This is a genomic window from Zeimonas sediminis (assembly GCF_023721795.1).
GTDB classification, from domain to species: Bacteria; Pseudomonadota; Gammaproteobacteria; order Burkholderiales; family Burkholderiaceae_E; genus Zeimonas; species Zeimonas sediminis.
Genome location: NZ_JAMQYE010000002.1, coordinates 444,946 through 501,911, shown reverse-complemented (window position 1 = coordinate 501,911; position 56,966 = coordinate 444,946). Strand labels below are relative to the sequence as shown.

The following is a 56,966-nucleotide window of genomic DNA, read 5'->3' as shown; positions in this document are numbered from 1 at the left end:
CGGCGGATCGGGTGCGCGCGGCGCAGGCGGCCGGGGCGCAGCGTGGCTGATCCCTCGCGCGAGCGCATCCACGAGCGCCTCGCCCGCGGCCTCTACTCGCTCGCCTGGTGGCTGGCCGCGCCGCTCGCGCTCGGTTACCTGTTCTGGCGAGCGCGCCGCCAGCCCGACTACCGGCGTCGCATCGGCGAGCGCTTCGGCGGGCATGCGCGCCGCGCCGACGATGCGCCGCTGATCTGGGTGCACGCGGTGTCCGTCGGCGAGACGCGGGCCGCGCAGCCGCTGGTGCGCGCGCTGCTCGAGCGCTATCCGGGCCACCGCCTGCTGCTCACGCACATGACGCCGACCGGCGTCGACACCGGCCGGGAACTCTTCGGCGCGCTGATGCAGGGCGACGCCGGCGCGCCGCCGCGAATCGAGCAGGTGCTGCTGCCCTACGACATCCCGTTCGCGATCCGGCGGTTCCTTCGCGCCTGGCGGCCTCGCGCCGGCATCGTGATGGAGACCGAGCTCTGGCCGAACCTGGTCGCGGTGTCGCGCGCAGAGGGCATTCCGCTGGCGCTGGTCAACGCCCGCTTGTCGGAGCGCTCGTTGCGCAAGGGCCGCCGCACGCGCTGGCTGATGCGCCCGGCGCTGGCCGGCCTGGCGCGCGTGCTGGCGCAGACCGAGGCCGACGCCGCGCGGATCCGCGCGCTCGGCCGGAGCGAGGTCGCCGTCCTGGGCAACGTGAAGTTCGACGTCGCGCCCCCGCCGAAGCTGGAGGTGCTCGGTCACGTGTGGCGACTGGGCCTGCTGCGCGCCGGCCACGGCGGCGCGCACCGGCCGTCGGTGCTGGCCGCGAGCACGCGCGACGGCGAGGAGGCGCTGATCCTCGATGCGTGGTGCGCGTGGCGCGAGCGCGAAGCCGAGGCGGAGGCCGAGGCCGGCGTCGGGGCCGAGCCGTCCGAGGCCGAGGCGGCGGCGGAGCCGCGGATCGCCCGGCCGGCCGACATGCGCTGGCCGCCGCTGCTGGTCATCGTTCCCCGCCATCCGCAGCGCTTCGACGAGGTGGCCAGCGAGATCGAGCGCAGGGGCCTGCGGATGGTCCGTCGCAGCGCGTGGGGGCCGTCCGCGCCGCCGCAGGCCGATTGCGAAGCGGACGTGGTGCTCGGCGATTCGATGGGCGAGATGTTCGCCTACTACGCGCTGGCCGACGTGGCGATCGTGGGCGGGTCGCTGCTGCCCTTCGGCGGCCAGAACCTGATCGAGGCATGCGCGGTGGGCGTGCCGGTGGTGGTGGGGCCGCACACGTTCAACTTCGAGCAGGCGGCCGACCAGGCGATCGCCGAGAACGCCGCCTTGCGCGCGCCCGATGCCGAGGCGGCGTTGCGCGAGGCGCTGGCGATCGCCGCGGACCCGGTGCGCCGGCAGTCGCTCGGCGAGCACGCGCTCGCCTTCGCGGCGCGCCACCGCGGCGCGACGGCGCGAACGCTCGAGGCGCTGGCGCCGCTGCTCCGATGACGGCTCAGCGGCGCGCGGGTGGCGCGCCGGCGGGCGCGGCAGGCTTCATCGGCGCGCCGGCAGGCGCCGCGACCGGGCTGCTGGTCACCGGCGGCGGCAGCGTCGACGGATCGACCAGTAGCGCGTTGACCTCGCGCAGGTCGTCCTCGGACAGCGCGCCGGCCGCGGCCTTCAGCCGCAGGCCGTTGACCAGCACGTCGTAGCGCGCCCGGGCCAGGTCGCGCTGGGTGGTGAACAGCTGCTGCTGCGCGTTCAGCACGTCGATGTTGATCCGCACGCCGACCTGGTAGCCGAGCAGGTTCGATTCGAGCGCCAGCCGGCTCGACCGCTCGGCGGCCTCGAGCGCGCGCACCTGGCCCAGTCCGCTATTCAGGCCCAGGAAGAACTGCCGCGCGCCCTGTTCGACGCTGCGCCGCGCGGTGTCGAGGTCGGCGAGCGCCCTCTCGTGGTTCGCGGCGGCCTCGCGCACCCGGGCGTCGATCGCGCCGCCGGTGTAGAGGGGGATCGCGAGCTGCACGCCGACCGACGCGTTGTTCGAGTTGATGCCGACGAAGTTGGCCGAAGAGTTCCGCACGTGCGAAACCGAGCCGACCAGGTCCACGGTCGGGCTCTTCGCGTAGCGCTGGCGATCGATCTCGCGCCGCGCGATCTCGCTGCCGATCTGCGCCTGCTGCACCTGCCATGCCTCGCGGCGGGCGCTCTCGACCCAGTCGCTCTCGCGGGCCGGTTGAGGTCCCTTCAGGTCGACGCCGGGCCGCAGCACGTCGAGCTCGCCGACCGGCTTGCCGACGAGCTGGATCAGCGCGGCCCGGCGGACCTCGAGCTCGTTCTGCGCGGCGAGCTCCTGGGCCACCGCCAGATCGAAGCGCGCCTGCGCCTCCTGCTGGTCGGTGATCGTGGCGGTGCCGACCTCGAAGTTGCGCTTCGCGGCGGCCAGCTGCTCGGAGATCGCCCGCTTCTGGGCCTGGATCGTGGTGACGTTGTCCTGCGCCGCCAGCACGTCGAAGTAGGCCTGCGCCACCCGCACGATCAGGTCCTGCCGGACCAGCGCGAACTGGGCCTCGCCGAGCGTCGCCTGCAGCTTGCTCTGCTCGAGCGCCTCGACGTTCTGGAGGCGGTACAGCGGATAGCTGAGCTGGATGCCGTAGTTCTGCCCGGTGAAGTCGCGGGACGGGGCGACGTTGGTGTTCGAGTAGCTGCGGTTGACCGCGGCGCTGGCGCCGACTTGCGGCAGCAGGCCTGCCTGGGCCTGCGGCACGCGTTCGCGGATCGCGGCCAGCTGCGCGCGGGCGCTGGCGACCTGCGAGTCGCTGGCCAGCGCGTCGCGCCAGGCCTGCAGCAGGTCGAGGGCGAAGGCCGGCGCCGACAAGGCGATGCCGATCGCGGCGGCGCAGGTCCTGACGAGAAACGGCTGGATCATCGGTAGGCTCCGGAACGGCTCGGTCGGGACGGGGCTCCCCGGGGGATCGGGCGCTCAGTAGCGGGGGCAGGACGGGTCGACGAGCCGCGCCCACGCGTCTATGCCGCCGACCAGGTTGTACACGTCGCGGGCTCCCCGGTGCTCCAGGAACATCGCGACCTGCATGCTTCGCATGCCATGGTGACAGTAGCAGACGATCGGCCGGCCGGCGTCGACCAGCTCGTGCAGGCGTGCCGGGATCTGGTTCATCGGGATGTGCAGGCTGCCCGGGATGCGGGCGGTCTGCACCTCCCACTCCTCGCGCACGTCGAGGACCAGCGGCTGCTCGATCGGCCGGTGGTGCTCGCCGACCGGCGCGTGCTCGTGCGCCTCGGGCGAGTGGAAGCCGGCGTCGGGCGCCGCGGCGGTGGCCGCGTCCGCTTGGGCGGCCTCGAGCCAGTTGGCGAGTTGTGCGGGCTGTATCTGGTGCATCGTCGGCGGTGTCCTGTCGCGTTGCGGCGTCTTTCCGAGGGCGCGAGAGGCCCGGTCAGAAGCGGAACTTTTCCTTCTGCGGGAAGCCGACCAGCGGCGTTGCGACCGTGTCGAACAGGTTCTCGGCTGCGTACTCGCGCTCGCCGACCCGGGTGACGACCTGCGCGACCATCATCGGCAGCTCGCCGACGATCGCGACGAGCCGACCGCCGCCCGGGTTCAGCTGCTGCAGAATCGAGTCGGGCACGAAGGGCACCGAGCCCGACAGCACGATCAGGTCCCAGAGGGTCTCGGCCGCGGCCTCGAGGCCGTTTCGAGCCTCGACCGTGACGTTGGCCACGCCGGCGCGCGCGAGGTTGTCGGCGGCGAAGCGGGCGAGCTCGGGGCGGATCTCGCAGGAAACGACGCGCCGTGCCCGGTGCGCGAGCAGGGCTGCCATGTGGCCCGAGCCCGTGCCGATCTCGAGCACGGTCTCGTGGCGGCGCACGGCGGCCGACTGAAGCAGCCGCGCCTCGACCTTGGGCGCCAGCATCACCTCGCCGGTCGCCTGGCCGTCCACGGTGAGCGGGATCTGCATGTCGGTGAAGGCCAGCTGCCGGTAGGCGGCGGGAACGTACTCCTCGCGCCGGACCACGAACAGCAGGTCGAGCACATCCTGGTCGAGCACCTCCCAGGGGCGGATCTGCTGCTCGACCATGTTGAAGCGGGCGCGTTCGATGTCCATCGTGAGGTTCCGGAGGGTCTGCAAACAGCGAATTTTAGCCAACGGGCCGCGCCGCGCGGTCGTGTGGTGCCAGGGTGGCCAGCACCGAGCGCAGATGCGCGTCAAGGAAACGTTCGATCGGCACCTCGAAGCCGGGCGGGCAGCAGGGCTGGATCGAGCGCTCCCAGATCGCCTTCATGACCAGCGGCGACATCCACAGGTGCACTGCCGCCTCGACGTCGACTTCGGCGAACTCCCCGCGGCCCATGCCACGTTCGATGATCGTGCGCAGCAGCTTCGCGTTCGGCAACACCACTTCCTGCTGGAAGAACAGGGCCAGCTCGGGGAAATTGCCGGCCTCGCCGACCACCAGCTTGGCGATGCCGGCCAGCTTGGTCGCGCCGAAACGGGTCCACCAGCCCTCGAAGAAGGCCTGGAGCAGCTCGGCGCTGCCCGCTTCCCAGGCGGCGACGTCGCGTTCGAAGGCCTCGATCAGCGGCACGATGTTCTGCCGGACCACCGCCTTGAACAGGTCTTCCTTGCTGGCGTAGTACAGGTACAGCGTGCCCTTGCTGACGCCCGCGCGCGCCGCGACCTCGTCGAGGCGGGTGGCCGCGAATCCGCGTTCGACGAACAGGTCGAGCGCCGCGTCCAGCAGTTCGCCGGGGCGCGCCTGCTTGCGGCGCTCCCAGCGCGGGGAACGGGAGGGAAGGGCGGACATCGGGCGTCGTCGGGCCGATTAATGACTATTGGGTCATCAAATCTTAACACCGCTGGTCGCCCGGCAGCCTGCCCGAAACCCGGGCGCCCGATCAGTCGTCGAGCCGGATCTCCGGGCAATAGTGCAAGGGCTCGCCGCCGTCTATCCGGCCGAATCGGTGGGTCTCGCGGTTCCACACCAGGATCTCGGAGGAGCCGATGTGATAGACCCAGCCGTGCAGTCGCAGCTTGCCCCTGGCGAGCCGCGCCGCCACCGGCGGCAGCGTGCGCAGGTTCGCCATCTGCGTCAGCACGTGGACCTGCGTCATCGCCTCGGTGCGCTCCCGTTCGGGAAGGTCGGCGAAGTTCGCCGCGACGATCGCCCGGGTCGGCTCGGCGAGCGCCAGCCACTGCCGGACCGCGGGCATCTCGCCGAGCGCCTCGGGGTGCATCAGGCCGCGGATCGCCCCGCAGTGCGAGTGCCCGCAGACGATGATGTCCTCGACGCCGAGCGCCACGACCGCGAACTCGACCGTGGCCTCGGCGCCGCCCTTGGCCGCGCCGAAGGGCGGCACGATGTGCCCGGCGTTGCGCATGATGAACAGGTCGCCCGGGTTCGTGTCGGTGATCAGGAAGGGGTTGATCCGCGAGTCCGAGCAGGTCACGAACAGCGCCTTCGGCGCCTGGCCGGCGGCCAGGTTGCCGAAGAACTCGCGCGCCTCGGGCGCGATCGCCTGCTGGAAGTGGCGCGCGCCCTCGACGATGTCGCGCAGCGGATTGATGCCCTCGCAGACCGGGCGGATTCTCATTCCCATCGGCTGGGTGCCTCGGGTGCGTTCACGATGAACTCGAGTCGGCGCGGGGCGCTCTCACTGCACGAGCGGCGCCGGCGCTTCGTCCGAAAGTCGCTGCAGGTACTGCCTGCAGGCGGTCAGCCACGCGTCGGTCGCCAGGTCGCGCTCGACCGCCTCGCGGCACGCGTCGAACGATGGCGCCTGGCCTTCGTCGATCGCTTCGACCCGCACGATGTGGAAGCCGTAGCGAGTGGCCACCAGCAGCGGCAGAACACCCGGCGCCCGCGCCTCGAACACCGCCTGCTCGAACTCGGGCACGGTCTCGCCGCGCTCGATGCCGCCCAGGGCGCCCCCCTCGGCGCCGCTGGGGCAGTTCGATTCCTCGCGGGCCAGCGCCTCGAAGCGGGCCGGGTCGGCCAGCACTTCCTTCAGCCTGCGCTCGGCGTGCTCGCGCAGCGCGCCCACCGGCACCCGGGGCGTGACGCCATACAGCACGTGGGCAACCGATCGCCGCGCGCCGGTCCGGTACTTCTCGGCGTGGGCGTCGAACCAGCGTCGCGCCTCGTCGGCGCCCGGGCTCTTCCAGGGCACCTCGTGCTCGAGCACGCGCAGCAGAAGCGCCTGCTCCTCGTCGGGCGAGGCGAACACCAGCGTGTCGGGATCGGCGCCTTCCTCGAGCCAGCCGAGCTCGGCCGCCCGGCGCAGCAGCCCGGCGCGGCTCGCGGCGAAGCCGGCGGTCGAATCGATCGATGACATCGCGGGCCTCCTCAGCGAGCGGTGCCGCGACGGCGCACCAGCTGGTAGGGCCGGATCACGTAGGCAACCGACGCGAAGCCGCTCCAGACGTGCACGAGCCGCGAGAACGGGAACAGCACGAACAGCGTCATGCCGAAGAACAGGTGGATCTTGTAGATCAGCGGCACGTCGACGATGAAGCCGGCAGCGTCGCCGCGGAAGGTCACGATGTGCTGCGCCCAGTGCGACAGCGCCACCATCACGCTGCCGTCGAGGTGCGCGAGCGACGCGACGATGCTGACCAGGCCCAGCAGCAGCGTGACCAGGATCCAGTACAGGATCACGAAGTCCATCGTGCGCGAGTTGGCGCGCACCCGCGGCTCGGTGTGCCGGCGGTGCAGCAGCAGCGCGATGCCGATCAGGCACAGGGTGCCGGCGAAGCCGCCGGCGGCCATCGCGATGATCTGCTTGCCCTGCGTGCTCAGGCCGACCGCGTGGTAGAGCTCCTTGGGCGTCAGCAGGCCGACGAAGTGTCCGCCGAACAGCATCAGGATGCCGAGGTGGAACAGGTTGCTGCCCCACCTGAGCTGTCCGCGGCGAAGCAGCTCCGAGGAGTCGCTCTTCCAGGTGTACTGCTCGCGGTCGAAGCGGATCAGGCTGCCGAGCAGGAAGATCGCCAGCGCGATGTACGGGTAGATGCCGAAGAGGAACTGGTTGGTGCCGCTCATGACTGCACTCCGTGCGAAACCGGCGCCTTGCCGGCGCCCTTGCGGTGGATCGTGATCGGGGAGACCTGGCCGCCCTGCGAGGCCGCGCCGCAGCCGCCTTCGCCGCCGAACATCACCGGCTCGTCCGCCCACTCGCGGTCGAGCGCCTCGGTGTCGATCGGCGCGAGTTTCTCGGCGGCGGGCAGCGGCTCGTCGAGGCCGGGCGCCCCGGCCAGCTCGAGCAGCGCGGCCGGCAGCAGCGCGTAGCGGCTGCCGATCCGCGCCAGGACGTTGCCGAGCTTGCGCAGCACGTCGGCCGTGTCGCGCAGGTCGGCCAGCGCCGCCTTCGGCTCCTGGGTCGACAGGTACTCGAGGAAGGCGGGCAGGTAGTCGGGCAGCTCGTCGGCCGAAAGCAGCAGGCCGGCCTTCTCGTAGAGCATCTTCAGGTCGACCATCGCCTGGCCACGGTCGCGGGACTCGCCGTGCACGTGCTCGAACAGGTGCAGCGAGGTCATCCGGCCGCGGTCGAAGGTGGCGACCCAGGTCTCGGCCAGGTCGAAGGCGTCGCCGCGCTCGAGGCCGTCCGCGAACCCGGCCAGCTGCTCGCGCATGGCCGGCGACAGCGCGCGCTCGCCGTCGAGCGCGTCGCGCACCGCGGCGGCCAGGCCCTGGCGCTCGGCCTGCGGGTAGTCGATCAGCGCGCCGATCGCGCGCAGCGTGTATCGGATCGGTTTCATGTCAGAGGGTCTCCTTGATCGCGATGACCCGCTTGCCCTTGCTGGAGAACAGGCTGCCGGCGGAACTGCCGTCGGAGCACCCGTTGCCGAAGGAGAAGCCGCAGCCGCCACGCATGTCGAACGCGTCTTCCGCGTACTCGCGGTGCGTGGTCGGGATCACGAAGCGGTCCTCGTAGTTGGCGATCGCGAGGATCCGGTACATGTCGTCGATCTGGGTGGCGCTCATGCCGACCTTGTCGAGCAGCTCGCCGGCGTGCCGCTTCTCCACGTTGCGCGCCCGCATGAACGCGCGCATCGCGAGCATCCGCTCCAGCGCGACGCGGATCGGCTCCTCGTCGCCGGCGGTCAGCATGTTGGCCAGGTAGCGCAGCGGGATCCGCAGGCTGGCGACGTCGGGAATGCCTCCCTTCTCGGAGATCTGGCCGCTGGACGCGCGCGCCGAGATCGGCGACAGCGGCGGCACGTACCAGACCATCGGCAGCGTCCGGTATTCCGGATGCAGCGGGAAGGCGATCTTCCAGTCCATCGCCATCTTCCAGACCGGCGACACCTTCGCGGCCTGCAGCCAGGCCTCGGGGATCCCGTCGGCCCGCGCCTGCGCGATCACCGCCGGGTCGTTCGGGTCGAGGAAGACGTCGAGCTGCGCCTGGTACAGGTCGCGCGGATCGGCCACCGACGCGGCCTCCTGGATCTTGTCCGCGTCGTACAGCAGCACGCCGAGGTAGCGGATCCGGCCCACGCAGGTCTCGGAGCACACGGTCGGCTGGCCGACCTCGATCCGCGGGTAGCAGAAGATGCACTTCTCGGCCTTGCCGCTGGACCAGTTGTAGTAGATCTTCTTGTACGGGCAGCCCGACACGCACATGCGCCAGCCGCGGCACTTGTCCTGGTCGATCAGCACGATCCCGTCTTCCTCGCGCTTGTAGATCGAACCGGAGGGGCACGAGGCCACGCAGGCCGGGTTCAGGCAGTGCTCGCACAGCCTGGGCAGGTACATCATGAAGGTGTTCTCGAACTCGCCGTAGATGTCCTTCTGGATGCCCTCGAAGTTGTAGTCGGCCGATCGCTTGGAGAACTCCCCGCCGAGGATCTCCTCCCAGTTCGGGCCCCACTCGATCTTCTCCATCCGCTTGCCGCTCACCAGGCTGCGCGGCCGCGCGACCGGCGCGTGCTTCATGTCCGGCGCGTTGTGCAGGTGCTCGTAGTCGAAGGTGAAGGGCTCGTAGTAGTCGTCGATCTCGGGCAGGTTCGGGTTCGAGAAGATCTTCATCAGCAGCGACCACTTGCCGCCCTGCATCGGCTCGATGGCGCCGTTGGCCTTGCGGGTCCAGCCGCCCTTCCAGCGCTGCTGGTTCTCCCAGTCCTTCGGATACCCGATGCCGGGCTTGGTCTCCACGTTGTTGAACCACGCGTACTCCATGCCTTCGCGGGTGGTCCAGACGTTCTTGCAGGTGACCGAGCAGGTGTGGCAGCCGATGCACTTGTCCAGGTTAAGGACCATGCCGATCTGTGCGCGTACTTTCATCTCATTTGCTCCATGCGTTCCGTTCGCGCCGGCGCTCAGGCCGCGTCGTCCATCCAGTCGACCCGGTCCATCCTGCGCAGGATGATGAATTCGTCGCGGTTGGACCCCACGGTGCCGTAGTAGTTGAAGCCGTACGAAAGCTGCGCATAGCCGCCGATCATGTGCGTGGGCTTGAGCACCGCGCGCGTGACCGAGTTGTGGATGCCGCCGCGCGTGCCGGTGATCTCCGACCCCGGGGTGTTCACGATCTTTTCCTGCGCGTGGTACATCATGATCATCCCCTCGGGCACCCGCTGGCTGACCACCGCGCGGGCGATCAGCGCGCCGTTCACGTTGAACACCTCGACCCAGTCGTTGTCGACCACGCCGGCCTTCTTCGCGTCGATCTCGGAGATCCACACGATCGGGCCGCCGCGCGACAGCGTCAGCATCAGCAGGTTGTCGGTGTAGGTGGAGTGGATGCCCCACTTCTGGTGCGGCGTGATGAAGTTCAGCAGGATCTCGGGGTTGCCGTTGCCGCGCTGGCCCAGCATCGGCTCCACGGTGCGCGTGTTCACCGGCGGCCGGTAGCTGACCAGCGCCTCGCCGAACGCGCGCATCCACGGATGGTCCTGGTAGAGCTGCTGGCGCCCGGACAGCGTGCGCCATGGGATCAGCTCGTGCACGTTGGTGTAGCCGGCGTTGTACGACACGTGCTCGGACTCCAGCCCCGACCAGGTCGGGCTCGAGATGATCTTGCGAGGCTGGGCCTGGATGTCGCGGAAGCGGATCTTCTCGTCCTCGCGCGGGATCGCCAGGTGCGTGTGGTCGCGGCCGGTGAACTTCGACAGCGCCTCCCAGGCCTTGACCGCCACTTCACCGTTGGTCTCGGGCGCCAGCGACAGCACCACCTCGGTGGCGTCGATGTCGCTCTCGATCCGGGGCAGGCCCTCGGACACGCCCGGCTCGGCGACCTTGCCGTTGAGCTTGCCCAGCAGATCGACCTCGTGCTCGGTGTTCCAGCCGATGCCCTTGCCGCCGTTGCCGACCTTGGCCATCAGTGGGCCCAGCGAGGTGAACTTGCGGTAGGTGGCCGGGTAGTCGCGCTCGACCACGGTGATCGTGGGCATCGTCTTGCCGGGCACCGGTTCGCACTCGCCGCGGAACCAGGCCTTGGGCTCGAAGGGCTGCGACAGCTCGCCCGGCGAGTCGTGCATCAGCGGCGTGAGCACGACGTCCTGCTCGACGCCGAGGTGGCCATTGGTCAGTTCGGAGAAGCGCTTCGCGAAGCCCTTGAAGATCTCCCAGTCGCTGCGCGCCTGCCAGGCCGGGTCCACCGCGGTCGACAGCGGGTGGATGAACGGGTGCATGTCCGAGGTGTTCAGGTCGTTCTTCTCGTACCAGGTGGCGGTCGGAAGCACGATGTCGGAGTACAGGCAGGTGGTCGACATCCGGAAGTCGAGCGTGACCAGCAGGTCCAGCTTGCCCTCGGGCGCCTCGTCGTGCCAGGCCACGTCCTCGGGCTTGGCCTCGCCCATCTGGCCGAGGTCCTTGCCCTGCACGCCGTGCTTGGTGCCCAGCAGGTGCTTCAGGAAGTACTCGTGTCCCTTGCCCGAGGAGCCGAGCAGGTTGGAGCGCCACACGAACAGGTTGCGCGGGAAGTTGTCCGGATGGTCCGGGTCCACGCAGGAGAAGTTCAGCCTGCCGCCCTTGAGCTCGTCGAGCACGTACTCCTTCGGGTCGAGGCCGCGGCGCTTCGCCTCGCGCGAAAGCTCGAGCGGATTGCGCTGCAGCTGCGGGGCGGAGGGCAGCCAGCCCATGCGCTCGGCGCGGGTGTTGAAGTCGATCAGGCTGCCCGAGTATTTCTTCGGGTCGGCCAGTGGCGACAGGATCTCGCTGGTGGCCAGCCGCTCGTAGCGCCACTGGTCGGTGTGCGCGTAGAAGAACGAGGTCGAGTTCTGCTGGCGGGGCGGGCGGTGCCAGTCGAGCGCGAAGGCCAGCGCGGTCCAGCCGGTCTGCGGACGGAGCTTTTCCTGGCCCACGTAGTGCGCCCAGCCGCCGCCGGACTGGCCGATGCAGCCGCAGAACACCAGCAGGTTGATGATCCCCCGGTAGTTCATGTCCATGTGGAACCAGTGGTTCATCGCGGCGCCGATGATCACCATCGACTTGCCCTGCGTCTTGTCGGCGTTGTCGGCGAACTCGCGCGCCACCGTGATCACGTCCTCCGGCGACACGCCGGTGATCGCCTGCTGCCACTTCGGCGTGTAGGGCAGGTTGTCGTCGTAGGACTTCGGCATGAAGTCGCCGCCCAGCCCGCGGTCCACGCCGTAGTGGGCGAGGGTCAGGTCGTGCACGGTGACCACCAGCTTCTCGCCGTCCTTCGTCTTCACGCGGCGGGCCGGCACCCGCTGGGTGATCACGTCGGCCACCGGGTTGGCGTTGAACTGCGGGTGCGCCACGCCGCCGAAGTAGGGGAAAGAGACCTCGACGACCTCGTCGTGCGAGCCGAGCAGCGTCATCTGCGGCACGATCTCGCGGCCGTCGGAGGCCTCGGACTGCAGGTTCCACTTGCCGGCGTCGCCGCCTTCCTTCTGGCCCCAGCGGAAGCCGATCGAGCCCTTGGGCACGACCATCTCGCCGCTCTTCTCATCGTAGGCGACGGTCTTCCACTCGGGGTTGTTGTCCTGGCCGAGGTTGCCGTCGAAATCGGAGGCGCGCGCCATCCGGCCGGTGACCACCCGGTCGCCCTGCTGCTCGAGCAGCACCAGGTTGGGCATATCGCTGTAGCGGCGCAGGTAGTCGGCGAAGTAGGCCGATTTCCCGTTCGCGACGAACTCCTTCAGGATCACGTGGCCCATCGCCATCGCGAGCGCGGCGTCGGTGCCCTGCTTGGGCTTGAGCCACAGGTCGCCGAACTTCGCGCCCTCGGCGTAGTCCGGGAAGATCGACACGACCTTGGTGCCCTTGTAGCGGGCCTCGACCATGAAGTGCGCGTCGGGCGTGCGGGTCTGCGGCACGTTCGAGCCCCACATCAGGATGTAGCTCGAGTTGTACCAGTCGGCCGACTCGGGCACGTCGGTCTGCTCGCCCCAGGTCATCGGCGAGGCCGGCGGCAGGTCGCAGTACCAGTCGTAGAAGCTCATGCACACGCCGCCGATCAGCGACAGGTACCGGCTGCCCGCGGCGTAGGAGATCATCGACATCGCCGGGATCGGCGAGAAGCCGATGATCCGGTCGGGGCCGTACTTCTTCGCGGTGTACACGTTGGCCGCCGCGACGATCTCGTTGGCCTCTTCCCAGGTCACGCGCACGAAGCCGCCCAGCCCGCGCCGCGAGCGGTACGACTTCGCCTTCTCGGGCGACTCCACGATCGAGGTCCAGGCCTCGACCGGGCTCATCTCGGCGCGCGCCGCGCGCCACAGGCGCAGCAGCTGGCTGCGCACCATCGGGTGCTTGAGCCGGTTGGCCGAGTACAGGTACCAGGAATAGGACGCGCCGCGCGAGCAGCCGCGCGGCTCGTGGTTGGGCATGTCGGGCCGGGTGCGCGGGTAGTCGGTCTGCTGGGTCTCCCAGGTGACGATGCCGCCCTTCACGTAGATCTTCCACGAGCAGGACCCGGTGCAGTTCACGCCGTGCGTGGACCGGACGATCTTGTCGTGCTGCCAGCGCTGGCGGTAGGCCTCCTCCCAGGTGCGGTCCTCATGGGTGGTGGCGCCGTGGCCGCCGGAAAAGCTCTCGCGCTTCTCGCCGAAGTACTTCAGCCGGTCGAGGAAATGACTCATTGCTTGCTCCTTTTCTGTTCCGTTCCTTGCCTGCCTGGACGCTCGGCGCTCAGCAAGGCATCTCCGCGTTCTTGCGCGAGTAGAACCACCAGGTGACCACGATGCAGGTGATGTAGAAACCGACGAAGCCCCACAGCGCGAGCTCGGGCCCGCCGGTCATGCTGATCGAGGTGCCGTAGCTCTTCGGGATGAAGAAGGCGCCGTAGGCGGCGACCGCCGACGAGAAGCCGATCACCGCGGCCGACTCCTTGCCGGCATTGCGCATCGCGACCGCCTTCGTGGCCTCGTCCTTGCCGGCGCTCGTCCGCTCGTGCAGGGTGCGGAAGATCACCGGAATCATCCGGAAGGTCGAGCCGTTGCCCACGCCGGTGGTCAGGAACAGCAGCATGAACATCGAGAAGAAGCCGACGAAGCTGCCGCCCTGGCCGTCCTTCGGCAGGAAGGCCAGCACGCCGACCACCGCGAGCGCCATCACGATGAAGTTCCAGAAGGTCACGCGTGCGCCGCCGAGCTTGTCCGAAACCCAGCCGCCGACCGGGCGGACCAGCGCGCCGACCAGCGGACCCAGGAACGCGTACTTGGTCGGGTCGATCGCCGGGAACTGCATCTTGATCAGCAGCGGGAAGCCCGCCGAGTAGCCGATGAACGAGCCGAAGGTGCCGATGTAGAGCCAGCACATCAGCCAGTTGTGCTTGCGGCCGAAGATCACCGCCTGCTCGGCAAAGGAGGCCCGGGCGCTGGCGATGTCGTTCATGCCGAACCAGGCGGCCAGCGACGAGGCGAGGATGAAGGGCACCCAGAAGAAGCCGGCGTTCTGCAGCCACATCTGCTTGGTGACCTCGCCCTTGACCCAGGCCTGCGGGTCGCCGGCGATGCCGCCGAAGATGCCCATCGTGATCACGATCGGCACCACGAACTGCACCACCGAGACGCCGAGGTTGCCGAGGCCGGCGTTCAGGCCCAGCGCCGTGCCCTGCTGCGCCTTCGGGAAGAAGAAGCTGATGTTCGACATCGACGAGGCGAAGTTGCCGCCGCCGAAGCCGCACAGCAGCGCGATGACCAGGAAGGTCAGGTAGGGGGTGTTCGGGTCCTGGACCGCGAAGCCCATCCAGGTCGCCGGGATCGCCAGCGACGCGGTGGAGATCGTGGTCCAGAGCCGGCCGCCGAAGATCGGCACCATGAACGAGTAGAAGATCCGCAGCGTGGCGCCCGACAGGCCGGGCAGGGCGGTCAGCCAGAACAGCTGGTTGGTGTCGAACTTGAAGCCGATGTTCGGCAGGTTGACGACCACCACGCTCCACACCATCCAGACCGCGAAGGCCAGCAGCAGTGCGGGGATCGAGATCCAGAGGTTGCGGCTCGCGACGCTCTTGCCGTCGCGCTCCCAGAAGGCGGCGTCCTCGGGACGCCAGTCGGTCAGTACGTGAGAAGCCATTTCTCTCTCTCCGGGTGCTGCGGGGCGCCTCAGGCGGCGGCGCGCTCGGTGGTGCCGCCGATCACGTCGGTGCGGCGGACTTCGGTCCAGTACATCCAGATCAGCGACACCCAGACCACGCCGTACATCAGCATGAAGGCCGAGGACCGGATGCCGGTGAGGTCGAGCAGCGCGCCGAACATGATCGGCAGGATGAATCCGCCCAGGCCGCCGGCCAGTCCGACGATTCCGGACACCGCGCCGATGTTGGTCGGGTACTCGTCCGAGATGTACTTGAAGACGGACGCCTTGCCGAAGGCCCAGGCCACGCCGACCACGAACATCAGCGCGGTGAACACCCACACGTTCAGGCCGATGTGGAAGGTCTTCGGGCCGTCGACCGTCTGGATCGTGAAGTCGGTCTGCGGGTAGGAGAGCAGGAACAGGCAGATCCAGCTGACCCACATGACCCACCAGGTGACCTTGTGCGCGCCGTGCTTGTCCGACAGCCAGCCGCCGATCGCGCGCAGCACGCCGCCGGGCAGCGAGAAGCAGGCCGCCAGCAGCGCGGCGATGCGGATGTCGAGGCCGAACTCGTTGACGTAGTACTGGACCATCCACAGCGACAGCGCCACGTAGCCGCCGAACACGATCGAGTAGTACTGGCAGTACTTGAGCACCCGCGGGTCCTTCAGCATCGCCATCTGCTCGCGGAAGGTCGTGCCGCCCTTCACCAGGTGGGCCGGGTCGCTGGCCGAGAACATCCAGAAGACCACCACGGTGATCGCCAGCGCGATCGCGTAGACCTGCGGAACGATCGTCCAGCCGAAGGCCACCAGCAGGGCCGGGGCGACGAACTTGTTGACCGCCGCGCCCGAGTTGCCTGCGCCGAAGACGCCCATCGCGAAACCCTGGCGATGCTTCGGGAACCAGCGCGCCACGTACGGCGTGCCGACCGAGAACGAGCCACCGGCGATGCCGACGAACAGCCCCAGCACAAGGAAGTGCCAGTACTCGGTCGCGTAGGAGATCAGCCAGATCGGAATCACGCAGGCGGCCATCAGCAGCGCGAACACGATCCGGCCGCCGTAGCGATCGGTCCAGATGCCCAGCGGTACCCGGACCAGCGCGCCGGTCAGCACCGGCGTGGCGGTCAGCAGGCCGAACTCGGTGGCGTTGAGCCCGAGCTCCTTCTTGATCGGCACGCCGATCACCGCGAACATCATCCAGACGGCGAAGCAGACGGTGAATGCGAGGGTGCTCGAGGCGAGCACCGGGATCGCGCCCTTGGGCAGCGGCTTGGCCGCTGCGGGTCCGGCAGTCGGGGCCGGGCCGGTTTTCGATGTGGCCATTTCAGGTTTTCCTGGCTTTGAGCTGTCGTGATCGCTGTTGCGTCGACAAACGCGAGGAGACCCGATCCGGGCCGATGGACACCCCCAGTCGGATCAAGGTTTTCGAGGGGCGCTCAGGTGCGGCAATGGCCTCGTCTACCCCCAAATGGGTAGCCTCCTGCCTCGGTCGAGGCCTGGAAATTCCGAGTTCTTTCAGTCACTTCCGGCTTGGGCTCGCGCGCAGCCAGGCCGGCTTCGCGCGGCCCGGGGTTCTTTCGGGGTACCCCCGGTCGGGCGACGGAATCGCGTTGCGTTCGCACGGCGGGCGCGATCGCGGCAAGGCCGTGGCCGCGGCCGAGCGGCGAGGCTGTGGGGCTTGATCCGGGGCATGCGGACGATCGCCGGCATCGGCGAGAATTCGCGGATGCGGATCATGGCCAACCTGCGCTCCCTGCTCGAGCAGTCGCTGCTGTTGCGGCTGGGCATGCTGCTCGGCGCGATCGCGACGCTCGCGGTGTTCGTGATCGGCGCGGCCACCGTCTACCTGGACAGCGTCGCCGGTCGCAGCGGCGCGATAGACCTGTCGGGCTCGCTGCGGATGCTGACCTACCGGATGGCGCTGGCGGTCGACGACGCGACGCCCGAGGGCCGCGGGCGCTACCGCCAGGCGGTCGGCGACCTCGAGCGCCGCCTCGCCGACCCCGCCCTGCGTTCGGCGCTGCAGAGCGATTCCAGCCGCGAGCTGCACGCGCGCCTCGTGGCGCGCTGGCGCGATGTCCTCGGCCCGGCCAGCGATCGCCAGCGGACCGCCGTCGATCACGGCCTGGCGGCGGGTCACGATGCTGCCTATCTCATCCAGGTCGACGAATTCGTCGGGCTGGCGGACCGCCTGACCGCCGAACTGGGCGCGAACCTCGAGCAGCGCCTGGCGAACCTCAGGCTGATCCAGGGCCTGGCGCTGTTCATGGTCTTCGCGCTGGTGCTGGCCACGATGTACCTGATCCACACGCAGGCGCTGATCCCCATCCTCGACCTGGTCGAGGCGTCGCGCGCGTTGAAGGCGCGGCGGCTGGACACCCGCGTGTCGCACGACGGGCCCGACGAAATGGGGCAGCTCGGCCAGGCCTTCAACGCGATGGCCGAGGAGTTGCAGGCCGGCTACGCGCTGCTCGAGCAGAGGGTGAACGATAAGACCGCGGACCTTGCGCGCAGCCACCGGCAACTCGAGGTGCTCTACTCGGTCACCCGCACGCTGACCGAGAGCAAGCCGACCCAGGGGGCGCTCGGCGAGGTGCTCGAGACGCTCTGCGCGGCGCTGGGCGCCTGCTGCGCGCAACTGCGGGCCGCGGATCCCGGGCGCGATGCGCAGTTCGTGGTGGCGACCGTCGACCGGGGCGGCTGCGAGGTCCTGCTCGCCGGGCTCGCCGAGGGGCCGGGTTCGGGCGCCCCGGATGCCGGCACGCCGGATCGAGGCATCGAGGTGGTCGGCACGCAACTGGGGACGATCGTGCGCGCGCCGCTGCGCGAGGGCGGGGAGGCGCTCGGCGCCCTCGCGCTCGCGCTGTCGCCGGCCCGCCCGCTCGAGGCCTGGGAGCGTTCGCTGCTCGAGTCGGTGGCCAGGCACCTCGGGGCGGCGCTGGCCAATGCCCGGCGCGCGCGCGACGAGCAGCTGCTCGGCCTGTTCGAGGAGCGCGCGGTGATCGCCCGGGAGCTGCACGACTCGCTCGCGCAGAGCCTGTCCTTCCTGAAGATCCAGGTGTCCAGGATCTCGGCCGAGCTTCGCGCCGGCAGGGACCCGTCGCAGATCGTCGGCGAGCTTCGGGTCGGCCTGAACAGCGCATACCGGCAGCTGCGCGAGCTCCTGAGCACCTTCCGCCTGAGCCTGGGCGACGGCGGCTTCGCGGCCGCCCTCGAAGCGACGATCCGCGAGTTCTCGGAGCGCGGCGAGCTGGCGATCGACCTGTCGAATTCGCTGCCCGACACGGCCCTGTCGGCGGCCGAACAGATCCACGTGCTGCAGATCGTGCGCGAGTCGCTCGCCAATGCCCTGCACCATGCGCGCGCCGCCACCGTGCTCGTCAGGCTGGCGATGGATCCCGAGCGCAACGTGCAGGTGAGCATCGAGGACGACGGCGTCGGCATCCCGATCGAGCGGGGCGAGGACGTCCGCCGTCATCACGGGCTCACGATCATGCGCGATCGGGCGCGCACGCTTGGCGGCACCATCGCATTCGGCCCGGGAGCCCGCGGCGGCACGCGCGTCGAGCTCCGCTTCCGGGCCGCGACGCCGTTCGCGCCGGCCTGATCCCCCGCCGCCCTCGAAACCCGAAGCCAGCAGACATGCCGAACCTCCCAGGATCCCCGGCGGCGAGCGCCCGCCACACCGTCGTCATCGTCGACGACCACCCGCTGTTTCGCCGCGGCCTTGCGCAGCTGCTCGCGATGGAGCCCGCGCTCCAGGTCGTGGCCGAGGCGGAGTCCGGCGAGGGCCTGGCCGAGCTGTGCCGCCGCCACGAGCCGGACCTGGTCCTGCTCGACCTGAACATGAGGGGCGTGGGCGGCATCGAGGCGCTTCGCGCGCTGAAGGACTCGGGCTGCGAGGCGCGCGTCGTGATCCTGACCGTGTCCGACCGCAGCGAGGACCTGGTCACAGCGATCCGCGCGGGCGCCGACGGCTACCTGCTCAAGGACATGGAGCCCGAGGATCTGCTCGACCGGATCCGCGAGGTGCTCGAGGGCCGGGTCAGCGTCGCCCCGGCGCTGGCCGGCTCGCTGGCGGTGGCGCTGCGCGGCGAGGCGGTCGAGGCCGAGCGGGTGAAGACGCCGCTCACCAATCGCGAGCAGGCGATCCTGCGCTGCCTGTCGGCGGGCATGTCGAACAAGCTGATCGCCCGCGAGCTCGGCATCGCCGAAGGGACCGTGAAGGTCCACGTGAAGAGCCTGTTGAAAAAACTGGGCTTCCGCTCGCGCCTGGAAGCGGCGGTCTGGGCGGTCGAGCGGAGCTGACCCTCTCCGAAGCGGGGCCGTCCGCTCCCGGTGTCCCGGGGCTTCGCACCGCGTGGAATCGCCGACGCGGTCCAGGGGAATTTCGCGGAGATTTGCGCCCGGCGCACGCCTGGGCTACCTTTCGCGCTCAGCTAGGGGTCCTGGTCCGCGTTGCGAAGGGCGCGCGCGGAGCCGGGTGAGAGAGTCCCTCCGAACCTGATGCGGGTAATTCCGCCGAAGGGAAGCGAGCATGAACGCCAATCCGAAGTTCCTGGCCGCCACCGCTGCGGTCGACGACGCGGCCGTCCGGCCGCTGCCGAATTCCACCAAGGTCTACGTCGCCGGGTCCCGGCCCGACATCCGCGTGCCGATGCGCGAGATCGCGCAGGCCGACACGCCGGCCTTCGGCGGCGGCGAGCCCGAGCGCAATCCGCCGGTGTGGGTCTACGACACCAGCGGTCCGTACACCGACCCGGCCGCGAAGATCGACATCCGCAAGGGGCTCGCGCCGCTGCGCGCGGCCTGGATCACCGAGCGCGGCGACACCGAGCTGCTCGATGCGCCGAGCTCCGGCTACGGCCGAGAGCGGCTGGCCGACCCGACGCTGGCCGAGCTTCGCTTCGAGCTGTCGCGCAGGCCGCGCCGCGCCAATGCCGGCGCCAACGTCACCCAGATGCACTACGCGCGCCGCGGCATCGTCACGCCCGAGATGGAATTCGTGGCGATCCGCGAGAACCTGCGCAGGCGGGAGTACGTCGAGGCGCTGCGCGCCAGCGGCCCGACCGGCGAGCGGATGGTCGAGCTGCTCGCTCGCCAGCACCCGGGGGAGTCCTTCGGCGCGAGCATCCCCGCCGAGATCACGCCCGAGTTCGTGCGCAGCGAGGTCGCGCGCGGTCGCGCGATCATCCCGGCCAATGTCAACCACCCGGAGAGCGAGCCGATGATCATCGGCCGCAACTTCCTGGTGAAGGTCAACGCGAACATCGGCAACTCGGCCGTCAGCTCGTCGATCGGCGAGGAGGTCGAGAAGATGACCTGGGCGATCCGCTGGGGCGGCGACACGGTGATGGACCTGTCCACCGGCCGGCACATTCACGAGACGCGCGAGTGGATCGTGCGCAACTCGCCGGTGCCGATCGGCACGGTGCCGATCTACCAGGCGCTGGAGAAGGTCGACGGGAAGGCCGAGGAGCTGACCTGGGAGATCTTCCGCGACACGCTGATCGAGCAGGCCGAGCAGGGCGTCGACTACTTCACGATCCACGCCGGCGTCCGGCTGCCCTTCGTGCCGATGACCGCGAAGCGGATGACCGGCATCGTGTCGCGGGGCGGCTCGATCATGGCCAAGTGGTGCCTCGCGCACCATCGCGAGAGCTTCCTGTACGAGCGCTTCGAGGAGATCTGCGAGATCATGAAGGCCTACGACGTGAGCTTCTCGCTCGGCGACGGCCTTCGCCCCGGCTCGATCTTCGACGCCAACGACGAGGCCCAGCTCGCCGAGCTGCGCACGCTGGGCGAGCTCACCCAAGTCGCCTGGAAGCACGACGTGCAGGTCATGATCGAGGGCCCCGGCCACGTGCCGATGCAGCTGATCAAGGAGAACATGGACCTGCAGCTGCGCGACTGCCACGAGGCGCCGTTCTACACGCTGGGGCCGCTGACCACCGACATCGCGCCGGGCTACGACCACATCACCAGCGCGATCGGCGCCGCGCAGATCGGCTGGTACGGCACCGCGATGCTGTGCTACGTGACGCCGAAGGAACACCTCGGGCTGCCGAACAAGAAGGACGTCAAGGACGGCATCGTCGCGTACAAGATCGCCGCGCATGCGGCCGACCTGGCGAAAGGGCATCCGGGCGCGCAGATCCGCGACAACGCGCTGTCGAAGGCGCGCTTCGAGTTCCGCTGGGCCGACCAGTTCAACCTGGGGCTGGACCCGGACACCGCGAAGGACTTCCACGACGAGACCCTGCCCAAGGAGTCGATGAAGACCGCGCACTTCTGCTCGATGTGCGGCCCGCACTTCTGCTCGATGAAGATCACGCAGGATGTGCGCGACTACGCCGAGAAGCAGGGCGTCTCCGCGCAGCAGGCCCTGGAGAAGGGCATGCAGGAGAAGGCGGTCGAGTTCGTGAGGAAGGGCGCCGAGATCTACCAGCGCTCGTAAGGGCCCGGCCCCGGGCGGCCCCGCACTGCGTGCGCTGGGCCCGCCGGCGCAGGCTGCCGCCGCCCGCAAGGGGCGGCGCGGCCCGCGTCAGCCCTCGTAGCGCGACAGCGCCAGCGTGCAGTTGGTGCCGCCGAAGCCGAAGCTGTTCGACAGCATGGTCTGGTGCTCGACGCCGTCGACGCGCTGGCGCGCGACCGGGATCTCGCCCACGCCCGGATCCAGCGTCTCGATGTTGATGCTCGGCGCCACGAAGCCGTGCTTCATCATCAGCAGGCAGTAGATCGCTTCCTGCACGCCGGTCGCGCCCAGCGAGTGGCCGGTCATCGACTTGGTGGACGAGATCCACGGCAGCTCGGCGTCGGGCTTGCCGAAGGCGCGGCGGATCGCGTCGAGCTCGGTGATGTCGCCCACCGGCGTGCTGGTGCCGTGGCTGTTGATGTAGGTGACCTTCGAGGGCACGGTCTTCAGCGCGTTGCGCATGCAGCGCTCGGCACCCTCGCCGCTCGGCGCGACCATGTCCTCGCCGTCCGAGGTGGCCCCGTAGCCGGTGACCTCGGCGTAGATCTTCGCGCCGCGCGACTTCGCGTGCTCGAGCTCTTCCAGCACCACCACGCCGCCGCCGCCGGCGATCACGAAGCCGTCGCGGTTCGCGTCGTAGGCGCGCGCCGCCGCCTGCGGCCGGTCGTTGTATTTCGAGGACATCGCGCCCATCGCGTCGAAGAGCACCGACAGCGTCCAGTCGAGCTCCTCGCCGCCGCCCGCGAACACGATGTCCTGCTTGCCCCACTGGATCAGCTCGGTGGCGTTGCCGATGCAGTGCGCCGAGGTGGCGCAGGCCGAGGAGATCGTGTAGTTGACCCCCTTGATCCGGAAGTTGGTCGCCGCGGTGGCCGAGGTGGTCGACGACATGCAGCGCGGCACCATGTAGGGGCCGACACGCCGCGGGCCCTTCTCGCGGGCGATCGCGGCAGCCTCGACCTGGTTGCGGGTGGAAGGCCCGCCGGAGCCGACGATGATGCCGGTGCGCTCGTTGACGACGTCGGATTCCTGCAGGCCCGCGTCGGCGATCGCCTGTTCCATCGACAGGTGCAGGTAGGCCGCGCCGTCGCCCATGAAGCGGCGCAGCTTGCGGTCGATCGCGGCGTCCAGGTCGATGTCGGGGCGCCCCGCCACCTGGCTGCGGAAGCCGAGCTCCGCGTACTCGGGCATGGCCACGATGCCGGAGCGGCCCTCGCGCAGCGAGGCCAGGACTTCGTCCTGGTTCAGGCCGATGCAGGAAACGATTCCGATGCCGGTGACGACCACGCGGCGAGTCTTGAACGATTCGGTCATGGGGCTGGCCTCGCGGCTTTCCAGGGAGCGAACTCGGCGTCCTTGCGGGCGGTCACATCGCCCGCGGATTCTCGAACAGCCCGACCCGCAGGTCGGTCGCTTCGTAGATGACCCTGCCGTCGACCCTCATTTCGCCGTCGGCCACGCCGAGCACCAGCTTGCGGCTGATCACCCGCTTGATGTCGATACGGTACTCGACAAGCTTCGATTCGGGCAGCACCTGGCCGGTGAACTTCAGCTGGGCGAGGCCCAGCGCGCGGCCCGAGCCCGGGGCGCCGGTCCAGCCCAGGTAGAAGCCGAGCATCTGCCACAGCGAATCCAGGCCCAGGCAGCCGGGCATCACCGGGTCTTCCTCGAAGTGGCAGCCGAAGAACCAGAGATCGGGCCTTACGTCGAGCTCGGCCTTGACGAAGCCCTTGTCGAAGGCGCCGCCGGTGGCGGAGATCTCGGTGATCCGGTCGAACATCAGCATCGGCGGCAGCGGCAGCCGGGCATTGCCGGGGCCGAACAGCTTGCCGTGGCCGCAGTCGATCAGCTCGTCATACGCATAGCTCGACTTCGGGGTGAAGGCTGCCGGGCGGGCGGCCGGGTCTGCAGTCATCGTGGAAACCTTGTCGCGGACGGTGTCATCGTCGCAATGATACGGAAAGATCGGCGCGGTCAGCGTCGCAACAGGTCCTTCAGTTGACGCAACGGGTCTTTCGGCGCCTCCGGCGAGGCGGGCTGGGCCGGCTGCAGGCCGAGGCGCTCCTCCAGTTTCTCGGTGAGGCGGCGCTCGACTTCCTTGCGGGCCACGCCTGCGGCGAGGTCCCTGACCTCGACACGGTAGCGCAGGTCGTCGAAGCGTCCCGACAGCCGGATCGGCACCGGCACGCCCTGCAGCCGCTGGAAGACGTCGCGGCGCGCGGCGGCGTCGCCTGCGCCGGCGCCCGGGCTGCCGGTCATCGTGGCGCGGACCAGCCAATCCAGCGTCCGGGCGGGGAGGTCGACCCGGCCCTCTCCGCTCGCCCGCAGCCAGTCGGCCTGCAGGTCGAGGTCGCTGCTGGTCGCGACGCCGCCCGCGATCCGGAAACTGGCCGTCAGCGACTGGAAGGGCGTGCGATCGCCGGCCCGGGTCGGGCCCTCGACCGGGAGCCGCCCCTCGAGCGCCGCCCGGACCTGTCCCATCAGGCGGTCCAGGTCGACGCCCTTGACGGCACCGTCGCGCAGCGCGAACGAGGCGGTGCCGCCGAGATCGCGCAGGGCCGAGTCGGCATCGAAGCCGCGGGTCGCGAGGTCGAAGCGCAGGTCACCGCGGCCTTCCAGGGCGTCGCGCCCGCTGGCCTCGCGGACCAGCGAGCCGGCGTCGACCCCGGCCAGGGAGCCGGCGAGCCGGTGCCCGGCGGCTGCCATCGCGACGCGCGCCTGCAGCGCGCCTCCGTTCAGCTTGCCGGTCAGCGACTCGACCGCGATCCGCCCGGCGCCGGTGGCGGCGCTTCCCGCCAGTTCCGAAATCGTCAGGCCGGAAACGCGCAGCTGCCCGACCTTCAACTTGCCGCGCGTCTCGACGTCGGCGATCGCCGGCATCGCCGGCTCGGCGGCCGGCCGGCCGGCGGGCGGCGGCGCGGGGCGCCCGCCCGCAGCGCCGGCGGCGCCCGCGCCACGGTCCGGACCGGCGGCCGGCGCCGGCTTCGCGGGGGGCGGGGCGCTGCGCTCGATCGCCGCGAACCGCTCGCTCAGGCGATCGAGGTCGACTTCGCCCGCGGTCAGCTCCCACCGGGCCGACAGCGGGGCGAAGCGGTCCAGGCGGGCCGAGATCGCGACCGTTCCGTCGTCGAGCGTTCCCTTCAGTTCGAGCTCGGCGGATTCGGGCGCAAGCGAGGCCCGGCCGCTGCCCGCCAGGGCGAGCTTCGGTCCGTCCGGCGCGGAGGCCTCGATCGTCAGGCGTTCGGCGACGGCGCTGCGGTCGTTCAGGTCGAGCCTCGCCTGTCCGCCGATGATCGCTCTGACCCTGGCGAGCCCGGCGACGGCGCCTTCCAGCCCGGCCTTCAGGCCGTCTAGCGCCACGCGGCCGGCGGCCAGCTCGGCCAGGTAGCCCGACTCGATCGCCAGTGCCAGGTCGGCGCCGCTGGCCGCGGAGCGCAGCCGGCCGTCGAGTTCGAGCTGCCCCGGTTCGCGGTCGGCGACCGGCCCCGCTCGCAGTTCGGCGGCCTCGAGGCGCCAGCCCTGCGCGGGCTGGGCGGCGTCGAGCGCGACGCTCAGGCCCCTCAGCGCGATGGCCTCGATCTGCAGCCGGCCCGACAGCAGCGGGCGAATCGGGATTGCCAGCGTGCCGCCCTCGATCCGGGCCGATTCGCCGCGCCCGTCCTGGCCCGACAGGGCCGCCGGCCCGGTCGACAAGCCGATGCGCGGCCACAGCGACAGGGCGAGGTCGCCCTCGAGCGACAGCGTGCGGCCGGTGTGCGCGCGGACCAGCTCGGCGAGCTGCGGCTTGTAGCGGTTCGCGTCGAAGGTCGCGACGAAGATCGCCAGCGCCAGCAAGGCGATGCCGATCGTGGCGGCGGCGGCGATGGCGAGGGTCCTGGCTCGCATCTTGCGGGGTCCCCGAGGTCTCGGCTCTGTCGGAAGCCCGAGCCTAACCCGGTTGCCGAGCGCGCGCACCGCCGGCCGTCGCGCCGCGGTCGGCGGATTACATCCTGTTACCGCTGTTGCAGGCTTCGGTCTGTTCGGGCGCGGGCGCCGCAGATAGGCTTCGAATCGTCTGAACGGCAGAAGAATGCCAAGAGGAGTCAGAGATGAACCGAATCCGAAAGATCATTGCCGCAGCGGTCCTGACCGGAGGCACGGCGATCGCGGGTGCCGCCCACGCGTCCGACGCGGTGCTCGGCGCGGTGGTGGGCGGCGGTGCCGGTGCGCTGATCGGGCAATCGCTTGGCGGGCGAGACGGCGCGATCATCGGCGGCGCGATCGGGGCGGCGGCGGGCGCGTCGGCGGTCCGCGGGTCGCATCGTCACTACCACGGCGGCGTCTACGCGGCGCCGGCGCCGGTGTACCACCTGCCGCCCCCGCCGCCGGTCTACTACGCACCGCCGGTGGTCTATCGTCCGGCCCCCGTCTATCATGTGGCGCCTCCGGTGATCTACCGCCCCGCGCCGGTGTACGTCGAATACGGCGACGGGCGTGGCCACTGGAAGCACGGCCATCGTCGCGGCCACTGGAAGGAAGGCCGCGGCAACTGGAAGCACGACCGGGGCTATCGCCACTGAACACTGCGCGGCGCGCGCGAGGCGGGCCCGCAGGAAGGGTCCGCCGTCCTTGAATCCCGATCACGACAGCCTCGACCTCGGAGCCCTGCCCTGGGGCGGCGACCCCGCCGCCTGCATCGTCGGGCTCGCGGCGCGCATCGGCCGGCGATTCCGGCGCGAGGCGCCGGGTGCCGCTCTTGCGGATTCCCGGATCGACGACGCGATCGCCGATTCGCGGCACGTCGTCCTGCTGCTCTTCGACGGGCTGGGCGATCGGCAGGTCCGGACACTGATTCCGGGCGGAGCGATCGCGGATTGCCGCGGAGGCGCGTTGCGATCGGTCTTTCCCTCGAGCACCGCGCCGGCGATCACCTCCTTCGCCACGGCGACGTTTCCGGCGGCTCACGCCAATCCCGGCTGGCTCTGCTGGAACGACGCGCAGCGCGCCGTGGTGCGCACGCTGCCGATGGACCTGCGAGGCGCCCCGGACCAGCCGGTGGCCCCGGAGACGATCTGGGACTGGCGCTCGGCGAGCCTCGATTTCGGGCTGCCCGTCGTGTCGATCCAGCCGGACTTCATCGCCGACTCGGCCTTCTCGCGCCACGCCTGGGCCGGGGCGCGGCGCGTCGGCTACCGAACCGCCGACGAGCTGGTCGCCGCGGTCGAGCAGGCCGTTCGCGGGCATCCGGATGGCGGCTTCGTGTGGGCCTACCTTCCGCAGTTCGATTCGGTGAGCCACGAACGCGGCTGGCAGAGCGAGCCGGCGGCCGACGTCGCCCGCCGCTTCGACCTTCTCTTCGAGCGCCTCGCCGGGCGTCTTCGCGACACCGGCGCGCTGCTGCTGGCCACCGCCGACCACGGCTTCGTCGACGTGCCGGCCTCGCAGCAGCTGCGGCTCGACGACTTCCCGGAGCTCGCGGCGCTGCTCGAGCGCCCGCTGACCGGCGAGCCTCGGGTGGTCTACTGCAAGGCCAGGGCGGGCCATGAGGAGGCATTCGAGGAGGCCGCGCGCGCGACGCTCGGCTTCGCCTTCCACGTGCTGCCCAGCCCGGCGCTGGTCGATGCCGGCTGGTTCGGGCCGGGACCCGCCTCGCACCGGCTTGCCGGGCGGATCGGCAGCCACACGCTCGTCGGTCGAGACCGCTATACGCTGGTCGACCGTGTTCCCGGCGAGCCCGAGCCGGCCTTCGTCGGCATGCACGGCGGCATCCATCCGGACGAGCTCGCGGTGCCGCTGGCCGCGGTCAGGCGGGGGGCGCCGCCTTGAGCGCCGCCGGTTGCCGTCCCGGTTGCGGCGCCTGCTGCATCGCGCCGTCGATCACCGGCCCGATCCCGGGCATGCCGAACGGCAAGCCGGCCGGCGTGCGCTGCGTGCAGCTGACCGACGACCAGCGTTGCGCGATCTTCGGCATGCCGGAACGCCCCGCCTGCTGCGCCGGACTGGCGCCTTCGGCCGAGATGTGCGGTGACTCGCGCGAGCACGCGCTCGCCTGGCTGGCCCGGCTCGAGGCCGAGACCGCGCCCTGAGCGCGGCCCCGGCGAGGCTGGCGGGGAGATCGCAGATCTGCCCGCCGCGCGTCCGGCCTTCGCCGCCGACCGTTCAGTGCGCCATCAGCACCGGCACCGGCGTCGTTCGCAGCATCGTGCGCGTGGCGCCGCCGAGCACCAGTTCGCGCAGCCGCGCGTGGCCGTAGCAGCCCATGACGATCATGTCGGCGTCGTGGTCCGAAGCCTGGTTCAGCAGCACGTCGCCCACCGCGACGCCGGACGAGCCGACGTGCGCGACCTCGACGTCGATGCCGTGACGCGCCAGATACAGCGCCAGGTCGGCGCCCGGCATCTGGCCGTGTCCGTTGGCCGACGGCTTCGCGTCGACCGAGACCACCCTGACGCTGTCGGCCCGTTCGAGCATCGGCATCGCGTCGGCCACCGCGCGGGCGGCCTCGCGGCTGGCGTCCCAGGCGACGAGGATCCGGCGCCCGACCTGCTGCAGCAGCCCGATGTACGGAACGAGCAGCACCGGCCGGCCGCAGGACAGGATCAGGTCCTCGACGATCGAGGCAGATTCCCGCGTGCCGGGCGCGTTCGGATCGGCCTGGCCGACGACAATCAGGTCGGCGTAGCGGCCGTGCAGGCCGAGTTGCTCGCGGGGGTCGCCCTCGGCCCTGCGGGTTTCGTGCCGGGTGAGGCCGGCCTTTGCGGCCGCGGCCTCGAAGCTCTCGAGCGCGGCCTTCGCGCGGGCGTCGTCCTCGGCCTTCTGGCGCGCGAGGATCTCGGTCCGCATCCCGGCCTCGGGCAGCCACTGCTGGTAGAGCCGCGGCGGCGCGTAGAGCGCGGTCAGGTGGGCGTCGTGCGCGGTCGCGAGCTGGATCGCCGCATCGGTGCGGCGGCCGGCGTCGGCGGCATCGTCGAGGTGGAGCAGGATGGTCCGGTAGGTCACGCAGCGTCTCCGAAGGTTGTCGTTCATGGGGCGAGCACGACACCCGCCTGCCGCATCGCGTCGAGCGCGGCGGCCAGCGAGCCGTCGAGGTCGATAGCGCGGCAGGCGTCGAGCAGCACCACCGCTTCGAAACCGAGCCGGCGCGCGTCCAGCGCCGAGTATTGGACGCAGTAGTCGGTCGCGAGACCGCAGAGGAACACGCGGCTCACGCCCATCTCGCGCAGCGCGCCCCCCAGGCCGGTGGGCGTGCGCCGGTCGTTCTCGAAGAAGGTCGAGTATGAATCGATCGCGGGTCGGGCGCCCTTGCGAACGATCAAGGATGCGCGTCGCGTGTCGAGCTCGGCGTGGAACGCCGCGCCCGGCGAGCCCTGCACGCAGTGGTCGGGCCACAGGGTCTGCTCGCCGTAGGGCATCGCGACGGTCTCGAACGGGCGATGGCCGGGGTGCGCGCTGGCGAAGGACCGGTGGTCCGGCGGATGCCAGTCCTGCGTGAGCACCACGTGGGCGAAACGCGCCATCAGCGCGTTGGCCGGCGCGACCACCTCGTCGCCGCCGGCGACGGCGAGCGCACCGCCCGGGCAGAAATCGTTCTGCACATCCACGACCAGCAGCGCGTCTGCGACCGGGTCGATGTCGGGAATCCGCTGGATCATGGGGGCGCGTCCGGGGTTCTCGCGAGAGGTTAACATCGGCCCTTCGCCTTCCGCTATCGCCGAAACCGTGTCCGACTCCATCGACTCGCCCCTTGACCTGAAGGGGCTCGCGCCGCCCCCCAACGCCCTGACGGTGGCCGGCATCGATCCGTCAGGGGGCGCCGGCATCTACGCCGACCTGAAGGCCTTCTCGGCGCTCGGCGCCTACGGCACCGGCGTCGTCGCCGCGCTCACCGCGCAGAACACGCAGGGGGTGACCGGCGTGCACGGCGTGCCCCCCGACTTCGTGCGCCTGCAGCTCGACACGCTGTTCGCTGACGTCGAGATCGTCACCGGCAAGATCGGCATGCTCGGCACCGCGCCGATCGCCCGCGCGGTGGCCGAGGGGCTGGCCGCGCCGCTGGCCTCGGGCGGCCTGCGCCACCTGGTCGTCGACCCGGTGATGGTGGCCAAGAGCGGCGATCCGCTGCTCGATCGCGAGGCGATCTCCACGCTGGTCGAAGCGGTGCTCCCGCTGGCCACCGTGATCACCCCGAACCTGCCGGAAGCCGGCGTGCTGCTCGATTCGCGGCCGCCCGACTCGGTCAGGGAGATGCATCGCTTCGCCGAGCGGCTGCGCCGGCTGCTGCGCGACGACGGCCGGCGCTGGGTGCTGGTGAAGGGCGGCCACCTGCCGGGCGACCCGGTCGACCTGCTGCACGACGGCGACCGGATGATCGAACTGCCGGCCCCGCGCATCGCCACGAAGAACACCCACGGGACCGGTTGCACGCTGTCCGCGGCGATCGCCGCGCTGCTGCCGCGGGCGGCCGACGTGCCCGACGCGGTGCGCGCGGCCAAGGCCTGGCTGACCGAGGCGATCCGCCACTCCGGCGAACTGAACGTCGGCAAGGGGCACGGGCCGGTCCACCACTTCCACGCCTGGTGGGGCACGCCCGCAGGCGCTGCTGCCGCTGCGCAGGGCCGGTTCGGCCGCTTCGGCCGGGAGTCGGGATGATCGAGCTGCTGCACGCGCTGCCGCTTCTCGCCAAGGCGGCGATCCTCGGGGTCGTCGAGGGCCTGACCGAGTTCCTGCCGATCTCGAGCACCGGGCACCTGATCCTGGCCTCGAGCCTGATCGGGTTCACCGGCGAGAAGGCCAACATGTTCAACGTGGTGATCCAGACCGGCGCGATGTTCGCGGTGATCTGGTACTACCGGAAGCGGATCGCCGAGACGGTCGCGGGGATCTTCTCTGAGCGCCGCGCCCAGCGCTTCGCGCTGAACGTGCTTATCGCCTTCATCCCGGCCGTGGTGTTCGGGCTGGCCTTCGGCAGCTGGATCAAGGACGCGCTGTTCCGGCCGGTGCCGGTCGCGATCGCGCTGATCGTCGGCGGCTTCGTGATCCTGTGGGTCGAGTCGCGCCAGCGGCGCGGGCTCGCTGCCGTGCGCATCCACGACGTCGATTCGATGACCGCCGCCGACGCGCTCAGGCTGGGCCTGGCGCAGTGCTTCGCGCTGATCCCGGGCACCAGCCGCTCGGGCGCCACGATCATCGGCGGCATGCTGTTCGGCCTGTCGCGGCGCGCGGCCACCGAGTTCTCGTTCTTCCTGGCGATCCCCACGCTGGTAGGCGCCGGGGTCTACGACGCTTGGAAGTACCGCGACCTGCTTTCGGCGCAGGACGTCCCGATGTTCGCGGTCGGGCTGGTCTTCGCCTTCTTCAGCGCGCTGGCCTGCGTGCACTGGCTGATCCGCTGGGTGGCGACCCACGACTTCCGCGGCTTCGCCTGGTACAGGATCGCGTTCGGGTTGGTCGTGCTGGCCACCGCGGCCACCGGCTCGGTGGACTGGACGGCCTGACGAAGCCGCGTCCCAAAGGAAAAACCGCACCCCCGAGGGGAAACCGTACGCCCGAGGGGAAACGGTGCCCCGGAGAGGGGCGACCTGCCGGATCCCCGCCGGGCGGACGCCTGCCCGCCCGGCGGCCTTCGCCTACTTGGCGGGTGTCCGAGGCTGCGTTTGCTCTTGGGTCTGCGTCTGCGTCTCGGTCTGCGTGCGGGTCCGCGTTTCGGTGCGCTGCCGGACAGCGTCGCCCTGGCCGGGCTGCTGCTGATGCTCGCGCAGCCGCTCGCGCTGGCGCAGCTGCTCTTCCTGCTGCTGCTTGAGCCGCGTCGCGGTGCCGCTGGCGGCGCCCGCGCCCGGGCCCGCGCCGGGGCCTGCGCCCGGTCCGCCGCCACCGCCGCCCGCGGCGAAGGCGAGCGAGGTGCCGGCTAAGGCGATCAGGGTCGCGGTCGTGATCTGGAGGACGTATCTGGAGGGGGTCATTTTCTGGCTCCTTGTTGCCGGTTCTTCGTCGCCTCGTGAGCGGCGACATCCGGATTAGGCGGCCAGGAGACCGCGGGCGACCTGATCCCGATCAAGCCGCCGGCCCGGTCATGCAAGCGTTTGTAAACGCCTGAAGACGACGTCCCACACGCCGTGACCCAGCTTCAGGCCGCGGTTCTCGAACTTGGTCACCGGGCGATACGCGGGGCGGGGCGCGAAGCCGCGGCAGTCGGCAGCGGTCTCGCCGATCACGGTGCGCCGGTCCGAATCGCGGGACGCGCCGTCGAACGCGGTGTTCTCCAGCAGCGGTTCGCCGGCCAGCACCGCCAGCATCTGCACCGCGTAGTGCTCCCAGTCGGTCGCGCAGTGCAGGTAGCCCCCGGGTGCGAGCCGCGAGGCGAGCAGCGACACGAAGCCGGGCTGGACCAGGCGGCGCTTATGGTGCCGCTTCTTGGGCCAGGGATCGGGAAAGAACACGTGGATGCCGGCCAGCGAGCCGGGGGCGATCATGTCGCGCACCACCTCGACCGCGTCGTGCTGGACGATGCGCAGGTTGGTCAGGCCCGCCTCGTCGATCCGGCGCAGCAGCGAGCCGACGCCGGCCGGGTAGACCTCGACGCCGAGGAAATCGGTGCCGGGCATCGACTGCGCGATCCGCGCGGTGGTCTCGCCCATGCCGAAGCCGATCTCCAGCACCAGCGGCGCCTCGCGGCCGAAGACCTCGGCCGGCACGATCGGCGCGCGGCGATACGGGATCGTCCAGCGGTCGAACAGCGACTCGTAGGCCAGCTTCTGGCCCGGCGTGAAGTGGCCGCGCCGCCCCGAGAAGGAGCGGATGTGCGGGTGCTCGCTCAAGCCTTCGCCCCGCCGATCATGCCGGTGGTGGGCGACGACGGCGTGGCCGAGTAGAGCTTCTTCGGCATGCGGCCCGCCAGGAAGGCCTCGCGGCCGGCCTCGACCGCCAGCCGCATCGCGCGGGCCATGCGCACCGGCTCGCGCGCGGCGGCCACCGCGGTGTTCATCAGCACGCCGGCGCAGCCCAGCTCCATCGCGATCGCCGCGTCGGACGCGGTGCCGACCCCGGCGTCGACGATGATCGGCACCTCGGCCTTCTCGAGGATCAGCTGCAGGTTCCACGGGTTCAGGATCCCCATGCCCGAGCCGATCAGCGAGGCCAGCGGCATCACCGCCACGCAGCCGATCTGCTCGAGGATCTTCGCCTGGATCGGGTCGTCGCTGCAGTAGACCATCACCTCGAAGCCCTCGTTGACGAGGACCTCGGCGGCCTTCATCGTCTCGGGCATGTTCGGGTACAGCGTGGCCGGGTCGCCGAGCACCTCGAGCTTGACCAGCGTGTGGCCGTCGAGCAGCTCGCGGGCCAGCCTCAGCGTGCGGATCGCGTCGTCGGCGGTGTAGCAGCCGGCGGTGTTCGGCAGCATCGTGAAGCGGTCGGGCGACAGGAAGTCGAGCAGGCTGGGTTCGCCCGCGTTCTGGCCGATGTTCGTGCGGCGGATCGCCACGGTCACGATCTCGGCGCCGCTGGCCTCGACCGCGGCGCGGGTCTCGTCGAAGTCGCGGTACTTGCCGGTGCCGATCAGCAGGCGCGACGAGAAGCTCCGCTTGCCGATGCGCAGCGGGTCGCCGGCGGCGGCGGGCGATGGCGCGACCGGGGCGCCGGCCCCTGTCCGTTCGGTGGCTCGGGTCATCTCGCTCACTCCAGTTCCGGCTCGACCCGGACCTCGAAGTTCACCGAGTTCGACATGAAGCAGTTGGCGTGCGCCTTCTCGTGCATCGAGCGGAACTTCTCCGCGTCGACCGGCGCGGTCAGCCGCACGCGCGGGCGCAGAACGACCTCGACGAAGCGCATCTTCCCGTCCTTCTTGCCCAGCGTGCCGGTGGCGCGATCGGCGTAGCCGGTCACCTCGACCCGCGACTTCGCGGCGATAGCCATGAAGGTCAGGAAGTGGCACTGCATCAGCGAGGCCATCATCAGCGTCTCGGGGTTGGGCTTCGCGTCGTCGCCGTGGAAGACGGCGGGCGCAGAGGCCTCGATGGCAGCGCCGCCGTCGAACTCGATGCGGGTGGCGCGGGCGTAGGTCTCGTAGGTGAACGGCCGGCCGGCCGGCTGGCCGTGCCAGGCGAGCGTGCCTTCGAAGAGATGCGTGTCGGACATTCGGCTTGCTCCGGGGGAACAGCCCGAAATTGTCGCACGGCATGGTGGGGCCAAAAAAAGGCCGCGGGCGCGGGCCCGCGGCCTGTGTGCCGGCGGAAGCGGGTTCCGCCGGGTGGCTCGCGCCGCCGGCGTCGCCCGTGGGCGCGCCGGCGGGAGCGCCGCCGGTCAGATCGGCGGCGGCGCGGGCGGGACGTCGATCGTCGACAGCCCGCCGGCGTCCACGATGCCCGGCACGGTGCAGGCGTCGGTCAGGTTGTTGGCCAGGCCTGCGGCCGTCCCCTCGAGCATCTCCTCGAAGGTGGCGAGCCGGGGGCCGCCGTTCGTGCCGACCGCCGGGATCGCGACCAGCCGGGTGACGCCCGTCGATTCGTCGTGCCCGTTCGGCACGCAGATCTCCGGATGGTCGAAGGGCCCGGACTGGTGCGCCACCCGCCAGTCGGTCAGCCCGGTCTCCATCATCTCGACGACCGCGGCCTCGTCGGCCACGCCGAGATTGAAGACCCGCATGCCGGCGTCGAGGTTGTTGAAGTTCAGTCCGGCGAAGTGGCCCGCCGTCTTGTAGAACTCCATCACCTGCCGCAGGGTCGCCTTCGAACCGTTGTGCATGTACGGGCCGGTGAACTTCACGTTGCGCAGGCCGGGCGCCTTGAACGCCCCGTTCCTCAACAGCGGCTCGCCCGGGATCACCGTGGCGGTGCAGTTGACGTTCGGGTTGTTGTTGGCGTTGCCGTTGCCGACCAGGCCCACGCCGCAGCCGACGCGGAACGGGAAGGGGATCGGCGACAGGTCGGTCGGCGAGAACGGGATCATCAGCGACGGGATCAGGCCGGCGATGGTTCCCTGCGCGGGGTTCGCGAAGGTGCCGATCTTGTCCATGTCGTAGGTCAGGTTTTGCGCGTCGCCGTTGAAGGCCGGCCCCCCGGCCATCAGGTCGAACAGCCGGTTCCAGCCCAGCGGCACGCCGCCGATCGCGTCGCCCAGCGACAGGTCCTCCGGGGTCGGGCGAACGCCGATGTTGTAGAAGCCCGTGTCGTAGACTTTCGGCAGGCCGTTGAACGCGACCATCCGCTCCATCACCGCGCGCAGCTCGGCGCGGCGCGCCTGGCCCGGGTTCAGCAGCTCGGGGGCGATCCCGAAGCCGGTCATCACGCCGACCGTGGCGCCGGTGAACTCGGGATTGAAGTGGCAGATCGCGCAGGCGGTGGCGCCGGCGAAGAATCGGCCCAGGCCCCGGTCGACGTTGAGCAGTGTGTTGCGGGCAAACACGCAATCGCCTGCGACCACGACAGTCGTGGTCGTCGACGCGCCGCTGTTCGGGCCGCATTTCCCGCCAATCGGCTCGTTGGCCGGCACCGGGAACGGCGCGAGGTTCGACTCGCTGCCGGTGACCGCGTTCGGATTGATGAACTTCGCGTAGTGCGTCGTGCACAGGTCGGTCGCCAGCGCCTGTTCCCGGGCACTGAGGTTGGCGCCCACCTGCGCGATGCAGCCCTCGAGCGACAGCCACTGCGCCTGCGGGATGGTCGGTCCGCCGACCACGACGGTCCTCGCGCGACGGCCGGTACCGACCGTGATCGAGCCCTGCGCGATGCCGCCGGCCACCAGGTCGACGATCGTCTCGTTGGTGAACAGCGTCGCCTCGTAGGCCTGGATGCCCAGCCCGAAGAACAGCGAGAAGTTCCACTGCATCATCGTATAGGCGGTCAGCGGCGAGCCGTCGGCCGGATCCAGCAGCGCCGGATTCGTGTAGCAGGTGTCGGCCGGGGACACGCCGATCATCGCCCCGTTGGCGTCCAGGCACACGTCGTTGCCGGCGCCGTCGCCCCAGAAGCGCTCGTGGAAGATCTCGCGGATCCACTGCGCGTAGGGCTTGGTCAGGCCGCGATTGCCGGGACCCTTGCCGAGTCCTCCGAGCAGGGGGTCGTCTCCGAGCAGGGAGTCGTCCGTCGCGATCAGCTGTCCCGCCAGCGGCAGCACGCCGACGGTCGTCAGCTTCTTGCCGAGCTCCTTGTGGATGCGGCCGGCATTGGTCATCTCGAACTCGCTCTCGATCGGGCCGACCGCTTGCGAGGCGAGCGACGAGAAGGGCAGGTCGAGGCGCTCCTCGCCGAGCGCTCCATTGGTGAAGGTCTTGACCCTCGCGTCCGGGTCGCGGAAGCCGAGCGGCGTGACCCCGTTGAAGAAGGCGTCGCCGCGGCCGTCCCAGAAGTTGCGCAGGTTGTAGACCGCATTGAGCACGGTCGGCGAGTTGCGCGGCTCGACCCGCCGGACCGTGTCCGGAACGCCGGCCGCGTTGGCCTGGAAGTCGAGGTCGAAGCCCGGGTCGCTGGGCCGCAGTGTGGCGGTGTCGACGCGGTTCACCGTGACGCTGTGGTGATCGCCGGCGCGCACGCCCTGCGACGACGCGACGTCGTTGACATCGACGTTCGGCAGCGGCTTCGCGCCGAACCCGAGCGCGCCGGGCGCGCCGTCGGCTGCGTCCGCCGTGGCCCCGCTCGCGAGGAGCGCCGCCTCGCTGACCGGGAAGCCGGCGTCGAGCACCGTCGTCGCCACGCCGTTCACCGTGACCTGCGCGGTGCCGCTGTAGTGGACCCGGTTCAAGCTCGCGTTCAGGGCCGCGATGTCGGCGGCGAAGTCGCCGCGCTTGAGGCCCGGGCTGACCTGGTTGGCCACCCGGTTGTCGGCGCCCGCGTGGTAGTGACAGGACGCGCAGGACTGGATGCCGTCGCCGCCGACCTGCATGTCCCAGAACAGCGCCTTGCCGAACTGCTGCAGGGCGGTTTTCTGGTCCGTCTTGGTGATCGGCTCCCACGGCCAGAGGTTCGCGTTCAGCCCCGTCTTGTCCAGCAGCCCCAGAACGTTGATGTCCGGCGCGGTCACGAGCTGCAGCGGCTCGACCGGCGCCCGGGGCGGCGGCGGAGGCGCGGCCTCGGCGATGTTGGCGGGATCGGTGGCGGCGGAGTCGCCGCCGCTGCCGCAGGATGCGAGCACCAGGCAGCCCAGCGCGACGGCCAGGATGCGAAGGCGCATGTCGGAAAGCGGATTCATGAGAAAACCTCCCTGATCGTTTCTTGTCGTCGCTTCTTCTTGTTCGTGCGGACGAGTTCGCAGCCAGATCCGGTCGAAGCCGACCGTCGGACGCTGCTTGAAGCGGTTCGAATCGGGCGCCCCCCACGCGCCGGGCGTGGCGGGCGGGGCGGCCGCGAAGGCCGGGGAGGGCAGGTCCTATTGCCTGAGCACGCAGAGGCGGTGGAAGCGGATCCTGGGGATGTCGTCGAGCGCTCGCGCGTGCGAGCTCATGAATTGCTGGAGCAACTCGACCGGGGTGGCCGCATCGGCCCGCGCGCGCCCGAGCCTGGACTCGAGATCGACGCGGATCGCCATCGCGGCGAGGCGGATCGTCGAGAGGATGTCCGAATGCAGGTAGAGCGCGCCGCTCTGAAGCGTCCACGCGAGCGCGACGAACAGGTTCGCGCCCAGGTGGTGGTGCTCGACCGCGAACCGAACCACGTTCACCGGCTATCCTCCCGACACCGTTTCGCCGGCGACTCGATCCGCGAATTCGGGGCAGGTGGGCTGCCACGAAGGAGCCGGCTTCATTGCCGGTCGCGACGGTTCGGTCCGCCTCCCCTCGAACGTCCGGAGATCCGTTGCCCGACGGCATCGGCCGGGCGGCGCGGACCTACCGTTCGTCGGAAACGGCTTGATTGTTGGTTTTTCCCGAGGGGATGTCAGGATGCGCCCCCCGCCAACCGGATGTCAACCCTCCAGCATCGACACGCGGCGGATCTCCCCGGTCGGCGCGCCGTCAGCCGCCGCCGACCGCCACCACGATCTCGAGGCGGTCCCCCTGCGAGAGCCGCACGTCGGCGTAGCGGCTGCGGGGGACGATCTCGCCGTTGCGCTCGACGGCGATCCGCTTGCCGGACAGCTCGAGCGCCGCGACGAGCTCGGCGACGCTCGCGGATTCGGGAAGCGAGCGGGGCTCGCCGTTGACGACGACATCGATCATGCCCCGAATTGTCGCACGGGGCCTCTTCGCCACAGCCGGCGGGCGGCGCGGCTGGGTTAGAATCCGCTTCGTCGCGGGTGTAGTTCAATGGTAGAACGGCAGCTTCCCAAGCTGCATACGAGGGTTCGATTCCCTTCACCCGCTCCATCTTCCCAATGCTCGCGCTCGCCGTCCGCCTCTGTCTGCCGCTGGCCGCCGTCGCGCTGCTGGCCGGCTGCATCCCGGCGCCCTACGGTCCCTACTACCGCCCTTCGTATCCCGACGCTTCGGCGCAAGCCGTCAAGGCCTGGTGCGGCGGGCAGGCGGGGCCGCCGACCGGGCTGGTCGTGTCGCTGGCCGACGGCCTGACCATGAGGGTGGGCGCGGCCACCGCCACCGGGGCCGCGCCGAAGGCCATGTTGAGCTTCGAGCTCGCCCCGGGCACGACGCTGCGCTTCCTCGAAGACTCGGTGCGGGTCGACGACGGCGCGGGCTCCGGGCGGATCCCGGTCCGGATGTCGGTGGCCAGCCACGCGCGGGTCGCGCCCACCGACATCGTGGACCTGCCTGCGCTGTCGGCGGTCGCGCCCGCCGCGCTCGATGCGGCGGGCCCCGGGGCGGTGTCGATCACCGTGGGCACCGGTTTCTCGCCGGGCGCGGCTGGTGTCAGGCCGGAAGTGCTGCGAATCGAGTGGCCGTCGATCCGCTGGGCCGACGGAACCGTCACCCGTTTCGCCGCCGTCGAGCTGAAGGGCCGGATGTCGAAGTCGGGCTGGCTGCAGTACCGGACCGACGACGAGACAGAGGCCCTGCAGGCCCGCTACGCGCGCTGTCGCGCCGAGACGCCGCAGCGCAACTGCGCCTTCCTGCTGGATTCCTACGAGAACGGTTTCACCGTGGGCGCCGATGGCGCCACGCTGCGCGGCCGGCTGCTGGTGACCGAGCCGGCGAAGCCGCGGCTCGCCGCCTACCTGACGATGGAACTCCCGCAGCTGCAGGCCTGGCGCTGGAGCGATCCGGATGTGCTTCTGCGCGATCCCCGAAGCGGCCAGTCGTGGCGCCAGCCGTTCGGGGCATCGGGGGTCGGCGTGCGCGCGCAAGGCCTGCCGCTTTCCACCCCCCTGGCCGCGCCGGCGGGGGCGAGCGCGACCGCGTCGATCGAGGTGCCGCTGGGAAGCGCGGCCGGCGAACGATACCGCCTCCGGCTGCCGCCGGTGGAGGTGAACGGCCGGCGCACCCAGCCCGAAGCGATCGAGCTGGAGCGCCGGACGATGGACGGAGGGCTGGAGCCCTTCAACTGCTGAGCGGCCAGCCAGGGCGGCTGCCGCGCCGCCCTGGCCGCCACCCTCGCCGGGTCAGGGCCGCACGTAGGCCCAGCCCTGCTGCTGCTTGCGCATGATCTCGACGACGCCGGCAGGCACGTAGCCGATCTCGCCGTGCATGTCTTCCTTGCCGACCTTCATCGCCTTCAGCGAGTTCTCGCAGGCGACGATCTTCACGCCGCTCTTGATGGCCTCGGAGATCCGGTTGGCGGTGGTGGCGTCGGCCTTCAGCATGTTGATGCCGGGCCCGTAGGCGACGACCTCGACTTCGACGTTGCTCGCGCCCAGTTCGGACTGCAGGTTGCGCACGTTGTTCAGCGCCATGTTCCAGCGGGCGGGTTCGCCGTCGCTGACCTGGACGACCAGTCGATTGGCGGGTGTCGCCTGGGCGCTGGCCTGCGCTGCCGCCTCGGGCAGCCAGGCGGTCTGCGCGGCGACGGCGGCCACGGCGGCCACGGCGAGGGCGGTCAGGGTCTTGCGTTTCATCTCGGTCTCCTCGTGCATGTAATGGTGGAAGGTGTTCACCCGGCGTCTTGGCGCCGAACATGCATTTCACCACATCGGCGCCACTTCCGCCTCAGCGCCACTTCCGCCGCAGCCAGCCCGCCAGGTCGTCGAGGTAGCAGTAGACGACCGGCACCACGACCAGCGTCAGCAGCGAAGAGGTGATCACGCCGCCGATCACCGCCTGGCCCATCGGCGCGCGCTGCTCCGAGCCCTCGGAGATCGCGAACGCGAGCGGCACCATGCCGAAGATCATGGCCAGCGTCGTCATCAGGATCGGGCGCAGGCGCACCCGCGCGGCCATCAGCAGGGCTTCCTCGCGGCCGAGCTTGCGGCCGGCCAGCGGCTCGCCGGTCAGCGGCGCGCCGCTGCCGCCTTCGCCGACCAGGCCCTGCTCGCGCAGCTCCTCGCCGACGTGGCCCTCGCGCGCGCGGTTCGCGAAGTCGACCAGCAGGATCGCGTTCTTCGTGACCAGGCCCATCAGCATCACCACGCCGATGATCGAGAACAGGTTCAGCGTGGAGCCGAACACCAGCAGGATCAGCACGACGCCGATCAGCGTGAGCGGCAGCGAGGACATCAGCGCGATCGGCTGCAGGAAGCTCTTGAACTGCGAGGCAAGGATCATGTAGATGAAGATCACTGCGAGCGCCAGCGCCGACAGCGCGTAGCCGAAGGACTCCTGCATGTCCTTCGTGGACCCGCCGAAACGCGCGCGGTAGCCGGCCGGGAAGGCCGAGGCGTCGAGCACCTTCTGGATGTCGGCCGACACCTCGCCCAGCGAGCGCCCCGACACGTTGGCGGTGATCTCGACCTCGCGGTTCAGGTCGCGGCGGTTGATCTGGTTCGGGCCGAAGGAGGGCACGATCTCGGCCACCTGGGCGAGCCGGATCACGCGCGCGCTGCCGTCGGCGTTCTGCCCGACCGCCAGGCCGAGCCGCTCGAGGTCGGCCGGCTCGCTGCGCCGCTCCGGTGCGAGCCTCACCTTCACGTCGTAGCTCTCGTCGTCGTCGGCCCGCCAGTTGCCGATCGTGTCGCCGGCGATCAGCGCGCGCAATGCGCTCGTCACGCTGCCCACGCCAAGCCCGAGGTCGGCGGCCAGGTCGCGGCGCAGCACGACGTCGACCGTAGGCTTGTTCGGCTTCATGCTGGTGTCGATGTCGACCAGGCCCGGGATCTCGCGCAGCTTCGGCAGCAGCGAGGCGGTGAGCCGCTGCAGCGTGTCCAGGTCGTCGCCCTGGATCGACAGCGAGATCGGCTTCTGGCCGCCGACCGCATCCAGCAGGCCGACCTGCGTGACGGTGATGCCGGGCACGCGCGCCAGCCGCTCGCGGATCGGCACCGACAACTGGTCGACGTTGCGGCTGCGGTCCTTGCGATCGACCAGCCGCACGTAAACGCTGACCGTGTTGCGCCCCTGCGCGTTCCCGGTGTTGATCGTGGCGACCGTGTAGCGCACCTCGGGGAACTCGCGCAGGATCGCGTCGACCTGCCTGGCCTTGGCCTCGGTGGCCTCCAGCGAGGTGCCGGTCGGGGTGTGGAAGCTGACGTTGGTCTCGCCGAAGTCGGCCTTCGGCACGAACTCCGTGCCCAGCAGCGGCACGATGCCGAATGCGGCGACCAGGCTCGCGACCGCGATGCCGAGCGTGGCCGGGCGATGGCGCAGCGACCAGCGCAGGATGTCCTGGTAGGCCGCGCCGAGGCGGTGCGAGAAGCGATCGACCGCGCCGGTCAGCCGGCCCAGCGTGCGGTCGTACAGCGACCTGCGCGCCGACGGCGACGCGCCTTCGGCGTGGATCGCCGGGTCGTGCCAGATGCTGGACAGCATCGGGTCGAGCGTGAAGCTCACGAACATCGAGATCAGCACCGCCGCGACGATCGTGATGCCGAACTCGTGGAAGAACTTGCCGATGATGCCGCCCATGAAGCCGATCGGCAGGAACACCGCGACGATCGACAGCGTGGTGGCGAGCACCGCGAGCCCGATCTCGTTGGTGCCGTCGAGCGCAGCCTGGTGGGCGTTCTTGCCCATCTGCACGTGCCGCACGATGTTCTCGCGCACCACGATCGCGTCGTCGATCAGCAGGCCCACGCAAAGGCTCAGCGCCATCAGCGTGATCATGTTCACCGAGAAGCCGAACGCGTACATGAACAGGAAGGTGCCGATCAGCGCGATCGGCAGCGTCAGCCCGGTGATGACGGTGGAGCGCCACGAGTTCAGGAACAGGAACACGATCGCGATCGTCAGCAGCGCGCCCTCGAGCAGCGTCTGCCGCACGTTGGTGACCGCCACGCGAATCGGCCTGGAGTTGTCGCTGACCACGTCCAGCGCGATGCCGGCGGGCAGCTCCGGGCGCATCTCGGCGACCGCGCGGTTCAGCCCGTCGACCACCTCGATCGTGTTCTCGCCCTGGGCCTTCAGAACGGTGAGTGCGAGCGTGCGCCGGCCGTTGTAGAGCGCGAGGCTCTCGAGCTCCTGCGGGCCGTCGACCACGTCGGCTACCTGGCCCAGCCTCACCGGCACGCCGGCGCTGCCCCGGCGCGCGACGACGATCTTCTCGAAGTCGGCAGGCTCGGCGATCCGGCCCGCGACCTGGACCACCCGCTCGACGTCGCGCGAGCGCAGCGCGCCGGCGGGCAGCTCTCGGTTCTCGGTGCGCACCGCCGAGACAACCTGCTCGACGCCGACCCCGAGGGCCTCGAGGGCCTCGGGCTTCAGGTACACGTTGACCTCGCGCCGCACCTGCCCGACCAGCGAGACCGAGCCCACTCCGCGCACGTTCTCGAGCCGCTTCTTGAGCACCTGGTCGGCGTAGGTGCTCAGCTCGACCGCGCTGCGCGACCCGTCGGGAGAGGTCAGCGCCAGGATGTACACCGGGCGGCTCGCCGGGTCGAAGCGCAGCACGCGCGGCTCCTCGACCTCGTCGCGAAGCGTCGGCCGCAGGGCCGACATCTTCTCGCGGACGTCCTCGGCGGCCCGTCGGTCGTCGACGTCGAGGTTGAACTCGATGATGACCACCGAGCTGCCGTCGAGCGAGCGCGAGTACAGCTTGTTGATGCCGGCGATCGAGTTGACCGCCTCCTCGACCTTGCGGGTGACCTCGGTCTCGACGATCTCGGGCGATGCGCCCGGGTAGTCGACCTGCACCACGACGATCGGGAACTCGACTTCGGGGAACTGGTCGACCTTGAGCCGCTGGTACGAGAACAGGCCCAGCACGACGAAGGCGAGCATCACCATCGTCGCCAGCACCGGGTTGGCGATCGAGACTCGGGTGAACCACATGCGGGCGGCTTCCTTCGCCGGTGCCTGGGGCGGGCGTCAGCGCGCCGCCGGCGCGGGCGTCCCGGCCGCGCCGCCGGTCAACCGCACCGGCGTGCCTTCCTGGACGATGCCGACGCCGGCGGCAAGAAGCTCGGCGCCTTCGTCGAGGCCGCCCGAGATCGCGACGAGCGCTTCGCCCGTGCCGGCGTCGCGGCCGCGCGGGCCGAGCGCGACCTCGCTGGCGACGACCCGGCCGTCGCGAACCGCCAGCACGTAGGGGCGGCTGCGATCGTTGCGCAGCGCCGACTCGGGCACCGCGAGCAGCGTGTCGCGGCCGGTCTCGATGCGGCCGGTCGCGAACAGGCCGTGGCGCAGCGCCGGTCGCGGCTCGACCGACAGGTAGACGCTGACCGCCCGGGTGCCTGCCGCGGCCGCCGGATTGATACGGGCCACCCGCGCCGGCACCGATTCGGCCACGCCATCGACCTGCAGGCTGGCCCGGGCGCCGATCGAGATGCCCGCGAGCGCCTCCGGCGGGACCGCCGCCTCGAGCTCGATCCGGGAAAGGTCGACGATCTCCAGCACTCGCGCGTCGACCGCGAGCCGCTCGCCGGGCTGGGCGAAGCGCTGCGAGACCTGGCCGCCGATCGGGGCGCGCAGCGCAGTGTCGTCGCGCGCCTTGCGCACCACCTCCACGGCCGCTTCCGCGGCCAGCAGGTTGGCGCGGGCCCCCGCCGCGTTCGAAACAGCGGTGTCCAGCGCATTGCGCGAGATGAAGCCGCGATCGACCAGCGCGCGATTGTTCGCCAGCGTGCGCTCGGCGATCTCGAGCTGGGCACGCGCGGAAGCCGCCTGCTGCCGGGCCTGCCTGAGCCGCGCCGCGTATTCGGTGTCGTCCTGCCGCCCGACGAGCTGGCCCGCGCGAACGCTGTCGCCCTCGCGAACCGACAGCTCGCGAAGCTCGCCGGCGACCTTCGCCTTGACCAGGGCCGTGTCGACGGCGCGCAGGCTGCCCGAGACCGGCTGCGCGCGGACCAGCTCGCGGCGTTGCGCCCGGACCAGGTCTTCGGGAGCGAGCTCCAGGGACGGGACCGCGGGCGCGACCGCGGCGAGACGCTCGCGCGCCTGCCGTTGCTCGACGACCGCGCGACCGATCGCCACGGCCAACAGGATCGCCGCGATCACGGCGATCAGCCACTTGGATCGGCGCTTCATGGGCAGGAGGAGAAGGGGGAGGGAGGAAAGGCGTTTCGCGTGATTCTAAATGACCATCGGGTCAGAAAGAAACAAGGGCCTGGCGCGAGGGCGGTGAGCCGGCACGGGTATCGGTCGCCCCGGGTACAGGGCGGCCCGGCTGCGGCGGGGCGGCATCGCTTCAGTTGCGGTAGATTGCAGCGACGTGGGGAGTCCCGCCCGGAGTCGAATCTTGAAGACCGCCTACATCACGCACCCGACCAGCCAGCGCCACGAGATGGGCGAGCATCACCCGGAGTGCCCCGACAGGGTCGCGGCGGTCGCGGACCGGCTGCTGATGCGCGGGGTGCTCGACCTGATGGACCAGTTCGAGGCGCCGAGGGCCACGCTCGAACAGGTGGGCCGCGCGCACGACACACGCTACCTGCTGGAGCTCCAGGCCCTGTCGCCGGCCGAGGGCTACGTGGCGGTCGACCCCGACACCTCGATGAATCCGCACACCTTCGCGGCGGCGCTGCACGCGGCCGGCGCCGCGGTGCTCGCGACCGAGCTCGTGCTCGGGCAGGGCTACTCCCGGGCCTTCTGCAACGTGCGGCCCCCCGGGCACCACGCGGGCCGCTCGGCGGCCAGCGGCTTCTGCTTCTTCAACAACGCGGCGGTCGGCATTCGCCACGCGCTCGACGTGATGGGACTGGAGCGGGTCGCACTGATCGATTTCGACGTTCACCACGGCAACGGCAGCGAGGAGATCTTCGCCGGCGACGAGCGGGTGCTGATGGTCTCGACCTTCCAGACCCGCCTGTATCCGTTCTCGGGCGACGAGCCGACCGGCCCGAACCTGTGCAACGTGCCGCTCAAGCCCTACAGCGAAGGCGACGCGCTGCGCGCGGCGGTGACCGAGCGCTGGCTGCCGGCGCTGCAGGCCTTCTCGCCGCAGATGATCTTCGTGTCGGCGGGCTTCGACGCGCACCGCGAGGACGACATGAGCCACCTGATGTGGCGCGACGACGACTACGCCTGGGTCAGCCGCCAGATCGTCTCGTTCGCCGACAGCTGGTGCGAAGGGCGCATCGTGTCCACGCTGGAGGGCGGCTACCACCTCGGCGCGCTCGCACGCTGCGCCGAGCTGCACGTGCGCGCGCTGATCGGGCTCGACTGATGGAGCATCGCCACTACCTGTCCCCGATGTTCGACCCGGCCGGCGTGCTGCTGGTCGTGGCGCGCGACGATCCCGGCAGCGACCCATCGTGGGCCGCGCCGATCCGGGCGCGCTTCCAGGCCGAGATCGACAACGCGGCGAACGCGGCTGGCAACGGCAACCGGCGGCGTCGCGGGATCGAACGACGGCTGGTTTCGCTGGAGTCCGGTCGGCCGCCCGAGCGTTCCCAGCCCGGCGAGCAGGCCGGGCCCGCCCAGGCGGACCGGCCCGACCGCCTCGACCTGGCACTGATCGCCACGCCGATCGACGACGCGCTCGCCGCGCTCGAGCTGGCCGCCGCCCACGGCGTGCGCGCGGCCGCGGTGCTCGACCGCTGCGAGGACGATGCCTGCGCGAACCGGCTGGTCGAGCGCGCCCGCGCGCTGCAGGTGCAGTTGCTGGGGCCGGGGTCGATGGGCCTGATGTGCCCGCCGGTGCGGCTCGACGCGAGCCGGCTCGGCAGGCTGCCCGCCTCGGGCAACGTGGCACTGGTCTCGCAGTCCGGCGTGCTGGCCGGCGCGATCCTCGACTGGGCCGGGGACACCGCGATCGGCTTCTCGCTGATCGTGTCGCTCGGCCTGGAGGCCGACGTCGACCTGGCCAAGGTGCTCGACTACCTGGCCGGCGATTCGCGCACCAAGGCCGTCGTCGTCTACCTCGAGGCGGTCGCCGAGGCGCGCAGCTTCATGAGCGCGCTTCGCGCGCTGGCCACGATCAAGCCGGTCGTCGTGCTCAAGGCGGGCCGCGACGCCTCGACCCGCGGCGCGGCGCGCACCCACTCCGGCGCGATCGCCGCCGCCGACGCGGTCTACGCCGCGGCGCTGCGCCGTGCCGGCGCGGTGCAGGTCAGGCTGTTCACGCAGTTGTTCACCGCGGTGCGCTACCTGGCCGCCCGCAACTGGCCGCTCGGCAAGCGGCTTGCGATCGTGTCGAACGGGCACGGCCCGGCGATGCTGGCCGCCGACCAGTCATGGGGCGCGGGAATCCGGCTGCTGCCCTTCGCCGACGCGACCCGGCAGGCGTTGCGCGAGCGGCTGCCGGGCATCGAGCCTGCCAACCCGCTGAACCTGGGCATCGACGCGAGCCCGTCCGCCTTCGCCGACGCGATCGACTCGCTCGCCTCGGATGCCGATTCGGACGCGGTGCTGGCGCTGATGTCGCCGAGCGCCGGCGTCGACGCGCGCGCGATCACCGACCGGGTCGTGTCGGTCTCGCGCGGTTTCGCCAAGCCGCTTTTCGCCTGCTGGCTGGGCGACAGCTCGGTCAGGGAAATGCGCGCCAAGCTCGACGCTGCCGGCCTGCCGGTGTTCCGCACGCCCGAGGCGGCGGTCGATGCGTTCTCCACCGTGGCGACCTTCCACCAGAACCAGCTGCTGCTTCAGCAGGTGCCGCATCCGCTTTCGGAGATGGAGCCGCCGGACGTCGAGGCCGCGCGCGCGGTGATCGACGCGGCGCTCGCGCACCGCCGCGAGGTCCTGTCCGAGATCGAGTCGAAGGCGCTGCTCGACGCCTTCCGCATCCCGGTCACCCGCACCGTCCTGGCGACCGACGTCGACGAGGCGGTGCGCATCGGCGAGCTGATCGGCTACCCGCTGGTGATGAAGATCGCGTCGGCCGACGTGAGCCACAAGAGCGATGCCGGCGGCGTGGCGCTGAACGTGCGCAACGCCGAGGAGGTCCGCGCGCAGTTCGACGCGATCGTCGCCTCGGTGCGCGAAGCGCTGCCCGCGGCCAGGATCGACGGGGTGTCGCTGCAGCCGATGCTGCGCAGCCGGGGCACCCGCGAGCTGTACGTCGGCGTCTTCCGGAACCGGCTGTTCGGGCCGGTCATCGCGTTCGGCGCCGGCGGCACGCGGGTCGAGGTGGTCCGCGACACGACGCTGGAGTTCCCGCCGCTCAACGGCTACCTGGCGCGCAGCATGATCGGCCGCACGCGCGTGGCGGCCACGCTGGGCGAGTTCCGCGGCGCGCCGCCTATCGACGACGAGGCGCTGGCGCGGCTGCTGGTCCGGGTGTCCGAGATGGTCTGCGAACTGCCGCAGATCCTGGAAATGGACGTCAACCCGGTGATCGCCGACGAGAACGGCGTGGTCGCGGTGGACGCCCGCATCGTGCTGGACCGCGCGCCGGCTTCGCGCGGCGCGCGCTACGGGCACATGGCGATCATGCCGTACCCGGCGCACCTGTCGCGGCAGGCCCGCCTGCGCGACGGCCGCCGCTACCTGATCCGGCCGATCCAGGCCGAGGATGCGGAAGGCCTGCAGCGCTTCACCCGCGGGCTGTCGCCGCAGTCGCGCTACTTCCGCTTCATCTCCACGCTGAACGAGCTGACGCCCCGGATGCTGGCGCGATACACGCAGATCGACTACGACCGCGAGCTGGCGCTGGTGGCGGTCTGCCGGCCCGGCGAGGGCGCCTGCGCGCCGGGGGCGGGCGCGGGTGCGGGCCAGGGGCGGGGCCAGGGCCAGGGGCAGGGCGACCGGGACCAGCGGGACGACCGGGACGACCGGGACGAGCGGGACGAGCGGGACGAGCGGGACGAGCGGGACGAGCGGGACGAGCGGATCATCGGCGTGGCCCGCTACCTGCTGAACCCGGACCGGGACACCTGCGAGTTCGCGATCGCGGTCGCCGACGACTTCCAGGGGCAGGGGCTGGGCAGCACGCTGATGCGCGCGCTGATCGCCGAGGCGCGCCTGCGCGGCCTGAAGCGGATGGAGGGCTACGTGCTGGCGATCAACGCGTCGATGATCGGGCTGATGCGCGCGCTCGGCTTCACGATCGACCGCGACCCCGACGACGAGACGCTCAAGATCGTCTGGATCGCGCTCGATCAGCCCGGCCCGCCTGCGTGATAGGCGGTCACGCGCTCGACTTCTTCGCGCGAGCCGAGGAACACCGCGACGCGTTCGTGCAGCTTCGCGGGCTGGATCTCCATGATCCGCTGCATGCCGTTGGTCGCGGCGCCGCCGGCCTGCTCGACCAGGAAGGACATCGGGTTCGCTTCGTACATCAGCCGCAGCTTGCCGAGCTTGTCGGGCTCGCGGCGGTCGCGCGGATACATGAAGACGCCGCCGCGGGTCAGGATCCGGTGCACGTCGGCCACCATCGAGGCGACCCAGCGCATGTTGAAGTCCTTGCCGCGCGGGCCTTCCTTGCCGGCGAGCAGCTCGTCGACGTAGCGCTTGACCGGCGGGTACCAGTGCCGCGCGTTCGACGCGTTGATCGCGAATTCCTTCGTCTGCTCGGGGATGCGGATCTGGTCGGCGGTCAGCGTCCAGCTGCCGGTCTCGCGGTCCAGCGTGAACTCGGCGACGCCGTCGCCGACCGTGAGCACCAGCATCGTGCAGGGGCCGTAGATCGCGTAGCCGGCGGCCAGCTGCCGGGTGCCCGGCTGCAGGAAGTGCTCGTCGGTGGGCTCGGCGACCCCTTCAGGCAACCGCAGCACCGAGAAGATCGTGCCGATCGACACGTTGACGTCGATGTTCGAGGAGCCGTCGAGCGGGTCGAACAGAAGCAGGAACTCGCCCTTCGGATAGCGGTTCGGGATCGTGTAGGAGATGTCCATCTCCTCGGAAGCCATCGCCGCCAGGTGGCCGCCCCACTCGTTGGCCTCGAGCAGGGTCTCGTTGGCGATCACATCGAGCTTCTTCTGGGATTCGCCCTGCACGTTCTCGGTGCCGGCCTCGCCGATCACGTCGCCCAGCGCGCCCTTGCTGACCGCGATGCTGATCCGCTTGCAGGCGCGCGCGACGACCTCGAGAAGCAGGCGCAGCTCGCCCGGGATCAGGCCTTTCTCGCGCTGCTTCTCGACGAGGTACTGGGTCAGGCTGACTTTGGAGCTCATGGTCGGGTTCCGATGGATTGACGGTTCAGGCGGCCAGCGCCTTGGTGACTATCTCGCGCACGTCGCGCGACAGGTGTTCGGCGGCGGCCACGCGTTCGAGCGCAGCGCGCATCGCCGCCTGCCGCTCGGGCGTGAACTTGCGCCAGCGGTCGAGCGCGCGGGCCAGCCGCGCCGCGACCTGCGGATTCAGCGGGTCGAGTTCCAGCACGCGGTCGGCCCACCAGGCGTAGCCCGCGCCGTCGCCCGCGTGGAACTCGGCGAGGTTGCCGTGGCAGAAGCTGCCGACCAGCGCGCGCACGCGGTTCGGGTTGCGCAGCGAGAAGGCCGGATGCGAAGCCAGCGCGCGCACGCGCTCGAGCACCGGCGGATCGCCGGGGCGGCGGGGCATCGTGGCCTGCATCGAGAACCACTTGTCCATGACCAGCGGCTCGTCGGCGAAGGTCTTCTCGAAGGCGGCCAGCGCGCGCTCGCGCGGTTCGCCGCCGGCCCTCAGCAGCGCCTGCAGGGCGCCGGCGCGGTCGGTCATGTTGTCGGCGCGCTCGAACTGGACCTGCGCCGCGGCGATCGCGTCGCTGTCGCCGCTGTCGACCCAGTAGGCCAGCGCGGCGTTCTTCAGCGCGCGCTCGCCGGCGGCCTTTGCGTCGGGCGTCCAGGGCGCGCCGGTCGAAAGCCCCTCGACGATCGCGCGCCACCGGCCGGCGAGCGCCCGCGCGAGCTCGCCGCGCACTGCGTCGCGCGCGGCGCGCAGCGCCACCGGGTCGACGACGGCGAGCTGCTCGGCGATGAAGCCTTCGGAGGGCAGCACGACCACCTGCTCGCGGAAGGCGGCGTCCAGATCGGGGTCGTCGACGACCCGCGCGATCGCCGCGACCAGCGGCGCGCAGCGCTCGGCCGGCGCGGCGCCGTCGAGCACCGCGAGCACGCAGCGGGTGGCGAGCCGCTGCGCGGCTTCCCAGCGGTTGAACGGGTCGCTGTCGTGCGCGGCCAGGAACGCGAGTTGCGCGTCGTCGTAGGCATGCTCGACGACGACCGGGGCCGAGAAGTTGCGTCCCAGCGAGGGCACGGGCGGCGTGTCGATGCCCTCGAACTCGAAGACCTGCGCGGGATCGGTCAGGTCGAGCACGGCGGTCGCCCGCCCGCCCCCGGTCTCGATGCGCCGGACGGCGGCGGCGCAAGCGGGCGATGGCCGAAGCGGCAGGTCGCGGCCGTCGGGGCCGACCAGGCCGACCGCGAACGGGATGTGGAAGGGCTGCTTGTCCGGCTGGCCCGGCGACGGCGGGCAGGCCTGCCGCAATTCGAGCCGGTAGCGCCGCCCGGCCGCGTCGTGGCTGCCGGCAACGACCACCCTGGGCGTGCCGGCCTGCGAGTACCAGCGGCCGAACCGGGAGAGGTCGGCGCCGTTCGCGTCGGCGATCGCCGCGACGAAGTCGTCGCAGGTGACAGCCTGGCCGTCGTGGCGCGCGAAATAGAGGTCCATGCCCTTGCGGAAGCCGTCGCGCCCGACCAGGGTCTGCAGCATCCGGATGACCTCGGCGCCCTTCTCGTAGACGGTGACCGTGTAGAAGTTGTTGATCTCCTGGTAGCTGTCGGGCCGGATCGGGTGCGCCATCGGGCCGGCGTCCTCGGGGAACTGCGCGGCGCGCAGCACCCGGACGTCCTCGATCCGCTTGACCGCCCGGGCGCTCGCCGCGCCGGCCTCGTTGCCGGCCTGCTCGGCCATCACGTCGGCGGAGAACTCCTGGTCGCGGAAGACCGTCAGGCCCTCCTTCAGCGTCAGCTGGAACCAGTCGCGGCAGGTGACCCGGTTGCCGGTCCAGTTGTGGAAGTACTCGTGGCCGACCACCGACTCGACGCCTGCGAAGTCCTGGTCGGTGGCGATGCGCGGATGGGCGAACACGTACTTCGTGTTGAAGACGTTCAGTCCCTTGTTCTCCATCGCGCCCATGTTGAAATCGGACACGGCCACGATCATGAAGCGGTCGAGGTCGAGCTCCAGCCCGAAGCGGGCCTCGTCCCAGCGGATCGCGCGGATCAGCGACTGCATCGCGTGGCCGGTTCGGTCCTCGTTGCCCGGCTCGACCCAGACCTGCAGCAGCACCTCGCGGCCCGACATCGTGGTCAGTTGCGCCTCGGTGGCGACCAGCCGCCCGGCGACCAGCGCGAACAGGTAGCTGGGCTTCGGGAAGGGGTCTTCCCAGACCGCCTCGTGCCAGGCCTCGCTCGCCGCCGGCCCGTCGACCCACGCCGGCGCCGGGCCGTCGCGCTCGGCGACCAGGTTGCCGTTGGACAGCAGCACCGGGAAGCGCTCGCGCGGCGCGCGCAGCGTCACCGTGTAGCGGGCCATCACGTCGGGCCGGTCGGGGAAGTAGGTGATCCGCCGGAAGCCCTCGGCCTCGCACTGGGTGAAGAAGTTGCCGTTCGAAACGTAGAGGCCGGAGAGAGTCGTGTTCGCGGCGGGCGCGATCCGGGTGACGATGCGCAACTCGCAGGCGTCGGGCAGCGCGTCGATCGCCAGGCCGGCTTCCGACGCGGTGTACCTGGCCGGCGGCAGCGGCTCGCCGTCGAGCCAGAGGCCCTCGAGTTCGAGGTCTTCGCCGTCGAGCGCCAGCGGTGCCGTCGGGCCGGCTGCCGGGTTGCGCCGCAGCGCCAGCGTCGACTCGACCCGAGCGGCCTCGGGCAGCAGTTCGAAGACGAGCGCGATCCGTTCGACCAGGAAGGCCGGCGGGGTATAGTCGGAACGGCGGATCGTGACGGGCTGTTCGGTTCGCATTGCAGGGAGATTCCGAGGATGAACGATTGTAAGCGCTCGGGTGCCGCGATCCCCGCGATGGCCGGGGCGGTCGCGCTGGCCGCGCTGCTCGCGGCCGGTTGCACGCAGGAGACCCAGAACACGATCTCACGCGGCATCCAGAACTGGACCGGCACCGACGGCGTGCTCGAAATCTACGCCGGCGACAAGCTGGTGCGCCGTTTCTTGAGGATCGACAAGATCTCGACCGCGCACGGCACGCAGGATGGCGTTCCGCGGCCCTACCGCTTCGGCTACGGGGTATTCGACGCGAACCTGAACGGCGAGGTCGACCCGGGCGAGAAGAAGGTGTATTTCGAGTTCAGCGACTACTCGACCAGCTATGTCTTCTACGAGAACCCGCGCTAGCCTGGCCGGCTGGCGTGGCAGGAGTGATGCGATGAAAGGCTTCGTTTCCGGACTCCTCAGGCGGGTGCTCGCGCCGCTCGGCGCCGCGGCCTTGCTGGCTGCCTGCGCGACCCCGGTCTCCAGCGACCTGACCGTGTTCCACGAGTGGCCGTCGCAGGCGCCTCGCACCTATCGCTTCGCGGCCACCGAAACGCAGCTCGACAGCCTCGAGCACGCGAGCTACCGGCAGCAGATGCGCGGCGAGCTCGCGCGAGTCGGGTTCACCGAAACCGCGCAGGCGCCGCGTTTCGAGGTTCGCTTCGACACCGCGGTGGCGCCGCGGCACGAGCGGCGGCTGGAATACACGCAGCCCTACGTGCAGCCCTGGTTCTGGTGGGGCACCTGGGGCCGGCACGGCGGCGTGTCGATCGCCGCGCCCTGGCCCGGCTACTACGGCCCGTATGCGGTCGAGCGCGACGTCAGCTGGTACGAGTACCGGCTCAGGGTGGAAATCCGCGACCTGGGCGCGGGCGGCCGCAAGGTCTACGAAGCGACTGCGGTGGCCGCCGGCGGGGCGCCGTCGATCGCCGGCGCGATGCCCTACCTGGCGCGGGCGGTCTTTGCGGACTTTCCGGGTCTGTCCGGGGTCACCCGGCGAGTCGAGGTGCCGCGCGAGGCGGTGGAGCCGGCGGCGCGCTGAGCCGGGAACCCCGCCGCGGCCAGGCTTTCGCGGCGCCTACTTCAGCGCCCGCGGTTGCCACCAGTTCGGCGCGGCTGCGGCGAAATCGCCGCTTTCGTGCAATCGGTTCGCAAGCTCCAGCGACGCGAGCCCGGCCGGCGAGGCGACCAGCCAGCGGCGCGCCTCAGGGTCGAGGGCGCGCAGCGGCTGCAGGCCTGCAGCCGCGAGCTGCCGGTGCGCCTCGGCCTGCCGGGCGCCGGCATCGTTGCCGGCCGGCGCCGTCCTCAGCGTGACGATCACGCCGCCGGGCAGCGCGCGCGGCCGACCTGGCGCGCCGGTGTCGCGAAGCACCGGCGACACGCCGTCGGGCAGGCCGGCCGGATCCTTCTCGGTGTCGCGGCTGGCGCGCAGCGGCATCCGGCCCCGGGACGCGTCCTTGCGGCCGAAGTCCGCAACCTGTGCCGCGTCGACTCTCAGCGCCCGTCGCGTGCCTTCCTCGTACCAGTACAAGTCCCCGCTCGAGGCGGGCGGGGCAGGGCGGCGGCCCTCGGCCTTTTCCGGGGCCTTCGCCGCGGCGCGCGGCGCAGTCCCCGGCTGGGCGAAGGCCGTCGTCGCGACGACCGCCGCCGCGAGCGCGAACGTAATGGCTGGCTTCATGGACGCCCCCAGAAAGTCAGGCTCCAGCCGGTCCAGGTGCCGGCGTCCTGGGCCAACAGGTCCGACACGACCATCCGCCAGGTGCCGGGCGCCGGCTCGTCGAGATGCCGGACCGACCCGAAGCGCCAGTCGTCGTAGACCCCGCAGTTGTCGGCGAAGCCGTCCTGGTCCGGGTCGCACAGGCGCGCGTCGGCGAGCCGGCTGACCAGCCCGTTCGGGCTGAAGAGCTCCACCCGCAGGTCGCCGCTGAACGGGTGCGTGGCGCTGAAGCCGATCTCGACGAACTCGATCTTGCCGATCGCGCAGTCGCTGCCCACGGTGATCCGGTCCTCGCGCGCGGCGCTCGCGTCGTCGGGGATCGGGATCGGGAACGGCAAGACGCCGATGCCCCTGGCATAGGGCCCGCACTTGACCAGCGACTCGCTGCCGCCCACCGAGGGCCAGGTCTTCGCCAGCGCTACGGCGGCCTGTGCGTCGGCGGCGCCGAAGCCGTAGTAGGGATTGAACGGAGGCCGGCCGGCGGTGCCGGCGACCCAGCCAGGATGGAGCGGGTCGTTCTGCCTCGCGCTGCGCGCGAGGACCAGTCGCACGTCGCGCCAGGTGAGGCTCGGGTTCGCCGACAGGATCAGCGCGGCCGTGCCCGAGACCATCGGCGTGCTGGCCGAGGTGCCGGAGAAGTCGCTGCGGTAGTCGTCGAGCACGTCGGTGGTGGTGATCGCCGTGTCGGTGTTGCCGGAAGGGCCGCAGACCAGCACGTTGGCCCCCGGCTCCGCGTAGATCGGCGCCTTGCCGTCGTGGTCGAACGCGCAGGCGGTGATCACGCCCAGCTTGTTCACGTAGCCGTCGTAGTTCGAGTTCTCGTCGAAGGCGCAGTCGCCGTTCCGGTCGACCAGGAAGCAGCCGCCGTTGCCGGCAGGGAACACGTAGATCGCACCCTTGCCGTTGCGACCCTTGTCGATGCCCTCGCGGATCGCGGCGGCGAAGCTCGCTTCGGCCGGGTTCAGCATGCCGTTGTCCGGCGAGCCCCAGCTGTTGTTGTAGATCGCGTTGCCGGCCAGGTCGCGGTTCAGCGCGTCGGCGATGTCGGCGTCGGTGCTGGTGGCCAGCGCGTTGTAGGCGGCGAGCGAGGCGCGCGGCGCGACGCCGGCGCCGCCGGCCGCGTTGTCGTCGCGCGCGAGGACGATGCCGGCCACCGCGGTGCCGTGGTCGTCGTCCTGGTAGCAGGGCAGCGGCGCGGTGGCGGTGTTCGAGCGGTAGTCGAACCAGGCGCCCTCGACCACGTTCGGAGACAGGTCGTGGTGGAGCGTCTCGATCGCGTCGTCGACCACGGCCACCCGGACGCCGGCGCCCCTGGTTTCAGCCCAGGCGGCGATCGCGCGCAGGTCCTCGCCGGGGGTGCCGCCGCTCTGGCCGATGTTCTGCAGGTGCCACTGCCTGGTCAGAAGCGGATCGAGGCCGACCAGCTGCGGGGAGTCGGTCAGCGTGTACTGGTAGAAGCAGCTCGACGGGTCGAAGGCGTCTCCGGAATCCCCGCCGCCGCAACCGGCGAGCGTCGCGAGCGCGAGGCAGGCGATCAGGGCGGGCAGGCGTGGCGTGCGTCGGGCTGGCATCGATTGCGGGGGCCCGGCGAGCGGGCGAAGCGGCTTCCAGCCGCATGCTACCCGTGAGCGCCCGAGCTTGCAGCATTTGAAGGCCGGCCGATCGGCGCAATGTCGCGCGACAGCCGCGCCGGCCACGGCCGAACCGCGCCGCTCGCGGCCGGGCCGCGACTTGCGCCGCCCCCCCTCGGCAGCTACTGTTTCCCCTTGTCCCTTCTCCCTCCCCCCTTCTCGCTTCCCCCCAAAGATGGCCCGAATCCACTCCCTGCTCGTCGCGAACCGCTCCGAGATCGCGATCCGCGTGATGCGCGCGGCCGCCGAGCTCGGCATCCGCACCGTCGCGATCTACTCGCACGAGGACCGCTTCGCGCTGCACCGCTTCAAGGCCGACGAGAGCTATCAGGTCGGCGAGGGCCTGAAGCCGCTGCAGGCCTATCTCGACATCGACGACGTGATCCGGATCGCCAAGCGTTCCCGGGTCGACGCGATCCACCCCGGCTACGGCTTCCTGTCGGAGAACCCGGATCTCGCGCGGGCCTGCCAGAAGGCCGGCATCCTGTTCGTGGGTCCTTCGCCCGAGGTGATGACCACGCTGGGCAACAAGGTCGCCGCGCGCAACGCGGCGGTCGCGGCCGGCGTGCCGGTGATGCCGGCCACCGGGCCGCTGCCGAAGACCAGCGACGAAGCCGCCGACCTGGCCGAGGCGAAGCGGCAGGCGGCCGGCATCGGCTACCCGGTCATGCTGAAGGCCAGCTGGGGCGGCGGCGGGCGCGGCATGCGGGTGATCGGCAGCGACGCCGAGCTCGAGTCGCAGTTGCCGGTCGCCCGCCGCGAGGCGGCCGCCGCCTTCGGCAACGACGAGGTCTACCTGGAGAAGCTCGTCCAGCGGGCGCGCCACGTCGAGGTGCAGCTGCTGGGCGACCGGCACGGCAACCTGGTCCACCTGTTCGAGCGCGACTGCTCGGTGCAGCGGCGCAACCAGAAGGTGGTCGAGCGCGCGCCGGCGCCGTATCTCGACGACGCGCGCCGCGCCGCGCTTTGCGAGGCCGCGCTGAAGCTGGGCCGCGCGGTCGGCTACACCCACGCGGGCACCGTCGAGTTCCTGATGGACGCCGACTCCGGCGACTTCTGGTTCATCGAGGTCAACCCGCGGATCCAGGTCGAGCACACGGTCACCGAGATGGTCACCGGCATCGACATCGTGAAGGCGCAGATCCGCATCAGCGAAGGCGCGCGGATCGGCGAGTCCGGGGGCCCGGTGCCCGCGCAGGACGCGATCCGGCTGAACGGCCACGCGCTGCAGTGCCGGATCACCACCGAGGACCCGGAGAACGGTTTCACGCCGGACTACGGCCGGATCTCGGCCTACCGCAGCGCCGCCGGATTCGGGTTGCGGCTCGACGGCGGCACCGCCTACACCGGCGCGGTGATCACGCCCTACTACGACTCGCTGCTGGTCAAGGTCACCGCGTGGGCGCCGACCGCGCAGGAGGCGATCCGCCGGATGGACCGCGGCTTGCGCGAATTCCGGATCCGCGGCGTCGCGACCAACCTGCAGTTCGTCGAGAACGTGATCAACCACCCGGACTTCGCGGCCGGCACGGTCACCACGCGCTTCATCGACGACACGCCCGAGCTGTTCCGCTTCCCGAAGCGGCGCGACCGCGCGACGCGCCTTCTGCGCTACATCGGCGACGTGACCGTCAACGGGCATCCCGACATGAAGGGCCGCGCCAGGCCCGACCTCTCGCACGTGCACGTCGGGCTGCCCAGGCGCTGGCCCGCGGGCTCGGCAACCGCCCAGGGCGTCGTGTCGCTGAAGCCCGAAGCCGGCGCGCGCTCGATCGCGGGCAGCCGCGCCGTCGTCAACCCGGTCGCGCAGCCCGGCGAGCCGATCGACCTGGCGGTCAAGCCGCCGCCGGGCACCCGCGACCTGCTGCGCCAGCTCGGCCCGGCGAAGTTCGCCGAGTGGATGGGCGCGAGCGGCCGGGTCCTGCTGACCGACACCACGATGCGCGACGCCCACCAGTCGCTGCTCGCGACGCGGATGCGCACGATCGACATGCAGCGGATCGCGCCCTATTACGCGCGGATGCTGCCGCAGCTGTTCTCGCTCGAGTGCTGGGGCGGCGCCACCTTCGACGTGGCGCTGCGATTCCTGAAGGAAGACCCGTGGGAGCGCCTGGCGCGCCTGCGCGAGGCGGTGCCGAACATCCTGTTCCAGATGCTGCTGCGGGGCAGCAACGCGGTCGGCTACACGAACTACCCGGACAACGTGGTCCGGCATTTCGTCGGCCGGGCGGCAGCCGGCGGCATCGACCTGTTCCGCGTGTTCGACTCGCTGAACTGGGTCGAGAACATGCGCGTGGCGATCGACGCGGTCAACGAGGCCGGCGCGCTGTGCGAGGGCGCGATCTGCTACACCGGCGACCTGTTCGACCGCTCGCGCTCCAAGTACGACCTGATGTACTACCTCGACATCGCGAAGCAGCTG

At 70.8% G+C, this 56,966-nt stretch carries 47 protein-coding genes and 1 tRNA gene (2 of these 48 only partly in view); 17 read left to right on the top strand and 31 right to left on the bottom strand.

Translation table 11 applies throughout. The features are described 5' to 3' along the window. Positions 1-50 carry the final stretch of a lipopolysaccharide heptosyltransferase I gene (gene waaC, locus M6I34_RS17745; protein WP_272487137.1) on the top strand. Its footprint begins 928 nt before the window's first position, so the window shows 50 of its 978 coding nt (coding positions 929-978); its start codon lies off the left edge, out of view; its stop codon occupies positions 48-50. Beyond that, positions 43-1,497, top strand: coding sequence for a 3-deoxy-D-manno-octulosonic acid transferase (locus tag M6I34_RS17740; RefSeq protein WP_272487136.1), 1,455 nt, complete (start codon positions 43-45; stop codon positions 1,495-1,497). The genes waaC and M6I34_RS17740 overlap by 8 nt, the downstream gene beginning before the upstream one ends. A gap of 4 nt (positions 1,498-1,501) precedes the next feature. Here M6I34_RS17740 and M6I34_RS17735 read toward each other — a convergent pair whose 3' ends face one another. From M6I34_RS17735 to M6I34_RS17680, 12 genes are all read right to left on the bottom strand, one after another. Next, positions 1,502-2,917, bottom strand: coding sequence for a TolC family outer membrane protein (locus M6I34_RS17735; RefSeq protein ID WP_272487135.1), 1,416 nt, complete (start codon positions 2,915-2,917; stop codon positions 1,502-1,504). A 54-nt stretch (positions 2,918-2,971) separates the two neighbouring features. Continuing rightward, complete coding sequence (locus M6I34_RS17730) at positions 2,972-3,388, bottom strand: rhodanese-like domain-containing protein (protein ID WP_272487134.1); 417 nt, start codon at positions 3,386-3,388, stop codon at positions 2,972-2,974. A 55-nt stretch (positions 3,389-3,443) separates the two neighbouring features. Then, entirely contained in the window at positions 3,444-4,112 is a 669-nt protein-coding gene (locus M6I34_RS17725) for a protein-L-isoaspartate O-methyltransferase family protein (protein WP_272487133.1), read from the bottom strand. A 34-nt stretch (positions 4,113-4,146) separates the two neighbouring features. Beyond that, positions 4,147-4,812 (bottom strand): TetR/AcrR family transcriptional regulator, encoded by a 666-nt coding sequence (locus M6I34_RS17720; RefSeq protein WP_272487132.1) that lies wholly within the window; start codon positions 4,810-4,812, stop codon positions 4,147-4,149. Between the two features lie 91 nt (positions 4,813-4,903). After that, positions 4,904-5,599 carry a carbonic anhydrase gene (locus M6I34_RS17715; RefSeq protein WP_272487131.1) on the bottom strand — a complete coding sequence of 232 codons (696 nt, stop codon included), beginning with the start codon at positions 5,597-5,599 and terminating at the stop codon, positions 4,904-4,906. 60 nt (positions 5,600-5,659) lie between these two features. After that, positions 5,660-6,340, bottom strand: coding sequence for a peptidylprolyl isomerase (locus tag M6I34_RS17710; RefSeq protein WP_272487130.1), 681 nt, complete (start codon positions 6,338-6,340; stop codon positions 5,660-5,662). Positions 6,341-6,351: 11 nt separating this feature from the next. Continuing rightward, positions 6,352-7,047, bottom strand: a complete 696-nt coding sequence (gene narI / locus M6I34_RS17705; RefSeq protein ID WP_272487129.1) for a respiratory nitrate reductase subunit gamma — start codon at positions 7,045-7,047, stop codon at positions 6,352-6,354. Beyond that, a complete protein-coding gene (narJ, locus tag M6I34_RS17700; protein WP_272487128.1) occupies positions 7,044-7,763 on the bottom strand; it encodes a nitrate reductase molybdenum cofactor assembly chaperone in 720 nt (239 codons plus the stop codon). Before narJ ends, narI begins: the two co-directional genes overlap by 4 nt. A 1-nt stretch (position 7,764) precedes the next feature. Then, positions 7,765-9,288 carry a nitrate reductase subunit beta gene (gene narH, locus M6I34_RS17695; protein WP_272487127.1) on the bottom strand — a complete coding sequence of 508 codons (1,524 nt, stop codon included), beginning with the start codon at positions 9,286-9,288 and terminating at the stop codon, positions 7,765-7,767. A gap of 35 nt (positions 9,289-9,323) precedes the next feature. Beyond that, positions 9,324-13,052 (bottom strand): nitrate reductase subunit alpha, encoded by a 3,729-nt coding sequence (locus M6I34_RS17690; RefSeq protein ID WP_272487126.1) that lies wholly within the window; start codon positions 13,050-13,052, stop codon positions 9,324-9,326. 49 nt (positions 13,053-13,101) lie between these two features. After that, positions 13,102-14,487, bottom strand: a complete 1,386-nt coding sequence (locus M6I34_RS17685; protein ID WP_272487125.1) for a NarK family nitrate/nitrite MFS transporter — start codon at positions 14,485-14,487, stop codon at positions 13,102-13,104. Positions 14,488-14,516: 29 nt separating this feature from the next. Beyond that, entirely contained in the window at positions 14,517-15,818 is a 1,302-nt protein-coding gene (locus M6I34_RS17680; protein WP_272487124.1) for an MFS transporter, read from the bottom strand. Positions 15,819-16,185: 367 nt separating this feature from the next. Between M6I34_RS17680 and M6I34_RS17675 the strand changes: the two genes are divergently transcribed. From M6I34_RS17675 to thiC, 3 genes are all read left to right on the top strand, one after another. Next, positions 16,186-18,102 (top strand): ATP-binding protein, encoded by a 1,917-nt coding sequence (locus M6I34_RS17675; protein ID WP_272487123.1) that lies wholly within the window; start codon positions 16,186-16,188, stop codon positions 18,100-18,102. Positions 18,103-18,137: 35 nt separating this feature from the next. Then, complete coding sequence (gene narL / locus M6I34_RS17670; protein ID WP_272487122.1) at positions 18,138-18,803, top strand: two-component system response regulator NarL; 666 nt, start codon at positions 18,138-18,140, stop codon at positions 18,801-18,803. 229 nt (positions 18,804-19,032) lie between these two features. Beyond that, complete coding sequence (thiC, locus tag M6I34_RS17665; protein WP_272487121.1) at positions 19,033-20,952, top strand: phosphomethylpyrimidine synthase ThiC; 1,920 nt, start codon at positions 19,033-19,035, stop codon at positions 20,950-20,952. An 87-nt stretch (positions 20,953-21,039) separates the two neighbouring features. Here thiC and fabB read toward each other — a convergent pair whose 3' ends face one another. Genes fabB through M6I34_RS17650 form a run of 3 tightly spaced genes read right to left on the bottom strand, consistent with a single transcriptional unit; the run spans position 21,040 to position 24,855 of the window. Further along, positions 21,040-22,284: a beta-ketoacyl-ACP synthase I gene (gene fabB / locus M6I34_RS17660; RefSeq protein WP_272487120.1), complete on the bottom strand. Its 1,245-nt coding sequence runs from the start codon at positions 22,282-22,284 to the stop codon at positions 21,040-21,042. A 52-nt stretch (positions 22,285-22,336) separates the two neighbouring features. Then, positions 22,337-22,885: a 3-hydroxyacyl-[acyl-carrier-protein] dehydratase FabA gene (gene fabA, locus M6I34_RS17655; protein WP_272487119.1), complete on the bottom strand. Its 549-nt coding sequence runs from the start codon at positions 22,883-22,885 to the stop codon at positions 22,337-22,339. Positions 22,886-22,944: 59 nt separating this feature from the next. Then, positions 22,945-24,855 carry an AsmA family protein gene (locus M6I34_RS17650; protein WP_272487118.1) on the bottom strand — a complete coding sequence of 637 codons (1,911 nt, stop codon included), beginning with the start codon at positions 24,853-24,855 and terminating at the stop codon, positions 22,945-22,947. A gap of 203 nt (positions 24,856-25,058) precedes the next feature. Here M6I34_RS17650 and M6I34_RS18290 point away from each other — a divergent pair, with 203 nt between their 5' ends. The 3 genes from M6I34_RS18290 to M6I34_RS17635 are packed head-to-tail and all read left to right on the top strand — an operon-like array spanning position 25,059 to position 27,035. After that, entirely contained in the window at positions 25,059-25,529 is a 471-nt protein-coding gene (locus M6I34_RS18290) for a hypothetical protein (RefSeq protein ID WP_418953564.1), read from the top strand. Positions 25,530-25,578: 49 nt separating this feature from the next. Then, entirely contained in the window at positions 25,579-26,775 is a 1,197-nt protein-coding gene (locus tag M6I34_RS17640) for an alkaline phosphatase family protein (RefSeq protein WP_272487117.1), read from the top strand. Further along, positions 26,772-27,035 carry a YkgJ family cysteine cluster protein gene (locus tag M6I34_RS17635; protein ID WP_272487116.1) on the top strand — a complete coding sequence of 88 codons (264 nt, stop codon included), beginning with the start codon at positions 26,772-26,774 and terminating at the stop codon, positions 27,033-27,035. Before M6I34_RS17640 ends, M6I34_RS17635 begins: the two co-directional genes overlap by 4 nt. Before the next feature lie 73 nt (positions 27,036-27,108). On the opposite strand, the gene M6I34_RS17630 is transcribed toward M6I34_RS17635, so the two are convergent. Next, complete coding sequence (locus tag M6I34_RS17630; RefSeq protein WP_272487115.1) at positions 27,109-27,948, bottom strand: universal stress protein; 840 nt, start codon at positions 27,946-27,948, stop codon at positions 27,109-27,111. Between the two features lie 23 nt (positions 27,949-27,971). Next, on the bottom strand, positions 27,972-28,580 hold the full coding sequence (pncA, locus tag M6I34_RS17625; protein ID WP_418953572.1) for a bifunctional nicotinamidase/pyrazinamidase: 609 nt from the start codon (positions 28,578-28,580) through the stop codon (positions 27,972-27,974). Positions 28,581-28,668: 88 nt separating this feature from the next. On the opposite strand from pncA, the gene thiD reads away from it, so the two are divergent. Together thiD and M6I34_RS17615 are read left to right on the top strand one after the other, a co-directional pair. Further along, a complete protein-coding gene (gene thiD, locus M6I34_RS17620; RefSeq protein WP_272487113.1) occupies positions 28,669-29,598 on the top strand; it encodes a bifunctional hydroxymethylpyrimidine kinase/phosphomethylpyrimidine kinase in 930 nt (309 codons plus the stop codon). Then, complete coding sequence (locus tag M6I34_RS17615) at positions 29,595-30,443, top strand: undecaprenyl-diphosphate phosphatase (RefSeq protein WP_418953563.1); 849 nt, start codon at positions 29,595-29,597, stop codon at positions 30,441-30,443. The genes thiD and M6I34_RS17615 overlap by 4 nt, the downstream gene beginning before the upstream one ends. A 132-nt stretch (positions 30,444-30,575) precedes the next feature. On the opposite strand, the gene M6I34_RS17610 is transcribed toward M6I34_RS17615, so the two are convergent. The 7 genes from M6I34_RS17610 to thiS form a co-directional block, all read right to left on the bottom strand. Then, positions 30,576-30,908, bottom strand: coding sequence for a hypothetical protein (locus M6I34_RS17610; protein ID WP_272487112.1), 333 nt, complete (start codon positions 30,906-30,908; stop codon positions 30,576-30,578). A 108-nt stretch (positions 30,909-31,016) separates the two neighbouring features. Then, a complete protein-coding gene (trmB, locus tag M6I34_RS17605; RefSeq protein WP_272487111.1) occupies positions 31,017-31,763 on the bottom strand; it encodes a tRNA (guanosine(46)-N7)-methyltransferase TrmB in 747 nt (248 codons plus the stop codon). Then, positions 31,760-32,614, bottom strand: coding sequence for a thiazole synthase (locus M6I34_RS17600; protein WP_272487110.1), 855 nt, complete (start codon positions 32,612-32,614; stop codon positions 31,760-31,762). The genes trmB and M6I34_RS17600 overlap by 4 nt, the downstream gene beginning before the upstream one ends. A 5-nt stretch (positions 32,615-32,619) precedes the next feature. Beyond that, on the bottom strand, positions 32,620-33,081 hold the full coding sequence (locus tag M6I34_RS17595) for an OsmC family protein (RefSeq protein WP_272487109.1): 462 nt from the start codon (positions 33,079-33,081) through the stop codon (positions 32,620-32,622). Positions 33,082-33,246: 165 nt separating this feature from the next. Next, a complete protein-coding gene (locus M6I34_RS17590; RefSeq protein WP_272487108.1) occupies positions 33,247-36,129 on the bottom strand; it encodes a cytochrome c peroxidase in 2,883 nt (960 codons plus the stop codon). Positions 36,130-36,306: 177 nt separating this feature from the next. Beyond that, a complete protein-coding gene (locus tag M6I34_RS17585) occupies positions 36,307-36,597 on the bottom strand; it encodes a hypothetical protein (protein WP_272487107.1) in 291 nt (96 codons plus the stop codon). 292 nt (positions 36,598-36,889) lie between these two features. Beyond that, positions 36,890-37,090 (bottom strand): sulfur carrier protein ThiS, encoded by a 201-nt coding sequence (gene thiS / locus M6I34_RS17580; protein WP_272487229.1) that lies wholly within the window; start codon positions 37,088-37,090, stop codon positions 36,890-36,892. A gap of 76 nt (positions 37,091-37,166) precedes the next feature. Here thiS and M6I34_RS17575 point away from each other — a divergent pair. Beyond that, positions 37,167-37,240 (top strand) — tRNA-Gly (locus M6I34_RS17575). A gap of 8 nt (positions 37,241-37,248) precedes the next feature. After that, positions 37,249-38,376 (top strand): hypothetical protein, encoded by a 1,128-nt coding sequence (locus M6I34_RS17570; RefSeq protein ID WP_272487106.1) that lies wholly within the window; start codon positions 37,249-37,251, stop codon positions 38,374-38,376. Between the two features lie 51 nt (positions 38,377-38,427). Here the strand turns inward: M6I34_RS17570 and M6I34_RS17565 are convergent, their stop codons facing one another. The 3 genes from M6I34_RS17565 to M6I34_RS17555 form a co-directional block, all read right to left on the bottom strand. Beyond that, positions 38,428-38,880, bottom strand: a complete 453-nt coding sequence (locus M6I34_RS17565) for a DsrE family protein (protein ID WP_272487105.1) — start codon at positions 38,878-38,880, stop codon at positions 38,428-38,430. Between the two features lie 91 nt (positions 38,881-38,971). Further along, positions 38,972-42,184: an efflux RND transporter permease subunit gene (locus M6I34_RS17560; protein WP_272487104.1), complete on the bottom strand. Its 3,213-nt coding sequence runs from the start codon at positions 42,182-42,184 to the stop codon at positions 38,972-38,974. Between the two features lie 36 nt (positions 42,185-42,220). Further along, positions 42,221-43,378, bottom strand: coding sequence for an efflux RND transporter periplasmic adaptor subunit (locus tag M6I34_RS17555; protein ID WP_272487103.1), 1,158 nt, complete (start codon positions 43,376-43,378; stop codon positions 42,221-42,223). 211 nt (positions 43,379-43,589) lie between these two features. Between M6I34_RS17555 and M6I34_RS17550 the strand changes: the two genes are divergently transcribed. Next, the gene (locus M6I34_RS17550) at positions 43,590-44,516 is read left to right on the top strand and encodes a histone deacetylase family protein (RefSeq protein WP_272487102.1); all 927 of its coding nucleotides are present in this window, start codon (positions 43,590-43,592) and stop codon (positions 44,514-44,516) included. Then, positions 44,516-47,410 (top strand): GNAT family N-acetyltransferase, encoded by a 2,895-nt coding sequence (locus tag M6I34_RS17545; RefSeq protein WP_272487101.1) that lies wholly within the window; start codon positions 44,516-44,518, stop codon positions 47,408-47,410. The genes M6I34_RS17550 and M6I34_RS17545 overlap by 1 nt, the downstream gene beginning before the upstream one ends. Here the strand turns inward: M6I34_RS17545 and M6I34_RS17540 are convergent. Then, positions 47,389-48,402: a class 1 fructose-bisphosphatase gene (locus M6I34_RS17540; protein ID WP_272487100.1), complete on the bottom strand. Its 1,014-nt coding sequence runs from the start codon at positions 48,400-48,402 to the stop codon at positions 47,389-47,391. The two genes, M6I34_RS17545 and M6I34_RS17540, sit on opposite strands and share 22 nt — an antisense overlap. 25 nt (positions 48,403-48,427) lie before the next feature. Beyond that, positions 48,428-51,172: an aminopeptidase N gene (gene pepN, locus M6I34_RS17535; protein ID WP_272487099.1), complete on the bottom strand. Its 2,745-nt coding sequence runs from the start codon at positions 51,170-51,172 to the stop codon at positions 48,428-48,430. An 18-nt stretch (positions 51,173-51,190) separates the two neighbouring features. Between pepN and M6I34_RS17530 the strand changes: the two genes are divergently transcribed. Beyond that, positions 51,191-51,559: a hypothetical protein gene (locus tag M6I34_RS17530; protein ID WP_272487098.1), complete on the top strand. Its 369-nt coding sequence runs from the start codon at positions 51,191-51,193 to the stop codon at positions 51,557-51,559. Positions 51,560-51,590: 31 nt separating this feature from the next. Beyond that, complete coding sequence (locus M6I34_RS17525) at positions 51,591-52,238, top strand: DUF4136 domain-containing protein (protein WP_272487097.1); 648 nt, start codon at positions 51,591-51,593, stop codon at positions 52,236-52,238. Positions 52,239-52,274: 36 nt separating this feature from the next. Here M6I34_RS17525 and M6I34_RS17520 read toward each other — a convergent pair whose 3' ends face one another. Further along, positions 52,275-52,874, bottom strand: coding sequence for a hypothetical protein (locus tag M6I34_RS17520; protein ID WP_272487096.1), 600 nt, complete (start codon positions 52,872-52,874; stop codon positions 52,275-52,277). Then, positions 52,871-54,484: a S8 family serine peptidase gene (locus M6I34_RS17515; protein WP_272487095.1), complete on the bottom strand. Its 1,614-nt coding sequence runs from the start codon at positions 54,482-54,484 to the stop codon at positions 52,871-52,873. The genes M6I34_RS17520 and M6I34_RS17515 overlap by 4 nt, the downstream gene beginning before the upstream one ends. Before the next feature lie 235 nt (positions 54,485-54,719). Here M6I34_RS17515 and M6I34_RS17510 point away from each other — a divergent pair, with 235 nt between their 5' ends. After that, positions 54,720-56,966, top strand: the 5' portion of a protein-coding gene (locus M6I34_RS17510) for a pyruvate carboxylase (protein WP_272487094.1). It continues 1,356 nt past the right edge of the window; only the first 2,247 of its 3,603 coding nucleotides appear in the window; its start codon is at positions 54,720-54,722; its stop codon lies beyond the right edge, outside the window.

What these genes read in the sequence shown, in the direction of transcription:
- M6I34_RS17735 (WP_272487135.1), bottom strand. Translation starts at nt 2,917, where the DNA reads ATGATCCAGCCGTTTCTCGTCAGGACCTGCGCCGCCGCGATCGGCATC.
- M6I34_RS17730 (WP_272487134.1), bottom strand. Translation starts at nt 3,388, where the DNA reads ATGCACCAGATACAGCCCGCACAACTCGCCAACTGGCTCGAGGCCGCC.
- M6I34_RS17725 (WP_272487133.1), bottom strand. Translation starts at nt 4,112, where the DNA reads ATGGACATCGAACGCGCCCGCTTCAACATGGTCGAGCAGCAGATCCGC.
- M6I34_RS17720 (WP_272487132.1), bottom strand. Translation starts at nt 4,812, where the DNA reads ATGTCCGCCCTTCCCTCCCGTTCCCCGCGCTGGGAGCGCCGCAAGCAG.
- M6I34_RS17715 (WP_272487131.1), bottom strand. Translation starts at nt 5,599, where the DNA reads ATGAGAATCCGCCCGGTCTGCGAGGGCATCAATCCGCTGCGCGACATC.
- M6I34_RS17710 (WP_272487130.1), bottom strand. Translation starts at nt 6,340, where the DNA reads ATGTCATCGATCGATTCGACCGCCGGCTTCGCCGCGAGCCGCGCCGGG.
- narI (WP_272487129.1), bottom strand. Translation starts at nt 7,047, where the DNA reads ATGAGCGGCACCAACCAGTTCCTCTTCGGCATCTACCCGTACATCGCG.
- narJ (WP_272487128.1), bottom strand. Translation starts at nt 7,763, where the DNA reads ATGAAACCGATCCGATACACGCTGCGCGCGATCGGCGCGCTGATCGAC.
- narH (WP_272487127.1), bottom strand. Translation starts at nt 9,288, where the DNA reads ATGAAAGTACGCGCACAGATCGGCATGGTCCTTAACCTGGACAAGTGC.
- M6I34_RS17690 (WP_272487126.1), bottom strand. Translation starts at nt 13,052, where the DNA reads ATGAGTCATTTCCTCGACCGGCTGAAGTACTTCGGCGAGAAGCGCGAG.
- M6I34_RS17685 (WP_272487125.1), bottom strand. Translation starts at nt 14,487, where the DNA reads ATGGCTTCTCACGTACTGACCGACTGGCGTCCCGAGGACGCCGCCTTC.
- M6I34_RS17680 (WP_272487124.1), bottom strand. Translation starts at nt 15,818, where the DNA reads ATGGCCACATCGAAAACCGGCCCGGCCCCGACTGCCGGACCCGCAGCG.
- M6I34_RS17675 (WP_272487123.1), top strand. Translation starts at nt 16,186, where the DNA reads ATGCGGACGATCGCCGGCATCGGCGAGAATTCGCGGATGCGGATCATG.
- narL (WP_272487122.1), top strand. Translation starts at nt 18,138, where the DNA reads ATGCCGAACCTCCCAGGATCCCCGGCGGCGAGCGCCCGCCACACCGTC.
- thiC (WP_272487121.1), top strand. Translation starts at nt 19,033, where the DNA reads ATGAACGCCAATCCGAAGTTCCTGGCCGCCACCGCTGCGGTCGACGAC.
- fabB (WP_272487120.1), bottom strand. Translation starts at nt 22,284, where the DNA reads ATGACCGAATCGTTCAAGACTCGCCGCGTGGTCGTCACCGGCATCGGA.
- fabA (WP_272487119.1), bottom strand. Translation starts at nt 22,885, where the DNA reads ATGACTGCAGACCCGGCCGCCCGCCCGGCAGCCTTCACCCCGAAGTCG.
- M6I34_RS17650 (WP_272487118.1), bottom strand. Translation starts at nt 24,855, where the DNA reads ATGCGAGCCAGGACCCTCGCCATCGCCGCCGCCGCCACGATCGGCATC.
- M6I34_RS18290 (WP_418953564.1), top strand. Translation starts at nt 25,059, where the DNA reads ATGAACCGAATCCGAAAGATCATTGCCGCAGCGGTCCTGACCGGAGGC.
- M6I34_RS17615 (WP_418953563.1), top strand. Translation starts at nt 29,595, where the DNA reads ATGATCGAGCTGCTGCACGCGCTGCCGCTTCTCGCCAAGGCGGCGATC.
- M6I34_RS17610 (WP_272487112.1), bottom strand. Translation starts at nt 30,908, where the DNA reads ATGACCCCCTCCAGATACGTCCTCCAGATCACGACCGCGACCCTGATC.
- M6I34_RS17600 (WP_272487110.1), bottom strand. Translation starts at nt 32,614, where the DNA reads ATGACCCGAGCCACCGAACGGACAGGGGCCGGCGCCCCGGTCGCGCCA.
- M6I34_RS17595 (WP_272487109.1), bottom strand. Translation starts at nt 33,081, where the DNA reads ATGTCCGACACGCATCTCTTCGAAGGCACGCTCGCCTGGCACGGCCAG.
- M6I34_RS17590 (WP_272487108.1), bottom strand. Translation starts at nt 36,129, where the DNA reads ATGAATCCGCTTTCCGACATGCGCCTTCGCATCCTGGCCGTCGCGCTG.
- M6I34_RS17570 (WP_272487106.1), top strand. Translation starts at nt 37,249, where the DNA reads ATGCTCGCGCTCGCCGTCCGCCTCTGTCTGCCGCTGGCCGCCGTCGCG.
- M6I34_RS17565 (WP_272487105.1), bottom strand. Translation starts at nt 38,880, where the DNA reads ATGAAACGCAAGACCCTGACCGCCCTCGCCGTGGCCGCCGTGGCCGCC.
- M6I34_RS17560 (WP_272487104.1), bottom strand. Translation starts at nt 42,184, where the DNA reads ATGTGGTTCACCCGAGTCTCGATCGCCAACCCGGTGCTGGCGACGATG.
- M6I34_RS17555 (WP_272487103.1), bottom strand. Translation starts at nt 43,378, where the DNA reads ATGAAGCGCCGATCCAAGTGGCTGATCGCCGTGATCGCGGCGATCCTG.
- M6I34_RS17545 (WP_272487101.1), top strand. Translation starts at nt 44,516, where the DNA reads ATGGAGCATCGCCACTACCTGTCCCCGATGTTCGACCCGGCCGGCGTG.
- M6I34_RS17540 (WP_272487100.1), bottom strand. Translation starts at nt 48,402, where the DNA reads ATGAGCTCCAAAGTCAGCCTGACCCAGTACCTCGTCGAGAAGCAGCGC.
- pepN (WP_272487099.1), bottom strand. Translation starts at nt 51,172, where the DNA reads ATGCGAACCGAACAGCCCGTCACGATCCGCCGTTCCGACTATACCCCG.
- M6I34_RS17530 (WP_272487098.1), top strand. Translation starts at nt 51,191, where the DNA reads ATGAACGATTGTAAGCGCTCGGGTGCCGCGATCCCCGCGATGGCCGGG.
- M6I34_RS17525 (WP_272487097.1), top strand. Translation starts at nt 51,591, where the DNA reads ATGAAAGGCTTCGTTTCCGGACTCCTCAGGCGGGTGCTCGCGCCGCTC.
- M6I34_RS17520 (WP_272487096.1), bottom strand. Translation starts at nt 52,874, where the DNA reads ATGAAGCCAGCCATTACGTTCGCGCTCGCGGCGGCGGTCGTCGCGACG.
- M6I34_RS17515 (WP_272487095.1), bottom strand. Translation starts at nt 54,484, where the DNA reads ATGCCAGCCCGACGCACGCCACGCCTGCCCGCCCTGATCGCCTGCCTC.